This window comes from Saccharopolyspora sp. NPDC050642 (assembly GCF_040654735.1).
GTDB classification, from domain to species: domain Bacteria; phylum Actinomycetota; class Actinomycetes; order Mycobacteriales; family Pseudonocardiaceae; genus Saccharopolyspora; species Saccharopolyspora elongata.
Genome location: NZ_JBFAIN010000018.1, coordinates 1 through 57,671, shown reverse-complemented (window position 1 = coordinate 57,671; position 57,671 = coordinate 1). Strand labels below are relative to the sequence as shown.

Annotated in this window: 50 protein-coding genes (1 of these 50 running past the window's edge); 17 read left to right on the top strand and 33 right to left on the bottom strand. The window is 71.0% G+C overall.

The window, feature by feature from the left end; all coding sequences use genetic code 11:
• Together AB0H93_RS25510 and AB0H93_RS25505 are read left to right on the top strand one after the other, a co-directional pair.
• A protein-coding gene (locus AB0H93_RS25510; RefSeq protein ID WP_358575670.1) for an alpha/beta hydrolase crosses the window boundary here: on the top strand, positions 1-379 show its final stretch. The gene continues 452 nt to the left of window position 1, outside the view; the window shows 379 of its 831 coding nt (coding positions 453-831); the start codon falls outside the window, past its left edge; its stop codon occupies positions 377-379.
• A gap of 73 nt (positions 380-452) precedes the next feature.
• Positions 453-890, top strand: a complete 438-nt coding sequence (locus AB0H93_RS25505; protein WP_358575668.1) for a hypothetical protein — start codon at positions 453-455, stop codon at positions 888-890.
• A gap of 69 nt (positions 891-959) precedes the next feature.
• On the opposite strand, the gene AB0H93_RS25500 is transcribed toward AB0H93_RS25505, so the two are convergent.
• The gene (locus tag AB0H93_RS25500) at positions 960-1,748 is read right to left on the bottom strand and encodes a DoxX family protein (protein ID WP_358575667.1); all 789 of its coding nucleotides are present in this window, start codon (positions 1,746-1,748) and stop codon (positions 960-962) included.
• A 112-nt stretch (positions 1,749-1,860) separates the two neighbouring features.
• Between AB0H93_RS25500 and AB0H93_RS25495 the strand changes: the two genes are divergently transcribed.
• Positions 1,861-2,826, top strand: a complete 966-nt coding sequence (locus AB0H93_RS25495) for an alpha/beta hydrolase (protein WP_358575666.1) — start codon at positions 1,861-1,863, stop codon at positions 2,824-2,826.
• A 165-nt stretch (positions 2,827-2,991) separates the two neighbouring features.
• Complete coding sequence (locus AB0H93_RS25490) at positions 2,992-4,152, top strand: PQQ-dependent sugar dehydrogenase (RefSeq protein WP_358575665.1); 1,161 nt, start codon at positions 2,992-2,994, stop codon at positions 4,150-4,152.
• Between the two features lie 240 nt (positions 4,153-4,392).
• On the opposite strand, the gene AB0H93_RS25485 is transcribed toward AB0H93_RS25490, so the two are convergent.
• Positions 4,393-4,983 carry a TetR/AcrR family transcriptional regulator gene (locus AB0H93_RS25485; protein WP_358575663.1) on the bottom strand — a complete coding sequence of 197 codons (591 nt, stop codon included), beginning with the start codon at positions 4,981-4,983 and terminating at the stop codon, positions 4,393-4,395.
• 88 nt (positions 4,984-5,071) lie between these two features.
• Here AB0H93_RS25485 and AB0H93_RS25480 point away from each other — a divergent pair, with 88 nt between their 5' ends.
• Positions 5,072-6,478, top strand: coding sequence for an FAD-dependent monooxygenase (locus tag AB0H93_RS25480; RefSeq protein ID WP_358575662.1), 1,407 nt, complete (start codon positions 5,072-5,074; stop codon positions 6,476-6,478).
• A gap of 59 nt (positions 6,479-6,537) precedes the next feature.
• Positions 6,538-7,290 (top strand): glucose 1-dehydrogenase, encoded by a 753-nt coding sequence (locus AB0H93_RS25475; protein ID WP_358575661.1) that lies wholly within the window; start codon positions 6,538-6,540, stop codon positions 7,288-7,290.
• Positions 7,291-7,386: 96 nt separating this feature from the next.
• Here AB0H93_RS25475 and gatB read toward each other — a convergent pair whose 3' ends face one another.
• Genes gatB through gatC form a run of 4 tightly spaced genes read right to left on the bottom strand, consistent with a single transcriptional unit; the run spans position 7,387 to position 10,911 of the window.
• Positions 7,387-8,892, bottom strand: coding sequence for an Asp-tRNA(Asn)/Glu-tRNA(Gln) amidotransferase subunit GatB (gene gatB / locus AB0H93_RS25470; RefSeq protein WP_358575660.1), 1,506 nt, complete (start codon positions 8,890-8,892; stop codon positions 7,387-7,389).
• Positions 8,889-9,086: a hypothetical protein gene (locus tag AB0H93_RS25465; protein WP_132484676.1), complete on the bottom strand. Its 198-nt coding sequence runs from the start codon at positions 9,084-9,086 to the stop codon at positions 8,889-8,891. Before AB0H93_RS25465 ends, gatB begins: the two co-directional genes overlap by 4 nt.
• Positions 9,083-10,612, bottom strand: coding sequence for an Asp-tRNA(Asn)/Glu-tRNA(Gln) amidotransferase subunit GatA (gatA, locus tag AB0H93_RS25460; RefSeq protein ID WP_358575659.1), 1,530 nt, complete (start codon positions 10,610-10,612; stop codon positions 9,083-9,085). Before gatA ends, AB0H93_RS25465 begins: the two co-directional genes overlap by 4 nt.
• Positions 10,612-10,911, bottom strand: coding sequence for an Asp-tRNA(Asn)/Glu-tRNA(Gln) amidotransferase subunit GatC (gene gatC / locus AB0H93_RS25455; RefSeq protein WP_093262568.1), 300 nt, complete (start codon positions 10,909-10,911; stop codon positions 10,612-10,614). Before gatC ends, gatA begins: the two co-directional genes overlap by 1 nt.
• A 343-nt stretch (positions 10,912-11,254) precedes the next feature.
• Between gatC and AB0H93_RS25450 the strand changes: the two genes are divergently transcribed.
• Entirely contained in the window at positions 11,255-11,908 is a 654-nt protein-coding gene (locus tag AB0H93_RS25450; protein WP_358575793.1) for an amino acid-binding protein, read from the top strand.
• Positions 11,909-12,017: 109 nt separating this feature from the next.
• On the opposite strand, the gene AB0H93_RS25445 is transcribed toward AB0H93_RS25450, so the two are convergent.
• The 10 genes from AB0H93_RS25445 to AB0H93_RS25400 all read right to left on the bottom strand — a co-directional run bounded on the left by AB0H93_RS25445 (position 12,018) and on the right by AB0H93_RS25400 (position 25,170).
• Entirely contained in the window at positions 12,018-12,503 is a 486-nt protein-coding gene (locus AB0H93_RS25445) for a GNAT family N-acetyltransferase (protein ID WP_358575658.1), read from the bottom strand.
• 33 nt (positions 12,504-12,536) lie between these two features.
• On the bottom strand, positions 12,537-14,681 hold the full coding sequence (ligA, locus tag AB0H93_RS25440; RefSeq protein WP_358575792.1) for an NAD-dependent DNA ligase LigA: 2,145 nt from the start codon (positions 14,679-14,681) through the stop codon (positions 12,537-12,539).
• Between the two features lie 122 nt (positions 14,682-14,803).
• The gene (locus AB0H93_RS25435) at positions 14,804-15,487 is read right to left on the bottom strand and encodes a hypothetical protein (RefSeq protein ID WP_358575657.1); all 684 of its coding nucleotides are present in this window, start codon (positions 15,485-15,487) and stop codon (positions 14,804-14,806) included.
• Positions 15,488-15,537: 50 nt separating this feature from the next.
• Positions 15,538-16,557 (bottom strand): DUF6461 domain-containing protein, encoded by a 1,020-nt coding sequence (locus AB0H93_RS25430; RefSeq protein WP_358575656.1) that lies wholly within the window; start codon positions 16,555-16,557, stop codon positions 15,538-15,540.
• 367 nt (positions 16,558-16,924) lie between these two features.
• Positions 16,925-20,740, bottom strand: a complete 3,816-nt coding sequence (locus AB0H93_RS25425; protein ID WP_358575655.1) for an FtsK/SpoIIIE domain-containing protein — start codon at positions 20,738-20,740, stop codon at positions 16,925-16,927.
• A gap of 8 nt (positions 20,741-20,748) precedes the next feature.
• Entirely contained in the window at positions 20,749-21,147 is a 399-nt protein-coding gene (locus AB0H93_RS25420) for a hypothetical protein (protein WP_358575654.1), read from the bottom strand.
• 76 nt (positions 21,148-21,223) lie between these two features.
• On the bottom strand, positions 21,224-22,255 hold the full coding sequence (locus AB0H93_RS25415) for a methionine synthase (protein WP_358575653.1): 1,032 nt from the start codon (positions 22,253-22,255) through the stop codon (positions 21,224-21,226).
• 183 nt (positions 22,256-22,438) lie between these two features.
• Positions 22,439-23,971, bottom strand: coding sequence for a fatty acyl-CoA synthetase (locus AB0H93_RS25410; protein ID WP_358575651.1), 1,533 nt, complete (start codon positions 23,969-23,971; stop codon positions 22,439-22,441).
• A gap of 64 nt (positions 23,972-24,035) precedes the next feature.
• The gene (locus tag AB0H93_RS25405) at positions 24,036-24,158 is read right to left on the bottom strand and encodes a hypothetical protein (RefSeq protein ID WP_358575650.1); all 123 of its coding nucleotides are present in this window, start codon (positions 24,156-24,158) and stop codon (positions 24,036-24,038) included.
• 481 nt (positions 24,159-24,639) lie between these two features.
• Positions 24,640-25,170, bottom strand: coding sequence for a helix-turn-helix domain-containing protein (locus tag AB0H93_RS25400; RefSeq protein WP_358575649.1), 531 nt, complete (start codon positions 25,168-25,170; stop codon positions 24,640-24,642).
• An 86-nt stretch (positions 25,171-25,256) separates the two neighbouring features.
• Between AB0H93_RS25400 and AB0H93_RS25395 the strand changes: the two genes are divergently transcribed.
• Both AB0H93_RS25395 and AB0H93_RS25390 read left to right on the top strand, forming a co-directional pair.
• Positions 25,257-26,438, top strand: coding sequence for an FAD-dependent monooxygenase (locus AB0H93_RS25395; RefSeq protein ID WP_358575648.1), 1,182 nt, complete (start codon positions 25,257-25,259; stop codon positions 26,436-26,438).
• 77 nt (positions 26,439-26,515) lie between these two features.
• Positions 26,516-27,268 (top strand): alpha/beta hydrolase, encoded by a 753-nt coding sequence (locus AB0H93_RS25390; protein ID WP_358575647.1) that lies wholly within the window; start codon positions 26,516-26,518, stop codon positions 27,266-27,268.
• Positions 27,269-27,311: 43 nt separating this feature from the next.
• Here the strand turns inward: AB0H93_RS25390 and mnmA are convergent, their stop codons facing one another.
• The 6 genes from mnmA to AB0H93_RS25360 form a co-directional block, all read right to left on the bottom strand.
• Complete coding sequence (gene mnmA, locus AB0H93_RS25385; protein ID WP_358575646.1) at positions 27,312-28,400, bottom strand: tRNA 2-thiouridine(34) synthase MnmA; 1,089 nt, start codon at positions 28,398-28,400, stop codon at positions 27,312-27,314.
• Between the two features lie 3 nt (positions 28,401-28,403).
• Positions 28,404-29,639: a cysteine desulfurase family protein gene (locus AB0H93_RS25380; protein ID WP_358575644.1), complete on the bottom strand. Its 1,236-nt coding sequence runs from the start codon at positions 29,637-29,639 to the stop codon at positions 28,404-28,406.
• Between the two features lie 64 nt (positions 29,640-29,703).
• On the bottom strand, positions 29,704-31,068 hold the full coding sequence (locus AB0H93_RS25375; protein ID WP_358575643.1) for an MFS transporter: 1,365 nt from the start codon (positions 31,066-31,068) through the stop codon (positions 29,704-29,706).
• 142 nt (positions 31,069-31,210) lie between these two features.
• Positions 31,211-32,056, bottom strand: a complete 846-nt coding sequence (locus tag AB0H93_RS25370; RefSeq protein WP_358575642.1) for a lysophospholipid acyltransferase family protein — start codon at positions 32,054-32,056, stop codon at positions 31,211-31,213.
• Positions 32,053-32,817, bottom strand: a complete 765-nt coding sequence (locus tag AB0H93_RS25365; protein ID WP_358575641.1) for a GNAT family N-acyltransferase — start codon at positions 32,815-32,817, stop codon at positions 32,053-32,055. The genes AB0H93_RS25370 and AB0H93_RS25365 overlap by 4 nt, the downstream gene beginning before the upstream one ends.
• A gap of 198 nt (positions 32,818-33,015) precedes the next feature.
• Entirely contained in the window at positions 33,016-34,236 is a 1,221-nt protein-coding gene (locus AB0H93_RS25360) for a glycosyltransferase (RefSeq protein WP_358575640.1), read from the bottom strand.
• A gap of 270 nt (positions 34,237-34,506) precedes the next feature.
• Here AB0H93_RS25360 and rnhA point away from each other — a divergent pair, with 270 nt between their 5' ends.
• Positions 34,507-34,965 carry a ribonuclease HI gene (rnhA, locus tag AB0H93_RS25355; protein ID WP_358575639.1) on the top strand — a complete coding sequence of 153 codons (459 nt, stop codon included), beginning with the start codon at positions 34,507-34,509 and terminating at the stop codon, positions 34,963-34,965.
• Between the two features lie 61 nt (positions 34,966-35,026).
• On the opposite strand, the gene AB0H93_RS25350 is transcribed toward rnhA, so the two are convergent.
• A complete protein-coding gene (locus AB0H93_RS25350; protein WP_358575637.1) occupies positions 35,027-35,977 on the bottom strand; it encodes an electron transfer flavoprotein subunit alpha/FixB family protein in 951 nt (316 codons plus the stop codon).
• 33 nt (positions 35,978-36,010) lie between these two features.
• Positions 36,011-36,793 carry an electron transfer flavoprotein subunit beta/FixA family protein gene (locus tag AB0H93_RS25345; protein WP_358575636.1) on the bottom strand — a complete coding sequence of 261 codons (783 nt, stop codon included), beginning with the start codon at positions 36,791-36,793 and terminating at the stop codon, positions 36,011-36,013.
• Positions 36,794-37,080: 287 nt separating this feature from the next.
• On the opposite strand from AB0H93_RS25345, the gene AB0H93_RS25340 reads away from it, so the two are divergent.
• On the top strand, positions 37,081-37,926 hold the full coding sequence (locus AB0H93_RS25340; RefSeq protein WP_358575635.1) for a DegV family protein: 846 nt from the start codon (positions 37,081-37,083) through the stop codon (positions 37,924-37,926).
• Between the two features lie 499 nt (positions 37,927-38,425).
• Here AB0H93_RS25340 and hrpA read toward each other — a convergent pair whose 3' ends face one another.
• From hrpA to AB0H93_RS25320, 4 genes are all read right to left on the bottom strand, one after another.
• A complete protein-coding gene (gene hrpA, locus AB0H93_RS25335) occupies positions 38,426-42,382 on the bottom strand; it encodes an ATP-dependent RNA helicase HrpA (RefSeq protein WP_358575634.1) in 3,957 nt (1,318 codons plus the stop codon).
• 102 nt (positions 42,383-42,484) lie between these two features.
• A complete protein-coding gene (locus AB0H93_RS25330) occupies positions 42,485-43,663 on the bottom strand; it encodes a class I SAM-dependent methyltransferase (protein ID WP_358575632.1) in 1,179 nt (392 codons plus the stop codon).
• Positions 43,664-43,759: 96 nt separating this feature from the next.
• Positions 43,760-44,542, bottom strand: a complete 783-nt coding sequence (locus AB0H93_RS25325) for an enoyl-CoA hydratase-related protein (protein ID WP_358575631.1) — start codon at positions 44,540-44,542, stop codon at positions 43,760-43,762.
• A 138-nt stretch (positions 44,543-44,680) separates the two neighbouring features.
• On the bottom strand, positions 44,681-45,448 hold the full coding sequence (locus AB0H93_RS25320) for an ABC transporter ATP-binding protein (RefSeq protein ID WP_358575790.1): 768 nt from the start codon (positions 45,446-45,448) through the stop codon (positions 44,681-44,683).
• Positions 45,449-45,928: 480 nt separating this feature from the next.
• On the opposite strand from AB0H93_RS25320, the gene AB0H93_RS25315 reads away from it, so the two are divergent.
• The 3 genes from AB0H93_RS25315 (at position 45,929) to AB0H93_RS25305 (ending at position 48,545) form a co-directional block, all read left to right on the top strand.
• Positions 45,929-46,567 carry a cysteine dioxygenase family protein gene (locus AB0H93_RS25315; RefSeq protein ID WP_358575630.1) on the top strand — a complete coding sequence of 213 codons (639 nt, stop codon included), beginning with the start codon at positions 45,929-45,931 and terminating at the stop codon, positions 46,565-46,567.
• Positions 46,564-46,989 (top strand): rhodanese-like domain-containing protein, encoded by a 426-nt coding sequence (locus AB0H93_RS25310; protein ID WP_132492003.1) that lies wholly within the window; start codon positions 46,564-46,566, stop codon positions 46,987-46,989. Before AB0H93_RS25315 ends, AB0H93_RS25310 begins: the two co-directional genes overlap by 4 nt.
• Positions 46,990-47,429: 440 nt before the next feature.
• A complete protein-coding gene (locus AB0H93_RS25305; protein WP_358575629.1) occupies positions 47,430-48,545 on the top strand; it encodes a hypothetical protein in 1,116 nt (371 codons plus the stop codon).
• Between the two features lie 16 nt (positions 48,546-48,561).
• Here AB0H93_RS25305 and AB0H93_RS25300 read toward each other — a convergent pair whose 3' ends face one another.
• Positions 48,562-49,494 carry an NADP-dependent oxidoreductase gene (locus tag AB0H93_RS25300; protein ID WP_358575789.1) on the bottom strand — a complete coding sequence of 311 codons (933 nt, stop codon included), beginning with the start codon at positions 49,492-49,494 and terminating at the stop codon, positions 48,562-48,564.
• An 88-nt stretch (positions 49,495-49,582) separates the two neighbouring features.
• Between AB0H93_RS25300 and AB0H93_RS25295 the strand changes: the two genes are divergently transcribed.
• Positions 49,583-50,521: a helix-turn-helix domain-containing protein gene (locus tag AB0H93_RS25295; RefSeq protein ID WP_358575628.1), complete on the top strand. Its 939-nt coding sequence runs from the start codon at positions 49,583-49,585 to the stop codon at positions 50,519-50,521.
• Positions 50,522-50,532: 11 nt separating this feature from the next.
• On the opposite strand, the gene AB0H93_RS25290 is transcribed toward AB0H93_RS25295, so the two are convergent.
• From AB0H93_RS25290 to AB0H93_RS25280, 3 genes are all read right to left on the bottom strand, one after another.
• Positions 50,533-51,105, bottom strand: coding sequence for a TetR family transcriptional regulator (locus AB0H93_RS25290; protein ID WP_358575627.1), 573 nt, complete (start codon positions 51,103-51,105; stop codon positions 50,533-50,535).
• 54 nt (positions 51,106-51,159) lie between these two features.
• The gene (locus tag AB0H93_RS25285) at positions 51,160-51,573 is read right to left on the bottom strand and encodes a DinB family protein (protein WP_358575626.1); all 414 of its coding nucleotides are present in this window, start codon (positions 51,571-51,573) and stop codon (positions 51,160-51,162) included.
• 139 nt (positions 51,574-51,712) lie between these two features.
• Entirely contained in the window at positions 51,713-52,291 is a 579-nt protein-coding gene (locus AB0H93_RS25280; protein WP_358575625.1) for a TetR/AcrR family transcriptional regulator, read from the bottom strand.
• Positions 52,292-52,412: 121 nt separating this feature from the next.
• On the opposite strand from AB0H93_RS25280, the gene AB0H93_RS25275 reads away from it, so the two are divergent.
• Positions 52,413-53,618, top strand: a complete 1,206-nt coding sequence (locus AB0H93_RS25275) for a Cmx/CmrA family chloramphenicol efflux MFS transporter (RefSeq protein ID WP_358575624.1) — start codon at positions 52,413-52,415, stop codon at positions 53,616-53,618.
• 55 nt (positions 53,619-53,673) lie between these two features.
• Here the strand turns inward: AB0H93_RS25275 and glgP are convergent, their stop codons facing one another.
• Positions 53,674-56,226, bottom strand: a complete 2,553-nt coding sequence (gene glgP, locus AB0H93_RS25270; RefSeq protein ID WP_358575623.1) for an alpha-glucan family phosphorylase — start codon at positions 56,224-56,226, stop codon at positions 53,674-53,676.
• An 88-nt stretch (positions 56,227-56,314) separates the two neighbouring features.
• Here glgP and AB0H93_RS25265 point away from each other — a divergent pair, with 88 nt between their 5' ends.
• Entirely contained in the window at positions 56,315-57,562 is a 1,248-nt protein-coding gene (locus AB0H93_RS25265; protein WP_358575622.1) for a peptidase, read from the top strand.
• Positions 57,563-57,671: the final 109 nt, after the last annotated feature.

Below are 57,671 nucleotides of genomic sequence, written 5' to 3'. Positions count from 1 at the left end.
CCGGCGCGGCGAGGCGGTCAAGCACTTCATGACGAAGGCGCAGGGCATGCTCGCGTTCATGGTGAACGCGATGCGGCTCTTCCCCGGCCCGTGGTCGAAGCTCAAGGCGATGGCGCACACGCTGCCCTACGACATCGCGGTGATGGGCGACACCCAGCAGGGCAAACCGCTGGACGCCGACCCGTGGTCGGCCGCGACGATGCCGACCCTGGTGCTGACCGGCGGCAAGAGCCCGGCGGGATTCCACGACGCCGCGCGGGCCGTCGCGGGCGTGCTTCCCGCCGCCGATCACCGCACGCTGTCGGGCCTCAACCACGGCGCCGTGATGATGGCGCCCAAGAAGCTCGCCCCCGTGCTCGCCGAATTCCTGCGCGGCTGAGCCGATTCCTTTCACGCCGCCGAACCGTCACACGGGCAAGAACACCGAATCCGGGAGAACTGTGGAGATCGTCATGTCCGAGAACAACACCGCGCAGCACACCGACAACGGGATCCGTTCGCTCGACCGGCTCGTCGGCACCTGGGAGGTGAGCGGCGAGGCCACCGGCCGCGTCACCTACTCGTGGTTGCCGGGCGGTCACTTCCTGAAGCAGGAGATCGACCTCGAACAGGGCGGCACGCGGGTGACCGGCATCGAGATCATCGGCAGGGAGAAGCCCTTCGGCGCCGAGGAACCCGGCGCCGACCTCAAGTCCCGGTTCTACGGCAACGAGGGCGAAACCCTCGACTACGTCTACGAAATCGAGGGCGACGTGCTCACCATCTGGGGCGGCGAGAAGGGGTCGCCGGCGTACTACCGCGCCCGCTTCAGCGCCGACGGCGACACCATCGCCGGGGATTGGGTCTGGCCGGGCGGCGGCTACCACGCCGAGCAGACCCGGGTCCGGTAGCGCCTCGCGAAAGACGAAGCGGGGGCGCGCACTCGGCGTGCGCGCCCCCGCTTCCGGGCCGTCCCGCGGTCAGGGGCGGTGGAACAGGATCAGGACCGCTGCGGACGCGGCGACCGCGATGATCAGGGCTATGAACCCGAAGATCAGCGGGCGGCGGAACCACACGCGCCCGTAGTCGAGCGCCACCCGGCCGGGGCCGGTGAACATCAGGCCGAGGCCCAGCACGCCGAGCGTCGCCTCGAACTCGAAACCACCGGAGGCGGCGAAGAACCCGGCGCCGAGCTTGAGGAAGATCGCGTTGCCCATCACGCCGACGATGCCGGCGGCGGCCAGCGGCGTGAACAAGCCCAGCACCAGCAGCGCGCCCGCGCCGAGCTCGGTGCCGCCGGTGACCAGGGCCAGCATGGCGCTGTTCTCGAAGCCCATCTTGCCCAGCGCCATGGCGAAGCCGTCCGGACCGGGACCGCCGAGGATGCCGAAGAGCTTCTGCGCGCCGTGGGCGAGGAAGATCCCGCCCAGCGCCAGCCGCAGGATCAGCAGGCCGAGGTCGGTGCCCGCGTTCCAGCCGAAGGGCTTGCGCGGGTCGCCGCCGAGGTCGTCGTAGTAGTCGCCCGCCGCCGCGCCGCCGCCGCGCTGGTCGACCACGGACGTGGCTTCGGCGTCGCTGTAGCCGTCATCGTCGTCGTAGTAGTTGTACTTCTGCGCGCTGAGGCTCTGCGTGCTCCGCGCACCAGGTGCGCCTTGCGCGGCACTCGGTGCACCCTGCGAACCCGCTCCGGGTTGCTGGGCGTGCGCGCCGTAGTTGCGATCGTCGGGGTAGCCGCCCGCACCGCCGGGGCGATCGTCGTGAATCCTCACGCCGGACGAGGCTAGGGCATGGTCACCCCAACGTGCGAGTCTTTCCGGCAAAAGCTTCCCGACACGTGATTTGTTCGATACTGCGCACACCCGGCTGGGGGAAAATGGTTCGATGGCCGATCAGGTGTTCCGGGAGTTCGACGTTTCCGCAGGTGGCGCGCGTCCCCGGGAATGGGCGTCCGCGCATTGGGCGCCGGAGACCGCAGCGTCGCAGGCGGTCCTGATGTGCCCGGAGCTCGGTGCCGCGCCCGAAATTCTTCCGGTGGATTCGTCGGCCCGAATGCTGGGCTGGACACCGGAGAACAACCATTCGGGCACGCTCGGTGATCAAGTGGACGACGCTTTGGCCGTGCTCGACGACGCGGAGGTGAAGGACTGCACCGTCGTCGGCTGGTCGGCGGGCACGGTGGTGGCGGTCGAGCTCGCCCGGCGGTTCCCGGACCGGGTCCGCGGCCTGATGCTCCTCGCCGGGCCGCCGACGGCGGCCGCGGACGCGCTGCTCGGGGCGCTCGGCGTGCCGGAGCTCGCCCGGCGACTGCTCGCCGCGGGCGGCTCCGCCTCGCTGCAGATCTTCGGTGGCCTGTTGACGTCGATCACGTCCCGGCTGCCGGTCACGGAACTCGCGGCGCAGCTCGTGCGGTGCAGCGGTCTGCTGCGCCCCGACGTGGACCGGGAGGTCGCCGCGGCGGTGCTCCGGCAACTGCTGCCCCAGGACTGGCAGTGGCACCTGGCGATGGGCCTCGCGTGGAGCGCATCGGCTCGCACCCAGGTGACGGGGCTGAGCTGCCCGCTGACCGTCCTCACTGGACGGCACGACGTGCTGGCGGACTTCGCCGGCACCGCCAGGGCGGTCGGGGCGCTGCCGCAGGCGAGGGTGCGGCAGCTGGCGACGTCGCACTTCATCCCGTTCGAAGCCCCCGATGTGGTGCGCGAGGAGCTGGCCCTGCTGCTGCGCCGGGTGGAAGCGGTCGAGTGCGCCCGGCTCGGCATCGACCCGCCACCGCCGCCGGTCCGGCGGATCAGCCTGCGCCTCCCGGAGCCGGGCCCGCGCCGCCGCGCCGAACACCCCGACCACTGAACCTTCCGCATCCCGGAACCCGAGACCCGTTTGCCGCAATTTCCATTGAAATCGAAGGTCCGATTTCCATTGAAATTGCGGACCGGCACCGCGGGGCGGAGCCGGGAAGCGCGTTGAGCACCGTCTCACCCCGGGTTCACCCGTCGGCCGATAGGGTCGGACGTCGTGGCCGCCTCGTTTCGCATGCGTCGTCTTCTGCTGGGCATGACCGCCGTGCTCGGCACGCTGCTGGCCGGCTGCGCGCAGTTCCCCGACGAGCACCCCCGGCCGTGGGGCGACCCGCCCTCGCTGGAGCCGCAGGCCGGCCCCCAGCCCTCCTTCGAGAACGAGTCCTCGCCGCCGCCGGAGTCCGGCAGCTCGCCGCAGCAGCCGAAAGCGCCGGTCGGGTGCGAGGACCCCGATCCGGCAGTGGTGGCCACCTGCCTGGATCCGGTCGGCGCGATCGCGGTGCTGCCCGGCGGCCAGGCCGCGCTCGTCGGCGAGCGCGCCACCGGGCGGGTGCTGCGCGTGCAGCGCGGCACGAAACCCGTTGAGCTGGCCCGGATTCCGGTCGATCCGAGCGGCGGTGGCGGGCTCACCGGGCTAGCCCTCTCCCCCACGTACCACGAGGACGAGCTGTTCTACGCCTACGTCACGACCCGCAGCGACAACCAGGTCGTCCGGGTCGCGGCCGGGGACCGGCCCAAGCCGGTGCTGACCGGCATCCCGAAGGGTTCGACGGGCAACGCGGGGGCGATGCTCGACGACGGCCAGGGCTCGCTGCTGATCGCCACCGGCAACGCGGGCAGCCCGGCCAACGCCGCGAATCCGCAGTCGCTGGCGGGCAAGGTGCTGCGCATCGACAGTTCCGGCAAGCCCGCGGCGGGCAACCCGAACCCCACGTCGCCGGTGGTCGCCGCCGGGCTGACCTCGCCGGGCGGGCTGTGCGGCACGCCCGCGCTGGGCATGTACTGGGTGACCGACCGCAGCGGCGGCCAGGACGCCCTGTACCGGGTGCAGCTCGGCGAGCCGCTGGGGGCGCCGGCGTGGACCTGGGCGGAGCGGCCCGGGGTGGCGGGGTGCGCCGCCGACCCGGCACAGGTCGTAGTGGCGCTGACCGACGCCGCGGCGCTGTACACGCTGCACCCGGCGCCGGACGGCAGCTTCACCGGCCAGCCGACGAAGGTCATGGAGAAGACCTACGGGCGCTTCTCCGCCGCCGCGCTCGGCCCGGACGGCCTGATCTGGCTGGGCACGGCGAACAAGAACGGCGGCCAGCCGATCTCCAGCGACGACCGCGCCCTGCGCATCGAGTCCCCGTCCGCCGGCTCCGCGGGCAAGGACTGACCCCGGCTTCCGCGGCTCAAGGCCCGTGCGCACTTCCTGCGGCTATGGAGACTCTTTGAATGTCGTGGTGTGAGGTGTAGTGGCACGGGGTCTTGTCTTTGAAGCGGCGCAGCCGCTTCGCCCACCCTCGCAACCGGCACCGCCGCGGGTTCTCAGGGGTCTTCTCGCGAGGACAGCCCCGCACCGCCACGCAGAGCAAGTTCGGAAGCAGGCTCTATAGCAACAGAAGGTGCGGACCGCCTACTTGCCGTTGAGGCCCCGGTGCGTCAGGTCGGTGAGCAGGTCGATGGCCTGTTCGTCCGCCAGCCCTTCGGCCAGCGGGCTGCGTTCGACCAGGACCGCGTAGGCGAACTGGTGCCAGAGCGAGGACAGCGCGAGCGCCGTCGCTTCCGGCCGCTGGGCCGTGCCGCGCAGGTGGTCCGCCAGGTGCCGGAGATCCGGTTCGAGCAGCGCTGACAGCCGGTCCGCGAACCGCTGGTCGACCAGCGACGCCTGGTGCAGCGCGATCATCACCACCCGGTGGTCGCGGAAGAACCGCCAGTACTGCTCGACGTGCCAGCGGATCGCGTCGCGGCCGCAGAGGTCCGGATCGTGCGCCGGGTCGGCTTCGATGGCCTGGTCGCTGGCCGAGAGCATGTCCGCCAGCAACGACTCCAGCAGCTCTTCCTTGCCGCGGAAGTGGTTGTAGAACGACCCGGCGGCGCGCCCCGCCTCGGCCGTGATGTCGGTGATCTTGGTGTTGAGGTATCCGGCGCGCTCGAACACCCGCGTCGCCGCCGCCTTCAGCGCGGCCTCGGTCTCGGCGGCCTTCGCCTTGCGGCTGCCCGGCATCGCACTCCTCCCGCTGCTTGACAGGAACGCTAGCAAGCCGCATTCTGAATTTGAATTCACTGAATCTCAGTTCATCAAGGAGTGGCGCATGGACACCCGGGTGCTGATCGCCGGCGCGGGACCGACCGGCCTGACGCTGGGCATCGAGCTCGCCAGGCGCGGCGTCGGATGCCGGATCGTGGACGCGGCGCCGCAACCGCCCAGGGGCTCACGAGGCGACGGCCTCCAACCCCGCACGCTGGAGGTCTTCGACGATCTCGGCGTGCTCGACGAGGTGCTCGCCGACGGCGCGCCACCGGCCCCGATCCGCGCCCACCTCGACGGCGAGTTCGTCGGCGAGCGGCGGATGGCCGAGCACGTCGAGCCGACGCCGGACGTCCCGCACCCCAACCCGTGGGTGCTCCCGCAGTGGCGCACCGAGGAAATCCTGCGGAACCGGCTGGCGCAGCTCGGCGTGCGAGTCGAGGCGGGCACCGAGTTCCTCGGCTGCAGCCAGGATTCCCGTGGCGTGACGGCGGAGCTGAGCACCGGCCCGGTGCGCGCCGAGTTCCTGGTCGGCGCGGACGGCGGGCGCAGCGCGGTCCGCAAGAGCGTCGGCATCGACTTCGTCGGCGAGACCGACGAATCCGTTCGCATGCTGCTGGCCGACGTGCAGGTCGCCGGGCTCGACCCCGACCGCGGGCACTGGTTCGGCACCGCGGCGGACCTCGCCCGCGGCATCGCCTTCACGCCGCTGCCCGGCACGAACTCCTTCCAGTGCGCCGCCCCGCTGCCCGACGACCGGGACGCCGCGCTGCCCGCCCTGCAACGCCTGCTCGACGAGTTCTCCGGCCGCACGGACCTCCGGCTGCACGACCTGGCGTGGTCCACCGCGTGGCGGGCGAACATGCGGCTGGCGCGGCAGTTCCGGCGCGGCCGCGTCTTCCTCGCCGGCGACGCCGCGCACGTGCACCCGCCGACCGGCGGTCAGGGCCTGAACACCGGCGTGCAGGACACCTACAACCTCGGCTGGAAGCTGGCCGACGGAGATCACGACCTGCTCGACAGCTACGAAGCGGAACGGCTCCCGGTCGCCGCCTCGGTGCTCGGGATCAGCACGGCGCTCCTGCGCAAGCACACCGACGGCCACGAGGACGCGTACCGCCGCGGGACCGAGACCCGGCAGCTGGACATCTCCTACCGCACCGGGCCGCTGGCGCACGACGAGCGGGCGGAGCGCGGCCGCGTGCAGGCCGGCGACCGGGCGCCGGATTCGCCCGTGGGCGACGGCGTGCGCCTCTTCGACCTGTTCCGGGGCCCGCACTGGACGCTGCTGGCATTCGGCGCGGAGCCGCCGGAAACCGGCCCCGACGTGCACGTCCACCGGATCGATCGGTCCCATGTGGATGCTTGGCGGACCTACGACGTGGCCGCCGGGACGCTCGTGCTGGTGCGGCCGGACGGCCACATCGGCCGGATCACCGAGGCCGCGGGCGCTCGCCCATCCGGCCGGTGACGGTTCCCACCGCGCCGTGCCACCCTCCGTTGAACGATCGTTCAGCGAAGGGTGGAGAGATGTTGCGGTTACAGGACAGGGTCGCGCTGATCACCGGCGGTGCGGGCGGAATCGGCCGGCAGACCTCCCTCAGGCTGGCCGCGGAAGGCGCGGCGGTCGTGGTCACCGACATCCAGGACGAGGCCGGGGCCGCCGTCGCCGCCGAGATCCGCGACGACGGCGGAAGGTCGCTTTTCGTGCACCACGACGTCGCCGACGAGGCCGCGTGGACGGCCGCGGTCCGGGCCGCCGTCGACGAGTTCGGCGGCCTGGACATCCTGGTCAACAACGCTGGGATCGCCGACCGCGGCACCATCGAGGACACCACGGCGGAGAGCTACGAACGCACCATCGCGGTCACCCAGACCAGCGTGTTCCTGGGCATGCGGGCCGCCGCCGAGGCGCTGCGCGCCTCCGAGCACGCGTCGGTGATCAACATCAGTTCGATCTTCGGCGCCAGCGGCGGCTTCGGCACCAGCCCGGCCTACCACGCGGCGAAGGGCGCGGTCCGGCTGCTCACCAAGAACGCCGCGCTGCAGTGGGCCGATGCGGGGATCCGGGTGAACTCGGTGCATCCCGGGTTCATCGACACCGCGATCCTGGACGGCGCCCGCGGCACCGACCGGGAGGCGGCGATGCTGGCGGTGACGCCGCTGGGCCGCCTCGGCCGCCCGGCCGAGGTCGCGGCGGCCGTCGCCTACCTCGCCAGCGACGACGCGTCCTTCACCACGGGTTCCGAGCTCTACGTCGACGGCGGCTACCTCGCCCGCTGACCCCGACCCGCAGTTTCAATTGAAACTGCGGAGATACGAAGCGGGGAACCGGAAGTTCCGGTTCCCCGCTTCGGTTCTCGGCCGTTCCGGCGCCCGTTACTGGCCGCAGGCCGCGAGGACGAGCTCGCGGACCCGCTTGGCGTCCGCCTGGCCCTTGGTGGCCTTCATGACCGCTCCGACGATCGCGCCCGCGGCCTGCACCTTGCCACCGCGGATCTTGTCCGCGATGTCCGGCTGCGCCGCCAGCGCCTCGTCGATCGCCACCTGCAGCGCCGAGTCGTCGGACACGACCTCCAGGCCGCGGGCCGCCACCACGTCGTCCGGCTCGCCCTCACCGGCGAGCACCCCGTCGACGACCTGCCGGGCCAGCTTGTTGGTCAGCTTGCCCTCGGCGACCAGCGCGATCACCCGCGCCAGCTGCTTCGGCGCGATCGCCAGGTCGGCGAGCTCGACGCCCCGGGTGTTGGCCTGCTGCGCCAGGTACGAAACCCACCAGGAGCGGGCGTCGCCGGAGGGCGCGCCCGCGTCGACGGTCTGCGCCACCAGCTCCAGCGCCCCGGCGTTGACCAGGTCGCGCAGCTCCTCGTCGGAGAGGCCCCAGTCCTCCTGCGCGCGCTTGCGCCGCTCCCACGGCATCTCCGGCAGGGTCTTGGACAGCTCCTCGACCCACTGCCTGGCCGGCGCGATCGGCACCAGGTCGGGCTCCGGGAAGTAGCGGTAGTCCTCGGAGGTCTCCTTGCGGCGGCCCGCCGACGTGGTGCCGGTGGACTCGTCGAAGTGCCGCGTCTCCTGCAGGATCGAGCCGCCCGAGGTCAGCACCGCGGCGTGCCGCTGCATCTCGAAGCGCACCGCGCGTTCCACGCTGCGCAGCGAGTTGACGTTCTTCGTCTCGGTGCGGGTGCCGAACTCCGTCGTGCCCTTCGGCATCAGCGACACGTTCGCGTCGCAGCGCAGCGAGCCCTGGTCCATCCGCACGTCGGAGACGTCCAGCGCGCGCAGCAGGTCCCGCAGCGCCGAGACGTAGGCGCGCGCGACCTCGGGAGCCCGCTCCCCGGCGCCGACGATCGGCTTGGTGACGATCTCGATCAGCGGCACGCCGGCCCGGTTGTAGTCCAGCAGCGAGTAGTCCGCGCCGTGGATCCGGCCGGTGCTGCCGCCCATGTGCGAGGACTTGCCGGTGTCCTCCTCCATGTGCGCCCGCTCGATTTCGACCCGGAAGGTCTCGCCGTCGTCCAGCAGCACGTCCAGGTAGCCGTCGTGGACGATCGGCTCGTCGTACTGCGAGGTCTGGAAGTTCTTCGGCATGTCCGGGTAGAAGTAGTTCTTCCGGGCGAACCGGCACCACTCGGCGACCTGGCAGTTCAGCGCCAGCCCGATCCGGATGGCGGCCTCCACGGCCTTGCCGTTGAGCACCGGCAGGGCACCCGGCAGGCCCAGGCACACCGGGCACACCTGGGTGTTCGGCTCGGCGCCGAAGGCGTTGGCGCAGCCGCAGAACATCTTCGTCTTGGTGGACAGCTCCACGTGCACCTCGAGCCCGAGCACCGGGTCGAACCGCGCGAGGACCTCGTCGTAGTCCATGATCTCGGCGACGGCGGTCACTTGTCGTCCTCCCCCTTGCGCAGGGCCCGCACGGCCAGCGCGGTGCCGGTGATCAGGCCGAGCGCGGTGATGACCGCGTCCGCCAGCGCGAGCTTGTCCTTCTCCTCCCGCGCCGAGCGGAAGCTCGCCCGCAGCCCGAGGGCGGCCGACAGCACCGAGGCGAGCTGGAACGCTGCTTTGATCTTCGGGTTCATCGCGCGACCTCCAGCTGGGGAACACGGTTGATGAGGGGGCCGTCCTGGCTGGCGTTGCGCGCCGCCTCGTAGGCCGCGCCGACCCGGTAGAGCCACTCGTCGGCCATCGCCGGGGCCATGATCTGCAGCCCGACCGGCAGACCATCCTCATCGGACAGTCCACACGGGACGCTCATGGCGGCGTTGCCGGCCAGGTTGGACGGGATGGTGCACAGGTCCGCCAGGTACATCGCCATCGGGTCGTCGACCCGCTCGCCGATCTTGAAGGCGGTGGTCGGCGTCGTCGGCGACACCAGCACGTCGACCTGCTCGAACGCGGCGGTGAAGTCGCGGGTGATCAGCGTCCGCACCTTCTGCGCCTGGCCGTAGTAGGCGTCGTAGTAGCCCGACGACAGCGCGTAGGTGCCGAGCATGATGCGCCGCTTCACCTCGGGCCCGAACCCGGCCTCGCGGGTCAGCGACATGACCTCCTCGGCGCTGCGCGCGCCGTCGTCGCCGACGCGCAGGCCGTAGCGCATCGCGTCAAAGCGGGCGAGGTTGGAGGAGCACTCGCTCGGCGCGATCAGGTAGTAGGCCGGCAGCGCGTAGCTGAAGTGCGGGCAGGAGACCTCGATGACCTCCGCGCCCAGCGCGGACAGCTGCTTGACGGCGGCGTCGAAGGCCCGCTGCACGCCCGGCTGGTAGCCGTCGCCGGAGAACTCGCGGACCACGCCGACGCGCACGCCCTGCAGGCCGCCCGAAGCGCCCTGCTCGGCCGCGGCGACGACCTGCGGCACCGGCTGGTCGATCGAGGTGGAGTCCATCGGGTCGTGCCCGGCGATCACCTCGTGCAGCAGCGCGGCGTCCAGCACCGTGCGCGCGCACGGGCCGGGCTGGTCCAGCGACGAGGAGAACGCGACGAGGCCGTAGCGGGAAACACCGCCGTAGGTCGGCTTGACGCCGACCGTGCCGGTCACCGCGCCGGGCTGGCGGATCGAGCCGCCGGTGTCGGTGCCGATGGCCAGCGGCGCCTCGAACGCGGCCAGCGCCGCCGACGAACCGCCGCCGGAACCGCCGGGGATGCGCTCCAGGTCCCACGGGTTGCGGGTCGGGCCGTACGCGGAGTTCTCGGTCGACGAGCCCATCGCGAACTCGTCCATGTTCGTCTTGCCGAGGATGACCACGCCCGCCTCGCGCAGCCGGCGCGTCACGGTCGCGTCGTACGGCGGAACCCAGCCCTCCAGCATCTTGGAGCCGCAGGTGGTGGGCATGTCGGTGGTGGTCAGCACGTCCTTGAGCGCCAGCGGCACGCCAGCCAGCGGCGACGTGGTGTTCCCGGCGGCGCGCTCCTCGTCGACCCGCCGCGCGGCGGCCAGCGCCCCGTCGGCGTCGACGTGCAGGAACGCGTGCACCTCCTGGTCCACGGCGGCGATCCGGTCCAAGTGCGCCTGCGTCACCTCGACCGACGTGACCTCGCCCGCCTGCAGCTTGGCGGCGAGCTCGGATGCGGTCAGCCCGGTCAGGCTGCCGCCGGATGCGGTCGTCATCAGGCCTCCTCGGTCAGGATCCGCGGCACGCGGAACCGGTCCTCTTCGGCAGCCGGCGCCGCAGCGAGCGCCTGCTCGCGCGACAAGCCCGGCCGCACCTCGTCATCGCGGAAAACGTTGGTCACCGGCACGGCGTGGGAGGTCGGCGGGATGTCGTCCGCAGCGACCTCGCCCACCTTGGCCACCGCATCGAGGATCTGGTCGAGCTGGCCGGCGAAGGTGTCGAGCTCGGCCTCGGTGACGGCCAGCCGCGCCAGGCCGGCGAGGTGTGCGACCTCGTCGCGGGAGATCTTGGACACTGCGAAGGCTCCCTGGTCATGTCCGGTTTCACGGGTACAGCTCAGTCTATGGCGGTGCCCGGACCCGCTCCTGGAGGGGGCGCGGGCGCCGCCGCGACCACCCCGGCCCGCGGCGATTCCACTGCGGATCAACGCGCCGACCGTCCCCGAAAACGTCGGCGACACGACGGAAAACCGCAGGTACTTCCACTCCGTGGACGCCGGGCGCACCGCGGGGGCGTCGCGTCTGACACAATTTCAACCGCCAGTTCCTCGCACGAGGAGCCGCTGCAGTGCGGCCTCGTGCAGTAGCGAGAGCGCGGCCGGCGAGGTGTCGCGCACGAAACTGGAGGCGTTGAGTCCGGTGTCCTTCCTCATCCGGGTGCAGATACCGGACCGGCCCGGCAACCTCGGGTCGGTGGCGAGCGCGCTCGGCGAGATCGGTGCCGACATCCTCAGCGTCGACGTCGTCGAGCGCAGCAATGGCGTGGCGATCGACGACCTGGTCGTGGAGCTGCCGTCGGGCCGGCTGCCGGACGTGCTGATCACCGCCGCCGAGTCGGTCGACGGCGTGGAGGTCGACGCGGTCCGGCCGTACGCGGGCGTGCTGGACACGCACCGCGAGCTGGAGCTCGTCGAGGAGATCGCGGCCGAGCCGGGGAACGGGTTGCAGATCCTCGCCGAGGGCGTCCCGAAGATCATCCGATCCGGTTGGGCGGTCGTCTTCGGGCACCGCTCGGGCGGCGCGGAGCAGCTGGCGGCCAGCACCTCGGCCCCGCAGGAGGGCTACCTGGAGCTGCCGTGGCTGCCGCTGGCGCGGGCGACGATCCTCGACGGCGACGAGCCGTGGGTGCCGGACACCTGGAAGGAGCTGGGCACCGAGCTGGCGGCGACGCCGATCGGCAAGCCGGACCGGGTGCTGCTGGCGGGCCGCCCGGGCGGCCCGATGTTCCGCGCCGCTGAGCTGGCCCGCCTGGCCCACCTCGCGGGCATCGTCTCGGTCGTCCTCGACAGCTGACCGCACCGCGAAACCCCTTCAGGTCCGCAATTTCCATTGAAATCGAAGGTTCGATTTCAATGGAAATTGCGGGGGAACGAGTCTTGGGCGTCGGTCTGGCTCCCGTCGGTCAGAGTTCCAGGGCGTAGCCGAGCAGGTGGACGTCCGGTGCCGGGTGCCAGTCCCGGTCGGGGCAGCGCTCGAAGCCCAGCCGCTCGTAAAGGCGCCGGGCGGGCTTCACGGAGTCCCGCACGCACAGCACGACGCGCTCCATCCCCTCCGCGCGCGCCCGGTCGATCACCGCCTCCACCAGCGCCCGGCCGACTCCGTTGCCCACCGCCTCCGGCGCCACGGCCAGCATCCGGAACTCCAGCTCGCCGAGTCGCGCGAGGTCGGCGTAGGAGCTGTCGTGCCGCACCAGCGTGACCGTGCCCAGCACTTCGTCCCCCTTGACGGCGACGAGCAGTTCGGCGTGCTCCGCCCGCCCGGCGGAGTCGCGCAGCACCACGGTGTAGTCGATGTCGTCCGACAGGTTCCCGCTCTCGGCGTAGGCCCGGGCCGAGATCTCACCGATGGCTTCGTACTCGGCCGGCCGGGCCGCGCGGATCGTCGTCATGCCGCAGATCGTGTCACCCCCGGCCGACAGCGATCACTCCTCCTCGGTCGGCAGCGCGACCTCGGTGGCGGCCTCCGGGCCGTCGTCGAGCAGCACCTGGAACCCGCTCTCGTCGAGCACCGGGACCTTGAGCTGCACGGCCTTGTCGTACTTCGAGCCCGGCGAGTCGCCGACCACGACGAACGCCGTCTTCTTCGACACCGATCCCGCCGCCCGGCCGCCGCGGGCCATGATCAGCTCCTTGGCCTCGTCCCGGGAGAACGTCTGCAGCGTGCCGGTGACCACGATGGACAGGCCTTCGAGGGTGCGTGGGATCGACTCGTCGCGCTCGTCGGCCATCCGCACCCCGGCGTCCCGCCACTTGCGCACCACCTCGCGGTGCCAGTCGACCTCGAACCACTCGCGGACGGCCGTGGCGATCGTCGGCCCGACGCCGTCGGCGGCCGCGAGCTCCTCCTCCGACGCCGCCTCGATCCGGTCCAGCGAGCCGAACTCGCGGGCCAGCGCCTGCGCGGCGGTCGGCCCGACGTGCCGGATCGACAGCCCCACCAGGACCCGCCACAACGGCTTCTGCTTGGCCACCTCGAGGTTGTCGAGCAGCTTGGCGCCGTTGGCCGAGAGGCTGCCCTCCTTGGTGGTGAACAGCGGCGTCTTGAGCAGCTTCGGCTCGTCGAGGTCGAAGATGTCGCCCTCGTCCTCGATCACGCCGGCCGTCAGCAGGGCGCCCGCGGCCTCGTAGCCGAACGCGTCGATGTCCAGCACCTTCCGGCTGGCCAGGTAGAACAGCCGCTCGCGGCGCTGCCCCGGGCAGCCCTGGGCGTTCGGGCAGCGCAGGTCGACGTCGCCCTCCTTCTGCTGCGCCAGCGGCCACCCGCACTCCGGGCACACGGCGGGCATGACGAACTCGCGCTCGTCGCCGGTGCGCACGTCGACCACCGGGCCGAGCACCTCGGGGATCACGTCGCCGGCCTTGCGGATCACCACCCGGTCGCCGATCAGCACGCCCTTGCGGCGGACCTCGTCGGCGTTGTGCAGGGTCGCCATCGACACCGTGGAGCCGGCCACCTTCACCGGTTCCATCACGGCGAACGGCGTGACCCGGCCGGTGCGGCCGACGTTGACCTGGATGTCCAGCAGCCGCGTGGTGGCCTGCTCCGGCGGGTACTTGTAGGCGATCGCCCAGCGCGGCGCGCGGGAGGTGGTGCCGAGGCGGCGCTGCAGCGGCACCTCGTCGACCTTGATCACGATGCCGTCGATCTCGTGCTCCGCGGAATCGCGGTGCTTGCCCCAGTAGTCGATGTGCGCGACCAGCTCATCCACAGTGGACAGGACGACGGTGTGCTTGGAAACCGGCAGGCCCCACGCCTTCAGCGCCGCGTAGGACTCGGACTGGAGGTTCGGCTCGAAGCCGTCCCGCTTGCCCAGGCCGTGGCAGATCAGCCGCAGCGGCCGGCTGCGGCTGACCCGCGGGTCCTTCTGCCGCAGCGATCCGGCGGCGGAGTTGCGGGGGTTGGCGAACGGCGGCTTGCCCGCCTCCACCAGCTTGGCGTTGAGCTCGGCGAACTCGTCCACCCGGAAGAACACCTCGCCGCGCACCTCGACCAGCGCGGGCACCGGGTACTCGTCGGTCCCGGTCAGCTGCTCCGGCACGTCGCCCATGGTGCGGACGTTGAGCGTCACGTCCTCGCCGATCCGGCCGTCGCCGCGGGTCAGCGCGCGTTCCAGCCGCCCGTCGCGGTAGAGCAGGTTGATCGCCAGGCCGTCGATCTTCAGCTCGCACAGGTAGTGCGCGTCGGTGCCCACCTCGCGCTCCACCCGGTCGACCCAGGTCTGCAGCTCGTCGGCGCTGAACGCGTTGTCCAGGCTCAGCATCCGCTCCAGGTGCGCGACCGCGGTGAACTCGGTGGAGAAGGTGCCGCCCACCACCTGCGTCGGCGAGTCCGGCGCCTGCAGCGCCGGGTGCTCTTCCTCCATCTGCTGCAGCTGCGCGAACAGCACGTCGAACTCGCCGTCGGAGACCGTCGGCGAATCGAGCACGTAGTAGCGGAACTGGTGGCCGCGGACTTCCTCGGCCAGTTCCGCGTAGCGCTCGCGCACGTCGGCGGGCACGTCTTCGACGCCTTCCGCCGAGCGGCCGGCGGCCGGGTCGTCGGGCACGACCTCCTCGGCGGCGGCCACTGCGTCGTTCGGGGCGAGATCCACGTCCTTGCTGGTCACGCCCCGAGACTAGCGAGCGCCCCCGACAACGGCACGCACGACGCGTCGTGAGTGATGAATCCGGTAAGAACCGGACTCAGCGCTCACGACTCGAGCGGCGCGGCCGCGGTGCGGTCCAGTTCGCGGACCAGTTCGCGGAGCTCCAGCAGGCCGATCGCGCCCTCCGGTTCGAGTTCCGCGGTCTCCACCCGGCCCAGCCGGTCGGCGGCCAGCCGCTCGCCGAGGGTGGCGTCCAGCGGCAGGAACGTCAGGGCCCGGCGCGCGTTCTCCTCCAGGCCGCTGAAGCCGGGGTGGTAGACGGCGACGTCGACGAGCCCCTCCGCCTCGTCGACCTGGGCGACGACCCGGACGTCGGCCAGCGGGTACTTCTCGCCCCGCAGGTTCACGGTGACCTCGGTCGGATCGGGCACCGGCGGCACCGAGTCGTGGTACTCCCACAGCGTGTCGTCCTGCGGCGCGGCCGCCATCCAGGCGTCGGTGTAGGGGCGCAGCTCCGGGTCGGCCTGACCACTGACGACCAGCGCGTACACGGCCTTCTCGCCGTGCTCGATGGCGAAGGTCAGGTTCGGGTGCACCTCGGCGAGCGCCTCGGCGACCAGGCTCTCGATCCGCTGCGGCACGCTGTCGCCCAGCGCGGAGGCGATCTCCGGCAGCAGGTCGTCCCATCGCTGCCAGAACCGCTCGGCGGCCTGGGCGTGGACATCGACCTCGGCGGCCTCGGCGTTGCCCGGGGCTTCGGCGTCGCGACGACGGAGGAACCTGAACATGCCCACATTGTGCCGGGCGGGGCGCGGTCTCCGGGCCCGATCCCGCGGACTCACCGAGCCGGGCGGTCACCCAGCTCGACGGCGACGAGGCCGACGAGGTCGCCGACGTCGACGCCGCGCACCTGCCGGGCCTCGGCCAGCGTGCCGACGAGCGCGTTCAGCGGATCTTCGTGGGTCGCCCGGCGCAGCGCGTCCGCGGCGCGCAGCTGGTTGCGGATCTTGCTGTTCGGGCGGTCCCAGGTGCTCTGCCAGGCCCATTCCCGGACCACCGCGCAGAGCACGCCGCGGTCGATCGCCGGCCCGCCGCTCAGCGAGGACAGGGCCTCCTGCACGACGGGGTGGTCCGCGCAGTCGGCGGCGCCGACGGCGTGCCGCGCCACCGCGGCGACGGCCCGCCGCAGGTCGGACTGGGTGGCGGTGCCCAGCGCCGCGATCAACTCGGGCGGGAAGCCGGTGATCTTGTCCAGCGGATCGGGCACGGTCACCAGGTCGTCGGGCCACGGCGCGACCGGGAAGGTCTGGAAGTCGCCGGCGAGCCAGGCCGGGCTCGGCGACAGCCCGGTCAGCCGCCCCGACAACGCCAGCATCAGCGCCACCGGGTCGGCCTGGGACCAGGGCAGGTCGGCGCGGGCGGCCTCCAGTTCGTCCGGTCGGCTGCCCTCCCGGTACTCCGGAAGCACTGCCTCGAACGACGTCCGGACGTCGCCGCGAACCGCGTGGGAGAAGCGCGTGAGGGTGCTCGCGTCCCAGAACACCGACACGGCGGCCTGCCGCGCGACCTTCCGCAGCACCTCGGGCCGCTGCCCCTGTCGGCCGTTGTCCTCGACCACCAGCACCCAGTCGCCGATCCGCCGGAGCGCGATCATGGGGTGTTTCTCCTGGTGGGCGAAGGCCTCCTCGCAGAAGTCATCGATGTCCAGCACCCGGCCGAGCCCGGCGACCGCACCGAAGTCCTCGGCCACCTGGTCGATACCGGCGGCCCGAACGAAGGTCAGGCAAGCGGCCTCCTGGATGGTGCTCCGCCGAATCCACCCGGCCTGCTCGAGCTCGCTGACGCAATGACTGCCCACGCGTTCTTCCTACCAGCGCAAGGACTTCCGCACTGCGGATTCCGAAAAACACGTCCAGGCAGGAAATCGCCACGGCGACCACGGACCACCCGAAGTCCACTGAGGACTATGCGGATGGCGGCATCTCGGCCACCTGGATCACGTCGTTCCTCCCGCCCCGAACCCGTAGCAGTCCACGAGCACTCCCTGCCAGCCTTCAAGCGCTTGCAACTTGCAACCACTCAGCCTTGGGGCCCTGAAGCTCATCGGCCGCGACAAGGACCACGCGCGCCGGCACGCAGACGAGATCGGAGACCGAATCCCGTGCGCAAGCTCCGAAAAACACGTCCAGCAGGAAACCGCCACGGCGCCCGGAGTTCACTGAGGACTATGCGGACGGCGGCATCTCGGCCACCTGGATCATGTCGTTCCTCATGCCCCTGACGAACCGTCCCCGCCCCGGCGGCCGCGGCATGGACGCCACGCCCGGCAGCAGCTCGCCGTCCCGCGGATCGCCGCCGAGCACCACCGTCGCGCAGTCGGCCGCACGCAGTTTGCCGAGGAATCGGGTGGTCAGCGCGTCGCCGATGTTGACGGAGTTCCGGCTGACGATCAGGTGCACCCCGACCTCCCCGCCCCGCACCAGGTGGTCCGCGTAGCGCTGCAGCGGATCCGGACGGCCCGATCGCGGATCCGCCGAGATCAGCTCGCAGTCCTCGATGATCAGGAAGACCTCGCGCGGCCGCTCGGCTCCGCTGCGGGGCCGGGACAGGCGTTGCTCGATCCGGAACGCCATCTCCGCGAGGATGCGCTCGAACTCCCCGCGCACCGCGGCGTAACCGAACTGCGGACCGTCCGCCTCACCGAGCAGGCCGCGCTTCGGATCCAGCACGATGATGTCGCACTCGTCCGCCGCGTACAGCCGCTTGATCTCGGCGATCGCCAACCGGACCAGATTCGTCTTGCCGGAGCCCCGCTCCCCCAAGCACAACAGGTGCGGATGCTCCGCCAGGTCGAGCTCGGCCCACCGCTCGACGCCGGTCACTCGGCCGAGGACGAGGTGCGGGCTCGCCAAGTTCTCGATCTCCCGGTGAGCGACCGCCGCGGGCGGGAGGCTGACCCCGAGCGCGGGCGAGCCCCGCCATTCGTCCGCGATGCGCCGCGCCAGTGCACGGGTGCTCTTGACCGCGGGTTCCAGGTCGGGGTGCATCCTCGGTTCGGCGGCGCGGAACTCCCGTCCTCCGACGGTCCCAGCGGCTTCCTGCGTGCCGCCGAGTTCCAGGTGGGTCGGGCATCGCGCAAGCCAGTCCCGGTCCTCCTCCAGCCAGCGATCGGCGGAGACGATCACGTGCACGCCGCGGTCGGCGCCGTCGCGGATCAGCTTCCGGACGCCGACGACCAGTCCCGGCAACAGGTCGGCCAGGAAGCTCCACTGCTCGACCACGAGGTAGACCGGCAGGAACGTGCCCGGCGGGTCCGCCCGCCGCGTTTCCACCAGCTCTTGGAGGTGGGCCACGATCGCCGCCGCGAGTTCCTCGTCCCGGGCCTTCGCGACCGAGCCGACGTGCGGCAGTTCGGACAGCGCGTCACCGCAGGCGTGCCCGTCGCCCAGGCAGATGAAGTGGAAGCCGACCTCCTCCGGCGTGTGGGTCAGTGCCGTGGCGAGGACGATGGTGCGCGTCACCGCGGACTTGCCGGTGAACGGATCGCCCCGGATCGCGATGTTGCCGCCGAACGGCACGGTCAGCGGCTCGGCATCGCCGGTCTCGACGACCTCGACCAGTCCGATGGGGACTTCCGCGCACCGCTCGTGGCTCTCCGCGGAAAGCCCGCGCTCGGCGGGAACCACTCGGCCGAGCACGTCGGCCAGCGCGATCGGATCTGCCAGCGGGCTCCGCAGTTCCGCTGCCCGCTCCGGCACCGCGCTGCTGATCCGGGCGGTCTGCTCGTGCCAGCCTTCTCCCGGTGGTTCCCAGGCGCGGAACCGGATCGGCCAAGCCCCGGCCTGTTTCAGCGATCCGGCACCCGCCTCGGGATCGGTGCCGTGGTCGATCCGGAAGCGGCAGAGCTCGTCGATCTCCGGGAACCGGCCCGCTACGTCGTCCCGCGCCAGCAGGATGACGTGAACGCCCACCTCCGCGCCCGAGGTCATGATCTCCAGCAGCTGCCCGGCCGCTCCGGGTTGGTAAGACGCGGTTTCCGCGAAGTTGTGGATGAAAACGAAGAGCTCCGGCCGGGTTTCGGCGCCCCGGCGGCGGGCGATCTCGCGGCGAACCGCCCTCAGCTCCGGGACCATGCCGGAGCTCGCGACCAGCGGACCTTCCGCGTACATAGCGACGTGCGGGAGACCGGCCAGATCGTGAAAGGGCCCCGCGGGCGAGCCGGCGAGCAGGACCAGGTTGACGTCGTCCGGCGAATGGGTCGACGCCAGCAGGAACACGAGCGACCGCAACGTTTCCCGGGCTCCTGCCCCGTGCTGCCCGATGATCAGCCCGTGCGATCCGCCGTCCGGATTCAGGTCCAGGTGCACGGTTCGCCCGAACACGTCGCGGCCGATCGGGAGGCGCAGCCAGTCGGGTGCGGTTCGGCGCCGCCAAGCGCTCGCGGGATCGGAGTCGGTGCGGGGGACCTGGAGCGGGTGCAGCAACGGATCGGCCGGCTCCTCGCGGTCGGCGATTTCCGACACGAGCGCGAGGATTCCACGATGCTGCGCATGGGGTTCGGCACCTCCCGGAGCGGGGAGCGCCGCCCGGAACGGCCCGGCGTGCGAGGAGGCTTCCGGGGATCCCGGGGTGAATTCGACGTGGCCGCGCAGATGTTGGCGAATCGCGTCCGGGATCTTCGACCAGAACCGCGCCGCCACGACCAGGTGCACTCCGAAGCTCGTCCCCTGGTCGGCGATCCGCTCGACCCGGGCCACCAGCCCGGGGTTCTCGTCGGCGAATGCCTCCCAGCGGTCGATGACCAGGAAGACGTCCTGGTGGTCGGCGTCGCGCGGGAGTTCGCGGTTGCGCCGCGCAGCCCGGAACGCCTCCAAGGTTTCGATCGCGGCGTCGCGGAACATCGCTCGCCGGGCGGTGATCTTCCGCTCCGCGGCGTACACCAGCTGTTCGACCTCGCTGTGCTGGTCTGGCCCGAGCACAGCACCGACGTGCGGTAGTCGCGCGAAGGCACCGAACCGGCTCTCGGAGTCGACGAGGTAGAACCGCACTTCGGCCGGATCGGAATCCAGCGCCAAGGCGAGCACCAGCGTGCGCAGGAACTGGCTCTTGCCGGACTGGGCGGGGCCGATGACCGCCAGGTGGTTCTCGGGTCCGGCCAGGCTCAGCAGGAACGGTTTCCGATTCGCCCCCGTGCCCACCGGCACGTTCAGCGTGCTGCCCGCCGGAAGATTGGTCCCGGGCAGCTCCGCCCGCAACGGTCCGAGCGCGACCGGCCCGGTCGGCGCCGGTTTGGGCCGCCGGATCTGCGCCGAGGCGGTCCGGGCGATGAAGAAGTCGCCGGCCATCCGGGTCTCGCGGGACGGGGTCTGCCGCTGCCCGTCGAGCTCGCGGAACACGTAGTTGTAGAGCTCATCACCGGTGATCAGGCCGTCGCCGTCGATGTCGGCGGCGCCGGTGCGGATGCCCTTCAGCACCGCGCGGGTGAACAGAGACGAAGGCACCGGGTCGCTGGAGGTGAGTTCGTTGCCCTCGTATGCGTACTCGACCGCGCTGGTCGCGGTCATGATGTAGGTGCCCCGGCCGACCAGCTGGCGCAGGTCGATCCCCTCGGCCGACTTGGGCACCAAGCCGTGCGAGAAGGCGCCGCTGTAGCAGCAGTCCAGCAGCACCACCTTCGTCCCGGCCTGGGATGCGCTCAGCTGGTGCTGGACGAACACCGAACCGACCGCGGAGGACTCGATCCGGTCCAGCTCGGTGTTGCAGGCGGCAAACAGCAGCTGGCCACGGTCGTTCTTGATCCCGTGGCAGGACAGGTAGAGCAGCACCAGGTCGTCCGGCCCGGCTTCCTGGAACGCCTCCTCGATGCCGCGCTCGATCTGGCGCTTGGACTCGTTGCGCAGCACCTCGACCTGGTCGAAGCCACCCTGCGACAGCAGGACCTGTTGCAGCTCCTCGGCTTCCCCCGCAGGCGCGCGCAGCTGGCGCAGCCCCGGGTCGCCGTACATCGAGGTCGCGATCAGCAGCGCGGTCCGGCGGCCCACCACGCCGCCTACCGCTGGTCCGAGGCGCCGCCGTCGGGGTCCTCGTCGAGGAGTTTCGCCGTGATCGCTTCCACCAGCAGGTGCTGGTCCTTCGCGGTCAGGCCGTCGAATTCGACCTTCTCGCCGTTCCTTTCGATGCTCACCCGGCGGGCCTTGGCCTGGTCGAAGCGGGCGACCAGCACCTTCGCGCACGCCGCAGCAGTGGCCGCGGAGAAGATGCCGCTCAGCACGAGTTGCCCGATTGCCAGCGCCGCCCCGGATTTCGCGCCATCCGGACCCTGACCGCGCACCCGGTCCACCCGGACCGCGCCCAGCTCGCGCAGCTCGGCGAGCAGTCGTTGCGTCAGGCTCTCCAGGCGCTCCGGGGTGTCGTCGGAAAGGTCGAAACCGACCAACCAGCGGGCCATTTCGCCAACCTTCCGCAGCTCGGCATCTCGATCTTCCTCACGGTAGCCGATCGATCACGCTGCGGAGGGCGGTTCGCTACTGCTCGGCTTCGTCGGCGAAGAGCTTCGCGAGGTCCCGGGTGAGGCTGATAGCGCGGCGGGACCACGCAGGTGTCGCGCCCGCGAGGCCGCAGGTCGGCGTCGGGACGCTGCGCTCGGCCAGCGCCCGGCGGCCGAAGCCGAGGCGGGAGGCCAGGCCGAAGGCCGGCTGGGCGATCTGGCGCAACCGGGCTTCGCCCGCCGGTTCCGTGCTCGGGACCAAGCCGAGGAACAGGGTCGTGCCCTCCTGCCACGCCTCGCCGAGCTCGTCGGCGAAGGAACCGGACACGTCGCCGAGCTTCGTCGCGTCCAGCGAGATCGCCCCGGCCCCGGCACGGCGCAGCAGCGCCACCGGCGGGCGGGCGGAGCAGCAGTGCACGACCACGGGCGAGTCCGTTGCGGCCGCGAGCTTCTCGATCACCTCGGTCAGCAGGCGCTGCGCGTCCGGTTCCGGGACGGCGGGCACCTTGCCGTAGCCGGAGGGCGTGGGCAGCGCCCCGGCCAGCACCGCGGGCAGGGTGGGCTCGTCGAGCTGCACGACGACCCGGGAGCCGGTGCGGGCGGCGACCTGCTCGGCATGCCGGATCAGGCCTTCGGTCAGCGACTCGGCGAAGTCGCGCAGCGCGCCCTGGTCGGTCAGCACCCGGTGCCCGCGGTGCAGCTCGATCCCGGCCGACAGCGTCCACGGGCCCGCCGCCTGCACCTTCACCGCGCGCGGCGCGCCCGCTTCGGACGCCGCCTGCTCGACGGCGTCCAGGTCCCAGCGCAGCAGGTCGACGGCGCGGCGCTGGTCCCGGCCGGGCCGGGAGGCGACCCGGTAGCCGGAGGGCACCACTTCGACGGCGAGGTCGACCAGCAGGCCGGCGGTGCGGCCGAGGATGTCGGCACCGACCCCGCGTCCCGGCAACTCCGGGAAGGGCATCAGGCCCGGCAGCTCACCGACGACCGTGCGCGCCACCTCGACCGGATCGGACCCGGGCATCGAGCCGATGGCGGTGGCGATCCCGGGGCCCCAAGCTGCGTCACTCACCCCGCCATTATCGACGGACCCCCGGCACCCGCCCGACCGGCCACCGCGCCCAGTGCCACTGCGCACGCCCAGGCCCACGAGCACCTTCCGGCGCAGTCGCCCGCCGTGCGTGTTTTCTGCTGCTATGGCGACACAAAAAAACGCGCGACCTCTAACCTGCAGAAACGCTGCTCCTGGCCCTGGTCAGCCGGTGAACTTGTCGCGGAGGACGCGCTTGAGGAGCTTGCCCGAGCTGTTGCGCGGCAGGTCGTCGACGAAGCGGATCTCCTTCGGCACCTTGAAACCGGCCAGGCCGCCGCGCGCGTGCTCCAGCAGCTCCGCCTCCGACACATCGGCCTTGGCGACCACCACGGCCGCGATGCGCTCGATCCACTTCGGGTCGGGCACCGCGATCACCGCCACCTCGGCCACCGCCGGGTGGGTGTACAGCGCGTCCTCCACCTCGCGGGAGGCGACCAGCACTCCGCCGGTGTTGATCACGTCCTTGATCCGGTCGACGACGAAGCAATAGCCCGCCGAGTCGCGCCGCACGAGGTCGCCGGAGTGGAACCAGCCGCCGCGGAACGCCTCGGCGGTCTCCTCGGGCTTGTTCCAGTACCCGGTGCACAGCTGCGGCGACCGGTAGACGATCTCGCCCAGCTCCCCCGGCGCGACCTCGTCGCCCTGCTCGTCGACGACCTTCGCTTCCACGAAGAGCACCGGCCGGCCGGCGGAATCCGGCCGCTCGTCGTGTTCCTCGGGCCGCAGCACCGTCGCGAGTGGAGCGATCTCGGATTGCCCGAAGCAGTTGTAGAAACCGAGCTCCGGCAGCCGTTCCCGCAACCGCTGCAGCACCGGCCCGGGCATGATCGAGGCACCGTAGTAGGCCTTGCGCAGGGTCGTCAGGTCGCGGGTGGCGAACTCGGCGTGGTTGGCCAGCGCCACCCAAACCGTTGGCGCGGCGAAGAACGAGCTGATCCCCTCGTCCTCGATCCGCCGCAGCGCGTCGCCCGGATCGGGCGCCTCCACCAGCCGGTTGGTGGACCCGATCATCAGCTGCGGCAACAGGAACACGTGCATCTGCGCCGAGTGGTACAGCGGCATCACGTGCAGCGGCCGGTCGTCCTCGCGGAAGTCCAGCGCCACCACGCAGGACACGTACTCGTGCAGCAGCGCGCGATGCGTCATCATCGCGCCCTTGGGCTGCGAGGTCGTGCCCGAGGTGTAGAGCAGCTGGACCAGCGCGTCATCGGCGACGGCGACTTCCAGCTCCGGCACCGGGCCGTCGACGCACCGCGCCAGCAGCGAATCCGGGCTGTCCCGCAACGGGATCACGCGCTCGACCGACGTCTGCGGGCGGACTTCGCCGAGCCGGTCCGCGAGGGCCGGGTCCACCAGTGCGGTGCTGCTGCCGGACTGCTGCAGCAGGTAGGCGAGTTCGCCGGAGGTCAGGTTGTAGTTGATCGGCACGTGCACCAGGCCGGCGCGGGCGCAGGCGAGGAATCCGATCAGGTAGGCGTCGGAGTTCTTGCCGTAGGCCGCGATCCGGTCGCCTTGTCGCGCCCCGGCGGCCAGCAGCGCGGCGGCGGCGCGGGTGACGGCGGCGTCGAGCTCGGCGTAGGTCCAGGAGCGCTCCTGCCCCGCACCGTCGACGAAGCGCAGCGCCTCGCGATCCGGGACTCGCGCGGCGCTGCGCCGCAAGACGTCTGCGACCGTGCTGGCACGAAGATCGAGCACAGGACCTCCCCGTTCGCGGCGTGATGCCAGACACTAACCGCGAAACCGGTCCCGCACTAGACCGTCAACGACGCCACAACTCGCGCAGCGCGTCGTTGACGACGTCGGGCCGCTGGCTGTGCGGCCAGTGCGACGCGCCCGGCACCTGGGAGGCGATGCGCTCCGCCGTCACGCGCGCGCACTCCATGATCGGTTCCCGCCGTGCTCGCGGTATGCCTGCGCCCGCCGTTGACGACCAGTGCGGGCCAGGTCTCCGCGGCGAGCGCCTCGACCGGGATTCCGCGCCCCAGGACGGCATCTCGTGCAGCGCGCTGCGCGTCGTCCGCACGAGCTCCGGCGGCGCCTCGAAGCCCACGGATTCGAAGTTGAGCCGTCCTCATCGGACAGATCGGGCGTCACCGACTCGAGGGCGTCCCGATTGCGCGCAGGCCGGCTCGATGAGCGTCAGGGAGCGGACCGACTCCGGATTTCGCGCGGCTGTGCCCGCAACCCTGCCGATCCGTCAGCACCAGGCGGAACTCATCGGTCAGCGGGAGCTGGGCGCCGAACCCGAATGTCTCGTGCACGGCACAGGTGCCGGAGCCGTGCACGAAAACCGCCACCCAGCTCCGTCACGTGCCGTGCAGTCATGCGCACATCCTGTCGCAGCGCGACAGCGGCCGACAAGATCACGAGCCCAGCGCCGCGACGGCCGCTTCCAGCGCGGCGTCGCGGAATTCCTCCACCGGCCCGTCGGTGGTCGCGCAGTCCTGCAGGCCACCGATCGCGACGGTCGCCCGGGCGATCCGGGCCGGCGACGCGCCGGGACCGACCAGCAGGGCGTAGGTCCGTTCGCGCCAGGCGAGCATCTGCCGCATCAGGTCGAGCTGCGCCAGCGCCGAAACATCCCGCAGGACCATCTCGAACACCTGCCGGTACCGCAGGACCACGTCGAAGTAGTCGGCGAGGAACTGCCGCGCGTCGACGTCGGCGGCCGCTTCGCGGTCGGCCAGCAGGTCCTCGACCTCGTCGACGAACGGCTGGACGATGCCGCGCACCAGGTCCGCCTTGGACGGGAAGTGGTAGTACAGCGCGGCTTTGGTGATGCCGAGCCGCTCGGCGACCTCCCGCAGGCTGGTCTTCTCGAACCCCTGGCGGGCGAACAGCTCCGCGGCGACCGCGCGGATCTCGGTGCGGGTGTCGACCCGTGTCCTCGGCATCGGCGTCCTCCTCCCGGAGGATCCTACTACCTGCCGACCGGTAATTTACTTGCCGCACGGTAAGTAGGCGCGCTAGCTTGGGCCACATGGACATCCTGATCTCCGGCGCAGGCATCGCCGGGCCGGCACTCGCGTTCTGGCTGCGCAGGTACGGTTTCAACCCGACCGTGGTGGAGCGCGCACCCGCGATCCGCCACGGCGGCTACGCCATCGACGTCCGCGGAGCAGCGGTCGAGGTCGCCGAGCGGATGGGCGTCCTCGCGGACCTGCAGGCGGCCCGCACCGAGAACCGCGGCATGACCGTCGTCGACAGCGCGCGCCGGCCGCTGGTCGAGGTGCGCATGGACGAGCTGATGGGCGACGACGGCGACATCGAGCTCATGCGCGGCACGCTCAGCCGGATCCTCTACGAGCGCACCGACGACACCGAGTACCTGCTGGGCGACTCCATCACCGCCATCGAGCAGCACGCCGACGCGGTCCGCGTGACGTTCGAGCACCACTCGCCGCGCGAATTCGACCTCGTGGTCGGCGCCGACGGGATGCACTCCACCGTCCGGCAGCTGGCGTTCGGCCCGGAAGCCGGCTTCCGCCGCTATCTCGGCTACCACATCTCGATCTTCAGCGTCGATAACTTCCTGGGCCTGGACCGCTGGACCGAGGTCTACAACACGCCGGGCAGGCTGGCCGGGCTGTACCGGGCGCGCACCGACGCCGGCGCGAAGGCGATCCTCGGCTTCAAGTCGCCGGAACTGCGCTTCGACCCCCGCGACCCGCAGACCCAGATCGCCTTGCTGGACAAGGCCTTCACCGGCGGCTGGGAGGTGCCCAGGCTGCTCGAAGAGGCCCGCCGGGCACCGGACTTCTACTTCGACTCGATCTCCCAGATCCACCTGGACGACTGGGCACGAGGCCGGGTGGTGCTGCTCGGCGACGCGGGCTACTGCCCGTCGCCGCTGTCCGGTCAGGGCTCCAGCCTCGCGCTGGTCGGCGCCTACGTGCTGGCCGGCGAACTGCTCGCCGCCGACGGCGACCACCGGACCGCATTCCGCCGCTACGAAGCGGAAATGCGCAACTTCGTGACGCAGAACCAGAACGTGGCGACGGAAGGCGCGAAGGCGCTGATCCCGAAGACGGCCACCGGCCTGTGGCTGCGCAACCAGATGTTCCGCCTGATGAGCCACTTCCCGCAGCTGAACGGCATGTCCAAGGGAATCCAGAACGCGGCCAACGCGATCAACCTCCGCGACTACGCACCGGCCCCGTGAACAGCGACATCTACCGAAGCGCCCGGGGGCGAGACGCCATTGCGCGGTGGTGCACCGAACGGCTCGACGCATGGCCGGTGCCGCACCAACGCCTGATGATCATCGCCGGCGGTGTCGCCACCCACGCGGTCGTGGCCGGCGGAGGTCCACGAACCGTGGTGTTCGTGCCCGGGACGAACTTCAACGCGGCCAGCTGCCTGCCGCTGGCCACCGCGCTGGCCGCGCAGTCCCGGGTGGTGCTGCCGGACGTTCCCGGCCAGCCCGGCCTCAGCAGCCCGATGCGGGTCCCCGCAGGACGGCGCCTGGCCTGGTACGGACGATGGCTGACCGACTTGATCGCCCAGACCGCCGAAGGCCCGGCCGTGCTCGTCGGCCACTCCCTGGGCGCGGCGATCGCGCTGTCCAGTGACTCGCCCCTGGTCGTCCGGCAGGTTCTCGTGTCCCCCGGAGGTCTGGTGCGGGCGCGAACCGGGCCCGGCGTCCTCGTTCCAGCCACGTCGTGGCTCCTCCGCCGCAGCCCGGCGGCCAGCACGCGCCTGCTCGAAACCATGCACGCGCCGGAGAACCGCCCGCGCCGGGAACTGGTCGACTGGATGACGCTGATCGCCCGCCACGTCCGGTCGAGTTTGGATCCCGGTCACGCCGCGGTGGCGGATCGCCAAGTGAGCCGAGCAGTCGTTTCCGGAGAGCACGACAGGTACTTCCCGCCCCGCGCACTGGCGCCTGCGGTCCAGCGCTCACTCGGACTGGAGCTCGGCGTGATCCAGTCCGCCGGACACTTGAGCATCGACGAACAGCCGGACCAGATCGCCGCACTCGCCACCTCGTGAGCGAACGTTCCGGCTCTTACCGGGCTATTCACTCACGAGCACGTCAGCGGGTGGCGGAGATGATGGCGCTGCCGAGGACGAGGTCGCCCGCCGCGTCCGGGCGGTACAGGACGATCGCCTGCCCCGGCGCCACGCCGCGCAGCGGCTGGCGGAGCTGGACGCGGATGCCGTCCTCGTCTGCCTCGGCGACCGCCTCCGCCGTGCCGCCGTGCGCGCGCACCTGGATCACGCATTCCGTGGGCCCGTCCAGCGGCTGCTCGGACGGCCAGATCGGCCGCTTCGCGTCGATCTCGGTGACCGACAACCGGTCCGCCGAACCCACCTTGACGGTTCCCGACACCGGCTCCAGGGAGAGCACGTAGCGCGGCCTGCCGTCCGCCGCCGGCGCGTCGATGCCGAGGCCCTTGCGCTGGCCCACCGTGAACCCGTGCACCCCGGTGTGCTCGCCGAGCACCGCGCCGGTGTCGGCGTCGACCAGCTTGCCCGGCGCCTGGCCGAGCTTGTTCTCAAGGAACTTCTTGGTGTCGCCGTCCGGGATGAAGCAGATGTCGTGGCTGTCCGGCTTCTTGGCCACCGCCAGGTCCTGCTCGGCGGCCTCGACCCGCACCTCGGACTTCAGCGAGTCGCCGAGCGGGAACATCGAGTGCCGCAGCTGCTCGGCGGTCAGCGAGGCCAGCACGTAGGACTGGTCCTTGCCGTCGTCCCTGCTGCGCCGCAGCTCCGGCACGCCGTCCACGATGGACAGCCGGGCGTAGTGGCCGGTGCAGACCGCGTCGAAGCCCAGCGCCATCGCCTTGTCCAGCAACGCCTCGAACTTGATCTTCTCGTTGCAGGTCAGGCACGGGTTCGGGGTGCGGCCCGCGGCGTACTCGCCGACGAAGGTCTCGATGACCTCCTCGGTGAACCGCTCCGCGAAGTCCCACACGTAGAACGGGATGCCCAGCAGGTCCGCGGCGCGGCGCGCGTCCCGGGAGTCCTCGATGGTGCAGCACCCGCGGGCGCCGGTGCGCAGCGTGCCGGGCTTCGCCGACAGCGCCAGGTGCACGCCGACCACGTCGTGGCCCGCGGCGACCGCCCGGGCGGCTGCGACGGCGGAATCCACCCCGCCGCTCATGGCTGCCAGTACTCGCACGCCTCACACCTCCGTGGCGGTGCTCGTCGGCCCCGCCGAAGATCGGCGCAACCCGGCCAGACCGGCGCTACGCGCTCGTTGCACCACCGGCCCGATGGCCTCGGTGAGTGCCTGTACATCGGCCGCGGTCGAGGTGTGCCCCAGCGAGAAGCGCAGCGACCCGCGCGCGGCCTTCGGATCCGCCCCCATCGCCAGCAGCACGTGGCTGGGCTCCGAGACCCCCGCGGTGCAGGCGGAGCCGGTGGAGCACTCGATCCCCTTGGCGTCCAGCAACATCAGCAGGCTGTCGCCTTCGCAGCCGGGGAACGTGAAGTGCGCGTTGCCGGGCAGCCGCGACGGCCCGCCGCCCACGACGTCGTGCCCCGGATCGCCGTTGAGCACCACGTCCGGCACCACGGCGCGCACTCCGGCGACCAGCTCGTCGCGCAGCTTGATCAGCTGCGGCGCATGCGATTCGCGAGCGTCGACCGCCTCGCGCACGGCCGACGCCAAGCCCAGCACGCCGGGCGTGTCCAGGGTGCCGGACCGCACCTCGCGCTCCTGGCCGCCGCCGTGCAGCACCGGGGTGCACTTGACGTCCCGCGACAGCAGCAGCACGCCGACCCCGTACGGTCCGCCGACCTTGTGCCCGGTCATGGTCAGCGCCGCCACGCCGGAGACCGCGAAGTCCACCGGCAGCGTCTCGACGGCCTGCACGGCATCGGTGTGCAGCGGCACCCCGTAGCGGTCGGCGATCGCGGCCAGCTCCGAGATCTCGTTGACGGTGCCGACCTCGTTGTTGGCCCACATGACGGTGGCCACGGCCACGTCGTCCGGGTTCTCAGCGAGGGCCGCCTCGAACACCTCCGGGCGCACCCGGCCGTGCGAGTCGGCCGCCAGCCAGGTCACCTCGGCGCCCTCGTGCTCGGCCAGCCATTCGACGGCGTCCAGCACCGCGTGGTGCTCGACGGTCGAGGCCAGCACGCGCCGCCGGGCCGGATCCGCAGCCCGCCGCGCCCAGAAGATCCCCTTGACCGCCAGGTTGTCGCTCTCGGTGCCGCCCGCGGTGAACAGCACCTCCGACGGCCGCGCGCCCAGCGCATCGGCGATGTCCTCGCGCGACTCCTCCACCGCACGGCGCGCCCGGCGACCCGAGGTGTGCAGGGACGAGGCGTTGCCGATCCTGGTCAACGCCTCGCTCATCGCTGCGACCGCCCCAGGCCGCATCGGTGTCGTGGCTGCGTGGTCGAGGTAAGTCATCGCGCTGTCCAGGGTAATGCAGGGCGAACCTGAGCCCACCTCGCGGTCCGGCGGAAGGCGCAGGTCAGGACGTTTGGCCGCGGGCCGAACGGATGAGCAGCAGGGCCCCCAGCACGGCGCCCACCACCAGCACCAGATCCAGCGGCACGACGCCCCAGGTCGGCGCGGTCGCGGTGGCCAGCGCACCGACCACGACACCGCCGAGGCCCACCAGCGAGGCCTGCCCCAGCATGTCGGAGATCTGCAGCGCCGCCGAGTTGAACCCGCGCTCGCCCTCCGGCGACAGCGCGAGCACCCGCACCGCTGTGCTGGCCACCGCGATGCCCATCCCGCCGCCGGCGACGAACCAGAAGGCGAACAGCAGCCAGTGCGGTCCCCACGCGGGCAAGGTCAGCGCGAGCCCGGCGATCCCGAAGCCGACCAGCAGGAATCCGGCCGCGACCACGTACTCCCGGCGCAGGTTGCGCTGCCTGCTCTGCCACAGGGCACCGACGGTCCAGCCGAGCGATCCGACGGTCAGCGGCATTCCCGCGGTGGTCGGCGAATAGTGGTGCACCACGGACAGCGCCAGCGGCACGAACGCCTGTGCGGTGAAGAACAACCCGGCGAGGAACCCGCGCGACAGCACCATCACCGGAAGTCCGGGCCGCGCGAGGAGCGTGCCCTTGGGCAGCAGCAGGCGGATCGACGGCGCTACCACCAAGATCCCGGCCAGGCCAACGAACAACGACGGCAGCGAGGGGTTCTGCGCGGCGAAGTTCAACGCCACCACACCGGCCGCGGCGCCCACCGCCGCAAGCGCCAGCCCGCGCCGCTGCGGCGACGGTTCGCCCGAGCGGGCACCGAAGCGCCGCACCGTCGGGACCAGCAAGAGCGTGCCGATGCACACCAGCGGAGCGAGGCCGAGGAACACCCAGCGCCAGCTCGCGTGCTCGGTGAGGAATCCCGCGACCAACGGCCCCACCAGCGCGGGCACCACCCACGCCGACGACAGCGCGCCGAACGCCGCGGGCCGGTCCTCCTCGGGGAAGACCCTGCCGATCATCACGTAGAGCGCGACGATCAGCACCCCGCCGCCGAGGCCCTGCAGCACCCGCGCGACCAGCAGGACCAGGATGTTCGGCGCAGCGGCGGCGACGACCAGCCCGACCGCGAACGTCGGCAGGGCGAGCAGCAGCGGAAGCGCGGGCCCGCGCCGGTCCGACTGCCTCCCGCCGATCACCGTGCCGATGGCGGCGGCGGCCAGGAAGACCGTGAACGGCCAGGAATACCAGTGCTGCGCATCGAGCTCGGCGACGATCGTGGGCAACGCGGTGCCCAGCCCCATGGCTTCGAAGGCGACCAGGGTGATGACCAGGATCAGTCCGGCGGTGAAGGTCCGTCGTTGGGGATTCCACAGGGCGCTCTGGGGCTTCTCGACAGTGGCCACCCTGCTAGCCTGCAACCTGCACCCCGGTCGAGGTCCAGCCTTTGCCGCCAAAGCGGCGATTTCCACACTCGTTCTGCGTAAGCGGATCAAGACCCGTGCGTGCTTTCGGGTGTCATGGCAGCCGAAAGCACGCACGGGGTGGTCAGGCGGCGATGCGCTGGGCGGCGAGGTGCTCCACCGGCGCCTGGTGGCCCGAGGCGGAACCGGTGGCCGCGGCGATCGCGTCCTGCGCCTGCCTGGCCAGCTCGCGGCGGTCGGTGCCGACCAGCTCGGGCAGCACCACCAGCTCCACGACCAGGTCCCGCATCCTCGCCACCGCGAGGACCGAATCGACCAGCGTGGCATCGCCCAGGAACGCCGCCGCGGTGGTCGGTTCCCCGGCGGCGGTCCGGAACCGCAGCGCAACCGGCTGCATCCGCACGCCCGCGTCGATGGCGGCCTGGAAGACGGCGGGCCGGAACCGCCCGGAAGCCCGCCCGCACCAGGTCGTCCCTTCCGGGAAGGCCCCGATCACGGCCCCGGCGCGCAACTCGTCGGCGATGGTCCGAACCGCGCCGGGCAACGCCGAGAGCCGGTCGCGATCGATGTACACGGTGCCTACCCGGCCGGCGAGCGGCCCCAGGAACGGCCACGACCGGACCTCGACCTTGGCCAGCATCCGCATCGGGCGAAGGGCCTGGAGCGCGACGATGTCCAGCCAGGAGACGTGGTTGCTGACGACCAGCGCACCGCCCGGCGGGATCCGCTCCCCGAACACGAGACCGATCCCCAAGGTGCGCAACAACATCCGGAACCACAACGCCAGCGCCCGATCGCGCCACGCCGCCCGCAACACCGAGAGCGCCAGCACGAGAAGGCACCCGACCAGCAGCAACCCGGCGGTCCCGCCCAGCCGCAGCACCACCCGGGGCAGCCCGACCTCGGCCTGCTCGTCCCGCGGTGGAAGGCAACCCGGCCCGCACGGCGAGGTGGGCATCCACTGGCTCATGCCGATTCGCCCAGGAAGAACCGCAGGTAGCGCTGGTCGGCGCGCTTGAGGTCCAGGAGCACGAAGTAGTCGGCGACCCCGAAGTCCGGATCGTGCGCCGGACGGCCGCACACCTGAGCGCCCAGCCGCAGGTAACCCTTGAGCAGCGGCGGCAGCGGCGCGCGACCGGTAACCTCGAAGGGCTCCCAAGGCCGGTAGGGGTGCACGCGCTGGTCCTCCGGCGAGTAGTGCTTCGCCGACACCGCGTTCCAGACGTGCGAGGCCTGAACGCCTCCGTCGTCCAACGCCACCGACGCGCAGCCGGCGAGCATCGTGTGGCCGTGCAACAGCATGTACCGCGCGATCCCCGTCCACACGAGGCTGACGACGGCGCCGTTGCGGTGGTCCGGGTGGACGCACGACCGGCCGGTCTCCACCAGCGAGGGGCGCAGCTCGTCGAGCGCGGAGAGGTCGAATTCGGTTTCCGAATACAGCATTCCGGCTGCCTTCGCCCGATCCGGCGGCAGCATCCGGTAGGTCCCGACCACCGCGCCGGAACGGTCGTCCCGGACGATCAGGTGGTCGCAGTGCTCGTCGAAGGAATCCCGGTCGACGCCGAACTCGCGACCGGTGACCGTGGCCCCCATCTCCTCGGCGAACACCTGGTAGCGCAGGCGTTGCGCGGCGTGCACTTCATCGGAGTCTCTGGCGACCAGCAGCGAGTAGTGGGCGTCGGCCGCCGCACTCGGTGCGGCGCTGGCCAGCAGCTGCGTCTCGGACATGCCGCAGGTGTATCGCCGCGCGGCGAACACCCAACACACCAGTCGATGACACGGAGCAGGAACTTTCGGTGAATCCCAGGTGCGACGCCCAACCATTGCCCCGAACGGAGCCCTGAAACCCCACCCGAACAGCAGATATTCGACGGCGTCGCCCCGAGGAGCCGGACCCGGCGCGAGCGTCGGCTCCTCGGGACGGGCTTACGCGCCGACCAGCGGGAGCACTCGCTGGATGATCGACGAGGGGCTGGGCTGGGTGGCCATCTCCTCGCTCACCTCGCGCGCCGCCGCGCGGAACGCGGGCTCGGTGAGCAGCCGCTCGGTCATCGCCCGCACCGTGGCAACGTCCACAGTGGCCGGATCGTGGGAGAGCCCCACGCCCCGGGCCACCACGCGCTCCGCGGACATCGGGTTGTCCGCGAAAGCGGGCAGGACCAGCTGCGGAACGCCATAGTGCAGCGGCGCGGCCGTGGTGCCGGAGCCGCCGTGGTGCACCATCAGCGAAGCGGTCGGCAAGAACGTCGACAGCGGCAGGAAGCCGGCGGAACGCACGTTGGCCGGCAGCGTCCCGAGATCGGCGAGATCCGCCTTGCCCGCGGCCAGCACCACCTCCACGTCCATGCCGCCGAGCGCCTCGATCACGGCCGAGAGGTTGCTGGTGCCGCTCATGACCGGCACCACGGTGCCGAGGGTGACGCCGACCCGCGGCCGCTCCGGTCGCCGCAACGCCCAGTCGGGAACCACGGCACCGCCGTTGAACGGCACGAACCGCATCGACCACCACGGGACGCCGTCCAGCGGATCGGGCTCGTCCGCGACGAGCCCGCCCATGCTGGGCGCCCGCGGATCGATCCGCGCGATCACCCGCGGCGGACCGCCGGGAATGCCGAGCTTGTCCCGCAGGGCAAGGGTGACGTCGTCATCGTCGTAGAGATTGCGCCCGTTGCGGAACTCCGGGTCCCGCGACGACCAGGAAATCCGGTTGCCGACCTCCAGCACCGGCACCCCGAGCGCAGCAGCGGCCAACCGCCCGGCCGCGTGATCGGTGGTGTGCACGACGAGATCCGCGCCGAACGCACGGCCCGCGTCGATGGTGCCTTCGGTCATGGTCAAGGTGAACAGCCCGAACGGATTGCCCGCCTGGGACACCTTCTCGTAGGCCTCGGACAACCCCGTGGCAGCGGCCACCCGCTGGACCTCGGGCGAATCCCCCTCCGACGTGATCCCGCGCAGCAACGCGTCCCACACGTCGTGCTCCGGGAAGACGTCCACGACGGGAAGCCCGGCCCGCGCAACGACATCGGGCATTTCGGCGGTGGTGGCGACCAGCACTTCATGGCCGGCGATCCGAGCAGCCCAGATCAACGGGACGATCGGCAGCATAAGCCCATAACCGGGCCCGGCGGTGAACAGTATTCGCACGCCCGCCGAGCATGCCACTCCCCACCAACCCCCGCACCCGATTTTCGAACCAGGGGAACCTTCCTGCCACAAGCGCCACCGAATGCGAGCAGGGGAACCTTTCTGTCACAGGCGCGAGAGCAAGGGAACCTTCCTGCCATCCGCCGACCCTGGAATGCGGAGCAAGGGAACCTTCCTCCCATTACCCCGAGCGCCCGGACGCGAGCATGGGAACCTTCCTGTCACGACCACCGGACCGACGCAACGGCGCCGACGATTAGATTCCGGGGTATGCAGCGAACGACGGACCACGTCGACCTCTACACCGACGGCGCATGCAGCGGAAATCCCGGCCCGGGCGGCTGGGGCGTCGTGCTGCGGTACGGCGACCACGAGCGGGAGCTCTACGGCAAGGACGCGGCGACGACGAACAACAAGATGGAGCTGATGGCGGTCATCGAGGGCCTGGCCGCGCTGACCCGGCCGATGCCCGCCGTGCGCATCTTCACGGACAGCACGTACGTGCTCAAGGGCATCACGCAGTGGGTGCACGGCTGGAAGCGCAACGGCTGGCTGACGTCGGCCAAGCAGCCGGTCAAGAACGTCGAACTGTGGCAGCGCCTGGACGCGGAATGCGCGCGCCACGGCGACGTGCAGTGGGAATGGGTCAAGGGGCACAACGGCCACCCGGAGAACGAGCGCGCCGACCGGCTCGCCTGCCAGGGCCGCGACGAAGCTCGCGCGGGCTGACGCGCAGAAGGCGGGCCGCACCTGGGTGCGACCCGCCTTCCGCGTCAGATCAGCTCGGGGCTCAGCCCTTGCGCTTGGTGATCTCCTCGGTGAGCTGCGGGGCGACCTTGAACAGGTCACCCACGACGCCGAAGTCGGCGATCTCGAAGATCGGGGCTTCGGGGTCCTTGTTCACCGCGACGATCGTCTTCGACGTCTGCATCCCCGCCCGGTGCTGGATCGCACCCGAGATACCGAGAGCGATGTACAGCTGCGGCGAGACGGTCTTACCGGTCTGGCCGACCTGGAACTGGTGCGGGTAGTAACCGGAGTCCACCGCCGCACGCGAGGCACCCACCGCAGCACCCAGGCTGTCGGCGAGCTTCTCCACGACATCGAAGGACTCGGCGGAACCGACACCACGACCACCGGAGACCACGATCGAGGCTTCGGTGAGCTCGGGGCGGTCGCCGGCCTCGGCGGGCTGCCGACCGGTGATCTTCGCGCCCGAGGCGGCCGGAACCTCCACGGACTCCACCGCCGCGGCACCCGCGGCCTGCTCGGGCTCGATCGCGCCCGGCAGCACGGTGATCACCGGCGTGCCCTTGGTGACCTTGGCCTTGGCGTCGTAGGTGCCACCGAACAGCGAGTGCGACGCCACGCCCTCACCGTCGAGGTCCACGACCTCCGACAGCAGACCGGAACCGATGCGGATCGCCAGCCGACCGGCGATCTCCTTGCCGTCGATCGACGCCGGTACCAGCACCGCCGCCGGCGACACGCTGCCCACCAACGCGGCGAGCACGTCGACCTGCGGGGTCACCAGGAACTGCGCGGCCTCCGCGGACTCCGCGGCGTAGACCTTCGCCGCACCGTAGGCGGCCAGCGCATCGGTGAGCTTCCCAGCGGTACCCGGCTCGCCGACCACCACCGCCGACGGCTCGCCCAGCCGGCGCGCCGCGGTCAGCAGCTCGTGCGTGACCTTCTTGACCTCGCCGTCCACGTGATCGACGAGGACCAGAACCTCAGCCATGAATCAATGCCTCCTCGAAAACCCGTGAACGACTCAGAGCAGCTTCTCGCCGGCCAGGAACTCCGCGACGGCCACGCCGCCCTCGCCCTCGTCGGTGACCTTCACACCACCGGACTTCGGCGGCTTCGGCGCGGACTCCACCACGGCCGACCCGGCATTGGCCAGGCCCACCTCGCCCGCGTCGATCCCCGCATCCGCCAGCGACAACACGGCGACCGGCTTCTTCTTCGCGGCCATGATGCCCTTGAACGACGGGTACCGCGGCTCGTTGATCTTCTCCGTCACGCTGACGACCGCCGGCAGCGCGGCCTCGACGTTCAGGATCCCCGCGTCGGTCTCCCGCTCGATCGACACGCTCGAACCATCGGTGACGACCTTGCGCGCGAAGGTCAGCTGCGGCCAGCCCAAAACCTCGGCCACCATCGCCGGCACCGCACCCGTGCGACCGTCCGTGGCCTCGTTACCGGCGATCACCAGATCCACACCCTCGACGGTGCCGATCACCTTCGCCAACGCCCGCGCGGTCGACGGCGCGTCCGTGCCGTGCAACGCCTCATCAGAGAGGTGCACCGCCTTGTCCGCACCCATCGACAACGCCTTGCGAATCGCATCCGTGGCGCGATCCGGGCCCATGCAGACGACGGTCACTTCGCCGCCCTGAGCCTCCTTGATCAACAGCGCTTCCTCCACCGCGCGCTCGTTGATCTCATCCAACACCGCATCGGCCGACTCGCGATCCAACGTGTGATCCGCCGCAGACAGCTTCCGCTCGGAATACGTGTCGGGCACCTGCTTGACCAGGACGACGATGTTCATGGGCCCTCTTCGACCTCCTGCGGACAGACGACGCTCGCTGGTCCTCCAGCGGCTTTGCTTGTGGACCCGGCGCTGTTTTGTCCGGGTAGGTTGACCTTGCCACGTCCCTGTTCGAAAAGCACAGTGACGCCAACCACCCAGAATGTTACTAGCCGGTAGCACCGGTGCAACCAGGCCCCTGGAGTGACGGTACTCACCTCGCCGTACCCAAAAACGCCGGGTGCCGGTGACGGTATTTCTGCCGGGGCACGCACGCCGACCGGCTACCAGTTAGTAGCCTGGCCCGCATGAGGCAACGCGTCGCCATCGTGACCGACTCGACGGCTTCCATACCGCACGACGTCGCCGAACAGCTGGGCATCTCCGTCGTCCAGCTGGAACTCAAGGTCGGCGACGAGTACAACGACGAGCGCCGGGTGCCGCACCCGACGCTGGCCCAGGCGATGCGCGACGGAATCCCGGTGGCGACCGGCGAACCGCCGCCGCCGGCCTTCTTCTGGAACTACACGGACGCCGCGTCCTCCGGAGCCGAGGCGATCATCTCCATCCACATCTCCGAAGGACTCTCCCAGACCTGCCAATCGGCCCGCGCCGCCGCGGCGGAGATCGGCATCCCGGTCTACGTGGTCGACTCCCGGCTGGTCGGGCTCGGCCTCGGTTTCCCGGTGATGGCCGCGGCCGAAGCCGCCGTCGCCGGCGCGACCCCGCAGGGCGTGATGAGCGTGCTGGACCGGCGCCTGCGCACCACCACGCAGCTGCTCTACGTGGACACCCTGGAATACCTGCAGCGCGGCGGCCGGATCGGGCGCGCGCAGGCCTGGCTCGGCCAGACCCTGTCGATCAAGCCGGTGCTCGTCCTCAAGGAAGGCGTCATCGACCAGCTGACGAAGGGCATCGGGCCGGACCGGGCGCTCAAGAAGGCGGTCGCGAACGCGGTCCAGCGAGCCGGCAGCGGACCGGTCGATGTCGGCGTCGAGCACTTCCAGTTCGCCGACCGAGCTCAGCGCGTGCTGGACGACCTGCGGTCCCAGCTGCCCCAGATCCGCCGCGTCACCTTGGAGGAGACGAGCGCGGTCCTGGGCGCCCACGCGGGGCCGGGCGCATTGGGCGTGACCGTCTCCCCCGCTACCTGAGCGGCACAGCGGCACTCCTCCGCGTTCGCCGCGGACGCGGATCTTCCCCATTCCCAACGGGTTTTCCGGCTGCTGCCGCGCGCGAGGAGCCGAAACCGCGATCTCGCAGCGGGTTCCACCCCGTCGAGTGATGCGAACGACAGTTCGAGCGCGAATACTCGATGTTGGGCGGCCTGAGGCGCCTTTCTCCGAAACTCCGGTCCTGCAAAGCCTTCGCCGAACACGACTTCGCAAAGCACACGGCTTGCAGGCACACGGCTGGGTAGGCATGCGACCTTTGCAGGCGCATGACCTTGCAGAGCACGGCTTTTCGGGGATCACGGCCGTTCGAGCACGCAATTCCCGATGAATCACGCGAGCTCGAAACGGTCGCGCCTCGGATGCACCGAACCGGTGCCCGCCCGACGCACCAGTTCGCACCCCGGAGGGAACAGCCATGCATGTCACGACCGTGCTCAAGCACTTGTCCGGCTCGTCGGCAGTCGCGGCGAGAGCCGGATCAGCGCTCCAACTTGTCCATCGCGCGGTGGATGCGCTTCACCGACACCGGCTGCGACGTGCCGAGCGTCTGCGCGAAGAGGCTCACCCGGAGCTCCTCGATGAGCCACCCGATCTGCCGCAGGGATTCGCCCGGGGCGCGCCCCGGCGGAAGGTCCGCCAGCATGTCCCGGTAGCGCTGCTCGACCTCGTCCACCTGCTGCATCCAGTCCCGGTCGCGCTGCGGATGGTGCTGCAGCTTGTCCAGCCGCTGCTCGATCCCGCGCAGGTAGCGCGTCAGATCGGACAGCCGCGCGAAACCGGTCCCGGTCACGAAGCCGGGGTAGAGCAGCCCGCCCAGCTGGTCCTGGATGTCGGCGAGCGCGGCGGGGTTCAGGTTCCGGGGCTGGTCGGCCAGCAACGTCTCCACCCGCTGCGCCGCCATCAGCACCTGCTCCACTTTGGACACCGCGTCGACGGTGACCTCGCCCAGCCGTGCCCGGACCTTGGCCTGCAGGGAATCGTAGGCAGCCTGGTCCCACACCGGGCCGCCGTAATCCGCCATCAGCTTGTCGACGGCGCAGCTCACGCAGTCGTCGAGCACGGCGGCGAGGTCGCCGTACCGGCTGCTGCCCAGCACGAGCCGGGCGGTGCTGCTCATCCCGCGCTGGATGGACTTCACCGGCGACGGGAGGTTCAGCAGCAGCATTCGCCGGGTGCCGTCCCACAGCGCCTGCCGCTGCTCCTCCTCGGTGTCGAACATCCGCACCGCGACGCTGTCCTGCTCGTCCACCAACGCCGGATACGCCTTCACCGCGTGGCCGGAGCGCTGCTGCTCGAAGGTACGAGGCAACGAGCCGAAGCTCCAGGAGCGCAGCCCGCGCTGCTCGACGTCGTCGGCGGCGGCGGAGATCTCGGCGCGGAGCTTGGGTTTCAGCCGCTGCTTGAGCGACTCCAGGTCCTTGGACTCGGCGAGCTTGCGGCCCTTGCCGTCCACCACGCGGAAGGTCATCTTCAGGTGCTCCGGCACCCGCTCGAGGTCCCATTCGGAGCGCGACACGGCGACGCCGGTCATGCCCTGGAGCTGTCGTTGCAGGGCGTCCAGAAGCGGGCCGTCCGACGAGGGCATCCGGGACAGCGCCGCCTTGGCGAAGTCCGGGGCCGGGACGAAGTTCCGGCGCACGTTCTTGGGCAACGACTTCAGCAGGGCCGTCACGACTTCCTCGCGCAGGCCGGGGATCTGCCAGTCGAAACCATCCGGTTCGATCTGGTTGAGCACCGCCAGCGGGATGTGCACGGTCACGCCGTCCGCGTCGGCGCCCGGCTCGAACTGGTACGACAGCGGCAGCCGGTGCCCGCCCTGCGCCCAGAAGTCGGGGTAGTCCTGGTCGCTGACCGCCGCCGATTCCTGGTTGATCAACATCGACTTCTCGAAGTTGAGCAGGTCCGGCTGCTCCTGGCGGGCCTTCTTCCACCACGAGTCGAAGTGCCTGCCGGAGGCGACGTCGGCGCCGATGCGCTGGTCGTAGAACTCGAACAGCGTCTCGTCGTCGACCAGGATGTCGCGCCGCCGGGCCCGTTCCTCGAGGTCCTCGACCTCGTCGAGCATCGCCCGGTTCTCGTGGAAGAACGCGTGCCGGGTGTCCCAGTCGCCCTCCACGAGCGCGTGCCGGATGAACAGCTCCCGGCTCAGCTCCGGGTCGATGCGCCCGTAGTTGACCTTGCGGCCGACCACCAGCGGAACGCCGTAGAGGGTGACGCGCTCGACTGCGACCACCGCGGCGCGGTCCTTCTCCCAGTGCGGTTCGCTGTAGCTGCGCTTGACCAGGTGCTGTGCGAGCTGCTCCACCCAGTCCGGTTCGATGCGGGCGGCGATGCGCGCCCAGAGGCGGGAGGTTTCCACCAGCTCCGCCGCCATCACCCAGCGCGGCGGCTTCTTGAACAGCGACGAGCCGGGGAACACGGCGAACCTGGCGTTGCGCGCGCCCTGGTACTCGTTCGAACCGCGCCCGGGCTGCCCCGGCTTCTTCTCGGTCTTCTTCTCGACGTCCTTGAGGCCGATGTGCGACAGCAGGCCGGCCAGCACCGACTGGTGGATCCGCGACGCCTCGGCCTGCTCGTCGCCGAGCGTCATGCCCATCGACTTGACCATCTGCCGCAGCTGGCCGTAGAGGTCCTGCCACTCGCGGACCCGCAGGTAGTTGAGGAAGTCGGTCCGGCACAGCTTGCGGAACTGGTTGGAGGACAGTTCCTTCTGCTGGGTGCGCAGGTACCGCCACATGTTGAGGTAGGTGACGAAGTCGGACTCGGCGTCCTTGTCGACGAAGCGCGCGTGCTTCTGGTCGGCGGCCTGCTGCTTGTCCGCGGGTCGCTCGCGGGGGTCCTGGATGGACAGTGCGGCGGCGATGACCAGCATGTCGCGCACGCAGCCGTTGCGCTCCGCTTCGAGCACCATCCGCGCGATGCGCGGGTCGATCGGCAACTGGGCGAGCTTGCGGCCGACCGGGGTCAGCCGCTTGTGCAGCTCGGTCTTCGACCGGTCCAGGGCACCCAGCTCGTGGAGCAGGTTGACGCCGTCGGTGATCTGGCGGCGGTCCGGCGGCTCCAGGAACGGGAACGACTCGATCTCGCCCAGCCCCAGCGAGGTCATCTGCAGGATGACCGAGGCCAGGTGGGTGCGCAGGATCTCCGGGTCGGTGAACTCCGGGCGGGACTCGAAGTCCTCCTCGGAGTACAGCCGGACGCAGATGCCTTCGGAAACCCGGCCGCAGCGGCCCTTGCGCTGGTTCGCCGAGGCCTGCGAGATCGGTTCGATGGGCAGCCGCTGCACCTTCGTCCGGAAGCTGTACCGGGAGATGCGCGCGGTGCCGGGGTCGATGACGTACTTGATGCCCGGCACGGTCAGCGAGGTCTCGGCCACGTTGGTCGACAGCACGATCCGCCGGCCGGAGTGCGGCTGGAACACGCGGTGCTGCTCGGCGGCCGTCAACCGCGCGTACAGCGGCAGCACCTCGGTGTTGCGCAGGTTCTGCTGCTTCAGCGCGTCGGTGGCGTCCCGGATCTCCCGTTCACCGCTGAGGAAGACCAGGATGTCGCCGGGGCCTTCCGCGCAGAGCTCGCCCACGGCGTCGCAGATGGCCTGCGTCTGGTCGCGGACGACGTCCTCGTTCTCGTCGGAGTCGTCCAGCAGCGGGCGGTACCGGACCTCGACGGGATAGGTGCGCCCGGAGACCTCGATCACCGGCGCGTCGTCGAAGTGCCGCGAGAAGCGCTCCGGATCGATGGTGGCCGAGGTGATGATCACCTTCAGGTCGGGACGGCGCGGCAGCAGCTGCTTGAGGTACCCGAGGATGAAGTCGATGTTCAGGCTGCGCTCGTGCGCCTCGTCGATGATCAGCGTGTCGTAGCGCCGCAGCAGCCGGTCGTGCTGGATCTCGGCCAGCAGGATGCCGTCGGTCATCAGCTTGACCAAGGTGTCGGTGCCGGCCCGCTCGGTGAAGCGCACCTGGTAGCCGATGGCGTCGCCGAGCTCGGTGTCGAGTTCCTCGGCGACGCGTTCGGCGACGGTGCGGGCGGCCAGCCGCCGCGGCTGGGTGTGCCCGATCAGGCCCTGGATGCCGCGGCCCAGCTCCAGGCACATCTTCGGCAGCTGCGTCGTCTTCCCGGAACCGGTCTCACCTGCGACGATGACGACCTGGTTGTCGCGGATGGCCGCGAGCAGGTCGTCCCGGCGCTGGCTGACCGGCAGCGCCTCCGGATAGCTGATCTCGGGCACGTTCGCGCGGCGCTGCTCGATCCGCCTCTCCGCAGCCTCGATGTCGCCGGTGATCTCCGCGGTCACGGCCGCCAGGGCCTGCTGGTCGCGGATCTTGCGGGCTCCCTCGATGCGACGACGCAGCCGACGCTGGTCGTGCAGCATCAGCTCGGACAACCGTTCGCGCAGATCGACGAGCGGAGATTCAACAGACGACGTACCCATACTTCGCCCAAGCATAGAGAAGGCGCCGCACCGACTGCCTCTGGTTTTCGGCACGCTCACAGCGCGCCCTCGCGGAAGGGGAAATCGAGTGACCTAGCGCACTCAGGTGCGCTCGGCGCGGCACAGGTACGCCATCGCGGTGTCGCCGACCCTGGTCAGCACCACGGTGGCTTCCTGCGAGCCCTTGAGCTTGAGGCGGCGGCGCAGCGCATCCGGATCCACGTCGACGCCGCGGACCAGGATCTCCAGCCTGCCCACCTCGTGCCTGCGCAGCAGGGCGCGCAGCGACTTCTCGTTGTAGCGGCAGTGCTCGAAGACCCGGAAGGCGCGGACGCCCGGGGGCGGCTCGTCGCCGGTCAGGTAGGCGATGTGCGGGTCGAGCTGGGCGAGCCCGTGCCGCGCGGCGTAGTGCCGGACGAGCCCAGCGCGCACCACGGCGCCGTCCGGGTCCACGATCCACTGCCGGACCTCGACTGCCGGGCAGTCGTCCGGCTCGGCGTCGGTGATCGTCCAACCGGTGCCGTCCGGCCGCAGCACCGTCGCCCGGCGCCGAACCTGCGGGGCCGCCAGCCCGCCGAACCACAGCGCGGCCTCCCGAACCTGCCCGGCCAGCGACACCACCTCGGCCTCGGCGGTGTCCGGGACCGCCGCGAAATCCAGCCCAGGGGCGCACTTCACCACGAGATCGCGGCCGGCGTAGACGTCGAGCAGGTCGTCCAGCGGTGGGACGAGATCCGCTGGGTTCCAGCGACGCCGGCCGGCGTCGTCCCGGCGCGCCGGGTCCGCGACCACGGCCGTGCCTCGGGTCACCGGGCGCAGTGCGTCGGCTTCCACGAGCGCCACCGACCGCCCGGCAACCGCGAGGTTGTGCTGGGCCATGGACAACCGGACTCGATCGAGGTCGGAGCCCACGCAGCGGTGGGCGACGGCGGCCAACGCGGCCAGATCCGCCCCGATGGAGCAGGTCACGTCGTGCACGTCGCGCCCGGCCAGCCGTTGCGCGCGATGCCGCGCCACCACGCTCGCCGTCGCCTGCTGCAGCGCCGGATCGGTGAACAACCAGCCGGCGGGGTCGTCCAATTTGGACTCCGCCTTGCGCCGCAGCACGGCCGTCTCCAACGCGGCCGCCGCGAACCGCTCTCCGACGAGCTTGCGAGCGGCGGCGACGTCGTTGAGCCGCGTCGAATTGGTCAGCGCGAGCCCGGAAAGCTCGGCGACGGCATCCCGCCCGGCCGCCGAGCGCAGGAACGCAACATCATCGAGATCGAAGCCGTACCCCACCAGAACTCCTCAACGCCGTCGCCGGAACCGCGCTCCGGCAACGGAAGCGCAGGGCGGACTGGTGGGGCGGGCTGTCACGATTCGTTCCGTCCGGGCCTAGTTCCCGGTGAACTTCGCCTTGCCGGGCCCGTTCTCGACGAACGAGCGCATGCCGATCTTCTGGTCCTCGGTGGCGAAGGTGCCCGCGAACAGGTGGGTCTCCAGCTTCAGCCCGGTGGCCAGGTCGACGTCCAGCCCGCCGTCGATCGCGGCCTTCGCCGCGGCCAGCGCACGGGCCGCGCCGCCGGTGAACTGCTCGGCCCAGCGGCGCGCCGCCGCGTACACCTCGTCGCGCGGGACGACCTCGTCGATCATGCCCAGCGAAAGCGCTTCCTGGGCGTCGACGAAACGCCCGGTGTAGATGATGTCCTTGGCCTTGCTGGGCCCGATCAGGCGGGCGAGCCGCTGCGTGCCGCCGGCGCCGGGGATGACGCCCAGCAGGATCTCCGGCTGGCCGACCTTGACGTTCTCCCCGGCGATGCGCCGGTCGCAGCTCAGCGCCAGCTCGAAGCCGCCGCCGAGGGCGTACCCGGTGAGGGCTGCCACGGTCGGCTTCGGGATGGCGGCGACCTGGCTCATCGCGTCCGACAGGCCGCGCTCCTCCTTGCGCGCCATGTCGGTGTAGGACATGTCGGCCATTTCCTTGATGTCCGCGCCCGCCGCGAAGACCTTCTCGCCGCCGTAGACGATCACGGCGCGAACGTCGGAGCGCTCGGCGGCCTCGATCGCCGTTTCCCGCAGCTCGACCTCGATCTGCCGGTTCAAGGCGTTCATCGGCGGCCGATCCAACCGGATCGTCCCGATCGCGCCGTCCACCTCAAGCCTGACGAACTCGCCCACGCAGCAACCTCCTCGTCGAACCGCCACCTCGCCGGGCAGGCTATCGCGCGCCGCCCCACGACTGCTGTGTCACGGATCTCAGCGCCCGCTCGACCCGGAACGTCGTCCGGTCCCGCAGCGGCGCCTCCCGCCCTGATCTCAGCCGCGCCGCCGGGCGAAGTAACGGGCGCCGCTGCGCTGCAGCTCCAAGTCTTGGTCGAAGGTCTTCGACAGGTTGTCCTCGGTGAGCACGTCTTCGAGCAGTCCCTGCGCGACGATGCCGCCCTCACGCAGCAACAGGCCGTGCGTGAAGCCCGGCGGGATCTCTTCGACGTGGTGGGTGACCAGCACGGATGCGGGCGCGTCCGGGTCCATGGCCAGCGCGGACAGCCGCGCCACCAGGTCCTCCCGGCCGCCCAGGTCCAGCCCCGCGGCCGGCTCGTCGAGCAGCAGCAGCTCGGGGTCGGTCATCAGAGCACGCGCGATGGTGGTGCGCTTGCGCTCCCCTTCGGACAACGTCGCGTACTCGCGGTCGGCGAGGTGCGCCACGCCGAGCAGGTCGAGCAGCTCGGCCGCCCGGTCGGTGTCCATCGCGTCGTACTCCTCGCGCCACCGGCCGACGACCGAATATCCGGCGCTGACCACGACGTCGCGAACCAGCTCGTCGCCGGGGATGCGGGCCGCCAGCGCAGCCGAGCACAGGCCGATGCGGGGACGGAGGTCGAACACGTTGGTCTTGCCGAGCCGTTCGCCGAGCACGTCGACGCTGCCCTCGCTCGGGTGCATCTCGGTGCTGGCCATCTTCAGCAGCGTCGTCTTGCCCGCGCCGTTGGGGCCCAGCACCACCCAGCGCTCGTCGAGCTCGACCGACCAGTTCACGTCGGCCACCAGCGTCGTCGTGCCCCGCCGAACACCGACGCCATCCATCCGGATGACCAGGTCGTCCACGTCTACCTCCCAGCCGTGACCGACCGCGGCGCCGCGGGCGACGCGCAGGCGGTTCGTCTCCGTCCGGACCGCCGCAGATTCCGGCAGGTCCCTCCGGAGCCCCATTGTTCCGTCTGCTCCGTCAGCAGTTGCGGCCGGGCGCATCCTGTGCTCGCCCGGCCGGCAGATCCCGGCCTCGCGAGCGCTCGCCGGGTGCCCAGATACCGGGACGACCGCGATCGTGCTGGCACGATCCCCGCGGCCGTGCCACGATCGCAAGCGTGTCCGATTCGTTTCTCACCCGCGATCGCGTGATCGACCTCTTCCTGGTCGTCACCTCCGCCTGTCGCTGAAGCGGTTCTGCTACCGCCTTCCAGGCTCATCGCGCGGCCCGACGAATCAATCCACCGAATCACGCCCCATAGCGGGGTGTGCGTGTCGTGCCGTGCTCATTTGCAAGACACGAACTTGGAGACACGCATGAGCGCTGTGCGACAGCACCCGTCCAACGACAACCCGACCGCCCCCGCTTCCGAATACACCCCGACCGAACCGGTTCCCGCGCCCGGAGCGGTCGAGCTGCACCCCGGCCTCGACCTGCCGCTGCTGCACGACCTGATCCGCCCCGACCACCTGCTGTGGAGCCCACGCGAACTGCGCGACCTCACCAGCCTGGTCACGTCCGAACTGACCGGACCGCTGCTCGACATCGTCCGGGTCGACGACCAACAACGCTGGTGGGCCAAGCTCGCCCTGACCGCGGGCGTCGAGCTGTGGCTGCTGTCCTGGGCGCCGGGACAAGGCACGGAGCCGCACGACCACGGCGGTGCGTCCGGCTCGTTCTCCGTTCTGTTCGGCGCGCTCCGGGAGGACTACCGCTATCCCGCGGGCCCGGTGCGCACCGTGCACCACGACGTCGGCTCGGGCGTCGGCTTCGGCAGCGGGCGCGCTCACCAGGTCCGCAACGTCAGCTCGGTGAACTCGGCGAGCGTGCACGCGTACTCGCCGCCGCTGCTGCCGGTCCGCTACTACTCGGATCTGGCCGAAGTGCCGCCGGTCCCACCTCAGCGGATCCACGCGCCGCAACCGCCCGCCCCGCAGCCGAAGGAGCTCGGATGAGCGAGATCCCGATCCAGCGCCAGGCCAGCATCACAGCCGGTCCGTACGGCATCGACCACCTGCTGGCCGAGTCGCGCGCGAAGCTCACCCGCGTCTCCCCGCGGGAGGCGTTCGCGTTGCAGCAGGACGGCGGCCTGATCATCGACATCAGGCCGCAGTCCGACCGCCTCACCGAAGGCGAGATCCCGGGCTCGCTGACGGTGGAGCGGATCGTGCTGGAGTGGCGGCTGGACCCGGCCGGCGGCCACCGGCTGGACGGCCTGCACCCCGACCGCCCGGTGGTCCTGGTGTGCAACGAGGGCTACGCCTCCAGCCTCGCGGCCGCCCAGGCGAAGGGGCTCGGCCTGACCAAGGCCACGGACCTGGCGGGCGGTTTCCGAGCCTGGAAGGCGGCCGGCCTCCCGGTCACCACCAACGTCTGACACTCCGACCAACTGCGAGCAAGGGAACCTTCCTGCCACCTGTGGCAGAAAGGTTCCCTTGCTCGCGCCACGACCACCCAAACTCGAAGGCGCCTCCGTTGACAGGAAAGTTCCCATCCTCGCGCCGGCCCCATGCTTGATGACAGGAAAGTTCCCATGCTCACGACCAGGCCCCGGCCCCGCCATCCGTGACAGGAAAGTTCCCATGCTCGCGCTGCGATCCGGGCAATCCCCGCCGCGCTGGTTTGACGGGAAAGTTCCCATGCTCGCGCTGCGTCCGCGGTCGGTGACAGGAAAGTTCCCATGCTTGCGCCCGGTGCTGGCTCCGTCGGCTGTTGGGCGCCTGGTCGAAAGCGGGTATCGGCCGCGGCCCGGTCCCGTACGCTTTCGTCCTTGTGCGAGCTCAGAGTCTTTTGTTCCGCCCTTGGGTCATAGCCGCCGTGGCCGGTGCGGTCGCCGTGATGGCCGTGGAGCTGATCGCCGGCAGCGGGCCGGCCGGGGCGGCCATCGGTTGGCTCGGCGCCCTGGTCGGGGTGGCCTTGCTTCCGATGGCGACACAGCTGGGTTTGCTCTTGGGCTCGGTGGTTTTCGGGCTGCGGGTCCGGCAGGTGATCTTCGGTGCGATGCGGGAGGTCGCGTCGTGGCGGCTGGGACACGTGACCTTCACGATCCGTTCCTTGCCCATCACGCTGCGGGCTCAGATCGGCCCGTGGCGTTCGCCGGTGATCTTGCGCTGCTGGCTGGCCGGCCTGCTGTCGGCGCTGGTGGGTGTCGCGGTGGTCGTGGCGGGCTGGCTGCTCGCCGACGGTCCGTTCGGGCGCGGCTTCGTGCTCGCCGCAACGCCGTTGATGCTCTACAAGTTGTGGCCGATGCGGGTTCCGCTGACCACGTCGACCGGTTGGTTGCTCTTCTCGCTTCCTCGCATGAAGGATCCCGAACGCTCCGATTTCCTGTCCGCACCGCTGGCCGCTCGTGCGTACGAGGCGCTGCGCAAGGGCGACATCGATCGCGCGCAGGAGCACGCCGATGAACTCGCCGCGCAGTATCCGGGCCTGAACGGAACGGTCACGTGCCAGATCTCCGTGCTGGAGTCGCGCGGCGATTACGCGACGGGGGTCATGATGATGCTGAAGCTGCTGGCGAACAGCGACGAGATCCCACCGCGCAAGATGCCCTACCTGCTGGCGGGCCTGGCGGGGCTCGGGTTCAAGGCGGTGGAAGCCGGCCAACTGCCCGCGGAAACCCTGCTGCCGACCGCCAAGAAGGCGCTCGAGGACGCGATCCAGCTCGGTTACCCGGAGTTCGAACTGAGCGGCACCAATGGGCTCCTCGCGTTGATCGAGGGCGACGCGGACCGCGCTGTCCACCTCGCCACGACCGGCGCCGAGTACAACCACTCCCCGCTCTCCCGCGCCGACGACCTCGCCACGCTCGCCCGCGCGCACATGGCCTGCCACGACAACGCCGCCGCGCGCGCCGCATTGGCCAAGGCCGAGGAGCTGGCCCCGTGGTCGCCCCGGGTCGCAGAGACCCGCCAGCGGCTTTCGGTGGCGTGATCCCTTCCAAAACGGATCACTCCACCGCGAGCACCAGTTTCCCGGTGGTGCGGCCGGTTTCGCCGAGGGCGTGGGCCTTGGCCGCGTCCGCCAGCGGGAACACCCCGGCGATTTCCGGGCGCAGCCGGCCCGACTCGACGAGTTCGGCGATGGCGCGCATGCCCTCCTGGTCCGCCTCGACCAGCATCAGCTCCACCCGCACGCCGCGACGCTCCGCTTCGGCAGCGTCTTCTTCCCGTCCGAACGGCAGGATCGACACGAGGACGCCGCCGCGCCGGAGCGTGCGCAGTGAGCGGGTGCGGGTGTCGCCTGCGAGCGGGTCCAGCACGACGTCGACATCGCTGACGACGTCCGCGAAATCGACCTCCTGGTAGTCGATCAGCTCGTCGGCGCCGAGGCCGCGCAGGAACTCGTGCTTGCCCGCGCTGGCCGTCCCGATCACGTGCGCGCCGCGCGCCTTGGCGATCTGCACGGCGAAGTGCCCGACTCCGCCCGCGGCCGCGTGGATCAGGACGCGCTGCCCCGGCTGCAGGCGGGCCGTGTCCACCAGGGCCTGCCAGGCCGTCAGCGCGGCGAGCGGGATGGCTCCCGCCTGCACGTGGTCCACATTGGACGGCTTGGGGACGAAGGCGCGAGCCGGGCCGGTCACGTACTCGGCGTGGGAGCCGACGCCGTGCGGGTAGGGCAGCATCCCGAAGACCTCGTCGCCCGGCTTGTGCAGGGTGACGCCGACGCCGACGGCCTCGACGACGCCGGAGACGTCCCAGCCGAGGACGAGCGGCGGTTCGCCGAGGAACACCTTGTACGCCCGGTGCTTCCAGTCGGTCGGGTTGAGCCCGGCAGCGCGCACCCGGATCAGCACCTCGCTCGGGCCCGGAACCGGCCGCTCGAGCCGCACCTCTTGGAGCACCTCGGGTCCGCCGAGGACGTCCTGGCTGATGGCGCGCATCTTGCTGGCTTCACTCATGCCTTCGAGCCTGCCTCCCGGCCGAGCCCGACGAAATGGCTTGATTGCCAACATTCGATAGGATCGTGCCATGCATCGGGTCGTGGTCCTGGCGCTCGACGGCGTGTACCCGTTCGAGCTGGGCATCCCCAAGCGGATCTTCGGCAGCGCCGGCCGCCGGTACGAGGTGCTGACCTGCACCGCCGACGGTGGCCCGGTGCGCAGCGACGCCGACTTCACGATCTCGGTCGAGCACGGCCCGGAGGTGCTGAGCACCGCCGACACCGTCGTGATCCCGCCGTACGACCTCACCGAGGTGACTACCAAGCTGCCGCAGCCGGTGGCCGATGCGCTGGCGCTAATCCGCCCCGGCACCCGAATCGTGTCGATCTGCACCGGCGCGTTCGTGCTGGCCGCGGCCGGGCTGCTCGACGGCCGTCCGGCGACCACGCACTGGTGCCTGGTCGAGCCGTTCCGGCGGATGTTCCCGAACGTGCTCCTCGACCCGGACGTGCTCTTCGTCGACGACGGCGACGTGCTGACCTCCGCGGGCGCGGCCTCCGGGGTCGACGTGTGCCTGCACATCGTGCGCTCCGACCACGGCAGCGAGGTGGCCAACCAGGTGGCACGGAGGTGCGTCGTGCCGCCGTGGCGGGATGGTGGCCAGGCGCAGTACATCGAGCAGCCGGTCCCCGAACCGTCCGAGCTGGGCACCGCGCCGACCCGGGATTGGGCGGCCGCGAACCTCCACCTGCCGCTGACGCTGGCCGATCTCGCCGAGCACGCCCGGATGAGCGGCCGCACGTTCGCCCGCCGGTTCCGCAACGAGGTCGGGCTCAGCCCCGGCCGGTGGCTCATCCAGCAGCGCGTCGCCAGGGCCCGCCACCTGCTCGAATCCACCGATCTGCCGATCGAGGAGATCGCCGCCCAGGTCGGTTTCGCCACGGCGGCGTCGCTGCGCCAGCACCTGCACACCGCGATCGGCGTCGCTCCGCTGGCCTACCGCCGCACCTTCCGCGCCGGCGTCTGAAGCCCGCCGGATCAGCGCGGTTCGGCGAGGCGCTCGACGGCTTTGCGGGCCGCCGCCCGGAGATCCGCAGGCTCCGCGTCACCGAGCATCATGCGGCGCAACTGCGGCACGGCCAGCGGCCAGCCGACCATGCCGATCGAGAGCAATCCGAGCATCCCCGCGTCGAATTCGCCGGTGGCCGTTCCGCTTTCCTGGGCGCGGCGGACGCTGGCCACCTTCTCGCGGTAGTGCGCCCAGCGTTCGGAGCCGGTGACGACGCCGGAATCGCCGCGCTCCAGGGACTCCCACAGCAGCAGGCGCAGCACGTGGGGGTTCGCGAGGTGGTAGGCGGCGAGCCGATCGGCGTAGCCGGGCAGGTCGTCGCCCTCGATCGGGACTTCGGCGGCCAGCGCGTCCATCGTTCGTTCCAGCACCGCCGAGAACAGCGCGTCCTTGCTGCCGAAGTAGGCGTAGATCAGCTGCTTGTTCGCCCGTGCCCGCTTGGCGATCTGGTCGACGCGGGCACCGGCGATGCCGTGGGCGGCGAATTCGGTGACCGCCGCCCCGAAGATCCGGGCTCTGGTGGATTCCGCGTTGCGGGACACAATTCGAACAGTACTCCCGCAGCCGACCGACTGGTTGCGAACGAACCGGAATCGCTATTCACCGGTGGTTCCGTCGATGCGTTCGCGCAGCAGATCGGCGTGCCCGTTGTGCCGCGCGTATTCCTCGATCAGGTGCGCCAGGATGTAGCGGAGCGAGATGACCTCGCCGCGGTATTCACAAGTGGCATCGAGGGATTCGGCGGCGGACACGATCTCCCGGGATCGCGCGCACTCCCGGCGCCAGATCGCGAACGCTTCGCCGGGATCGGCGGCGTCCACGTCGAAATCGGCGAACTCGTCGGACCCCGGCGGAGTCCAGGGGCTTTTGCCGTTCTCGCCGCGGAACGCGTTCCGGAACCAGCTGCGCTCGACCTCGGCCAAGTGCCGGACCAGCCCGAGCAACGAGAGCCCCGAGGGCGCGACCGCGCGCTCCCTGAGCTGCTCCGCGGTCAGCCCCGCGCACTTCATGGCCAGGGTTTCGCGCTGGAACTGGAGGACGCCGGTGTCAAGGTCGCCCGCTCGTCACCCGCCCGCAGAGACTCGATCCGCCGTTGATCATCCACGTGGCCATCATGCGCTGAAGCCCCGGCAGGCGGCGCGCTGGTGGTCAGAGCCCGTCCAGCAGGTTCTCCACGATGCCCATCAGCACTTGGCGGTCGTCTTGGACCCGGGCCAGGACGCGCAGCCCGTAGTACGTGCTGAGCACTTGGCGCGCCAGGGTTTCCGCGTCGCGCGTCGGGTCGATCTCGCCGGAGCGCTGTCCTCTCTCGAGGGTTTCGCGCAGCGCTTCCTCGACCGCCGCGAAGTTCCGCCGCACCTCGGCGCGGACGTCCGGGTCCGAGCTCGCGCGCTCGATGGCCGCGTTGATCGCGAAGCAGCCCGGCCGGTCGGTGCCGGAGAGGTCGGCGTCGATCGCGTCGACCAGCAGTTCCCGCACCCGGTCCTTGACCGGCCCCGGACCTTGCAGCACCGCGGCCTGTTCCGCGGTGGCGGTCTCGTAGTACTTGCGCAACGACTTCAGGTACAGCTGGTGCTTGTCGCCGAACGCGTTGTAGAGGCTCGACGGCCCCAGTTCGGTGCGGTCGCTCAGGTCCCGGGTCGACGTCGCCTCGTACCCGTTGCGCCAGAACGTGTCCATCGTGGCGTCGAGGACGCGGGCGTCGTCGAACTTCCTCGGCCGGGCCATGTCCCCACCGTAGCAGTTTTGAAGCGATCGCAACGAAACCTCGGTCACATTTTGAATCGACCGCTTCAAAACATTGCTAGCGTCGGCCGGCAGTGACCACCGACTCGTTGGAGGACCGTCCATGCCCCTTGCCGTCTACATCCTCGGCCTGGGCATCTTCACCCAGGGAACCTCGGAGTTCATGCTCTCGGGGCTGCTGCCCGGCATGGCCGCGGATCTCGGCGTGTCCATCCCGGACGCGGGCCTGCTGATCTCCGCGTTCGCCGTCGGCATGGTCGTCGGCGCCCCGCTGCTGGCCATCGCCACCATCCGCTGGCCGCGCCGGAAAGCGCTGGTGGCGCTGCAAGGCGTCTTCATCTCCGCGCACATCGTCGGCGCGCTGGCTCCCGGCTACGGAGTGCTGATGGCCACCCGCATCGTGAGCGCCCTGTCCTACGCGGGGTTCTGGGCCGTCGCGGTGGCCGCGGCCGTCAGCCTCGTGCCGCCCGGCGCCAGGAGCCGGGCCGTCGCGATCGTCGCGGGCGGCCTGACCCTCGCCACCATCGTCGGGGTTCCGGCGGGCACCGTGCTCAGCCAGCTCGCCGGCTGGCGAGCGGTGTTCTGGGCCGTCGCCGTCCTCACGGCGGTGAGCCTGGTCTGCTCGCTGTTCACCATCCACGACGCGGCCTCGCCCGAGCAGCCCAGCAGCGCCGCAGCCGAACTGCGCGCGATGGCCCGACCCCAGCTGTGGCTGTCGTACGCGATCACGACCTTCGCCTTCGGCGCGGTCATCGTGACCTTCAGCTATCTCGCTCCGGTGCTGACCGACGTGACCGGGCTGCCCGAGGCGTGGGTTCCCGCCGAGCTGGCGCTTTTCGGGCTGGGCGGCCTGATCGGCATGACGATCGGCGGGCGCACCGCACAATCGCGCCCGGTCGGCACGCTCCTCGTCGGCCTCGGCGCCCTGGTGATCGCCTCCGCGCTGCTCGCCGTCTCGGCGGGCAACGCGATCACCACCACCATCCTCGTCTTCGTCCTGGGCGTCGGCGGGTTCGTCACCAACCCGGCCCTGCAGTCGCGGGCGTTCACCCTCGCACCCGGGGCTCCGACGCTCGTGGGGGCCGTCAACACCTCGGCATTCAACATCGGCAACACGCTCGCGCCGATGCTGGGCGGCATGGCCATCAGCGCCGGGTTCGGCTTCGCCTCGGTGGCCTGGGTGGGCGCCGCGATCGGCGCGGCGGGCCTGCTGGCCGCGGCGTGGGCCGGCTACCTGCAGCGCCGGTCTCAGCACGCGCCGAGCGTCAGCGTGGACGAAACCCCGATGCCGATCCGGGCGGAAGCGTGACCTGAGCCGACCTGTGAGCGTTTTGGGGTGCTATGGCGCCCGAAACGCTCACGGGTCAGCCGGCCAGGACGACCTTGCCCAGCTCGGCCGGGCCGGACAGCAGCGGGTGCCGGGGCAGGACCCGAACGGTGTAGCCCGCCGGGCCGGCGTGCGGCAGGGTCACCGCCGCCTCGTAGCGGCCGCCCTCCGCCGGGCGCATCGACGCGGTGACGAAGTCGTGCAGCACGTCGGAGTCGTCCACGCGCCCCACGACGACCTCGACGTCCACATCGGACGGATCGAGCCCGGCCAGGTCGACCCGCGCCCGCACCGTGACCTGCCCGCCGAGCAGCGGCGTGCCGCCGTCGTCGACGGACATCTCGGTGTCGCTGATCCGCACCCAGGTCCAGGCCGCCTGCAGCCGGGCGCGGTAGTCCGCGATCTCCCGCGCCCCGCGGTAGTCGTCCGCCGACACGGCCCGCACCGAACGGGCGGCCGGGGTGTAGTGGTTGTCGACGTACTCGCGGATCATCCGGGACGCCTGCACGCGCGGGCCCAGCGTCGCCAGGGTGTGGCGCACCATCGACATCCACTTGCCCGGCACCCCGTCGGTGTTGCGCTCGTAGAACATCGGGGCCACGTGGTCGGAGATCAGCTCGTACAGGGCAGCGGACTCCAGGTCGTCGCGCCGGTTCGGGTCGCTGACGCCGTCGGCGTTCGGGATCGCCCAGCCGTTGTGACCGTCGAACATCTCGTCCCACCAGCCGTCCCGCACCGACAGGTTCAGGCCGCCGTTGAGCGCCGCCTTCATCCCCGAGGTGCCGCACGCCTCCAGCGGCCGCACGGGGTTGTTCAGCCACACGTCGCAACCCGACACCAGGTACTTGGCCAGCGACATGTCGTAGTCCGGCAGGAACACGATGCGGTGCCGCACGTCGGCCTGGTCGGCGAAGCGCACGATCCGCTGGATCATCGCCTTCCCGCCCTCGTCCGCCGGGTGCGACTTCCCCGCGACCACGATCTGCACCGGGCGTTCCGCGTCGAGCAGCAGCTCCCGCAGCCGCTCGGTGTCGCGCAGCATCAGCGTGGCCCGCTTGTAGGTCGGCACCCGGCGGGCGAAGCCGATGGTGAGCACGTCCGGGTCGAAAACCGTGTCGCACCACCCGAGTTCCAGGTCCGAGGCGCCGCGCCGCAGCCACGCGGTGCGCAGCCGCCTGCGCACCTCGTCGACCAGCCGCTGGCGCAGCGAGCAGCGCAGTTCCCACAGCAGCGAGTCGCTGACCGGTTCGATGCCGCGCAACCCGGCGCCGCTGTCCATTTCGGACTCGCCGATCAGCTTGCCGAGTTCTCGCGCCGACCAGGTCGGGCCGTGCACCCCGTTGGTGACCGACCGGATCGGGACCTCCGCGACGCCGAAGCCCGGCCACAGGTTGCGGAACATCTTGCGGATGACCTCGCCGTGCAGCTCGGAGACGCCGTTGGCGCGCTGCGCGAGCCGCAGCCCCATGTGGGCCATGTTGAACATGCCCGGGTTGTCCTCGGCGCCCAGCGCGAGCACCCGATCCGTGGGCACACCGGGCAGCAGCGCCTGCGCCGAGCCGTCGCCGAAGTAGTGCCGGACCAGATCCACCGGGAAGCGGTCGATCCCGGCCGGGACCGGGGTGTGGGTGGTGAACACCGTCCCGGCCCGCACCGCGGCCACCGCCTGGTCGAACTGCAGCCCCGGGTCCTCCTGCAGCTCGCGGGCCCGCTCCAGGCCCAGGAACCCGGCGTGGCCCTCGTTGGTGTGGAACACCTCGGGCTGCGGGTGGCCGGTCAGCTCGCAGTAGGCGCGGACCGCGCGCATGCCGCCGATGCCGGCCAGGATCTCCTGGCGGATCCGGTGCGCCGCGTCGCCGCCGTAGAGCCGGTCGGTGGTCTTGCGCAGGTCGTCGTCGTTCTCCGGCAGGTCGCTGTCCAGCAGCAGCAGCGGCACCCGGCCGACCTGCGCCTTCCAGATCCGCGCGTGCAGGGTGCGTCCGGCGGGCATCGCGACCCGCACCTGGACCGGCTTCCCGGACGGCTCGGTCAGCATCTCCAGCGGCAGGCCGCGCGGATCCAGCACCGGGTAGTGCTCGACCTGCCAGCCCTCCGCCGACAGCGACTGCCGGAAGTACCCGGACCGGTACAGCAGCCCGACGCCGATCATCGGCACGCCGAGGTCGGAGGCCGACTTCAGGTGGTCGCCCGCCAGCACTCCGAGGCCGCCGGAGTAGTTCGGCAGGGCCTCGGTGAGGCCGAACTCCATCGAGAAGTAGGCGATCGAGGTGGGCAGCCCGGCGTCCTCGTCCTGCCGCTGCTGGTACCAGCGCGGCACCGCGAGGTACCGGCGCAGGTCGTCGTCGACGGCCCGGGTGCGCGCCAGGAAGTCCTGGTCGCCGGCCAGTTGCCGCAGCCGCTCGGCCGGCACCTCGGCGAGCAGCCGCAGCGGGTCCGCCCCCACCGCGGACCACACCTGCGGATCGACCGCGGCGAACAGGTCCTGGGTCGGCGGGTGCCAGGCCCAGCGGAGGTTGGTCGCCAGCGTGCCGAGCGCGCTCAGCTGCTCGGGCAGGTGGGCTCGCACGGTGAAGCGGTGGACTGCTCTCACAGCAGCGGACCATATCTCGGCACGCCGCGGCCCGTCCGCGGACGTGCCAGCGCAGCCCACGACCGCGACCGATGGGAAGCTTGGCGTCGTGCGCGTGATTGGACTGGTGGCGCTGGTGATCTTGGTGGTCGCCGGCGGTTGCACGGCTGCACCGCCCGAACCCGCCCGTGTGGCCGATCACACGGTCGATCCGGCGTTCGTGCACGGCACCGACCACGGCGACGCCGACCGGCTCGCGGCCACGGCGGTCACCGACGTGCAGCGCTTCTGGGCAGCGCAGTACCCGGCGGTGTTCGGCAAGCCCTGGCGGGACCTGGACGGCGGGTTCTTCTCGGTCGACACCAACGGCACCGGTGCCCCGCCACCGTGCGCGACCGATGTGAAGGACGTCGAAGGCAACGCGTACTACTGCGCCACCGTCGATGCGATCGCCTGGGACCGCGCAGCGCTGCTTCCGGTGCTGCGGGAGCACTACGGCGACGCATCGGTCGTGGTGGTTCTCGCGCACGAGATCGGCCACGCGGTGCAGCAGCGCGCCGGGATGGATGTCGACGACGCCTCTGTGCGCCTCGAAGCGATGGCCGACTGCTACTCGGGTTCGTTCATCCGCTGGGTCGTCGACGGCCACGCCGAGCACCTGCGCATCGACCCGGAGCAGCTGGACCGGGCGATGCGCGCGATCGTCGTCTTCCGCGACCCGGCGAGCACGAGCAGCACCGCGGCGCACGGCACCGCCTTCGACCGCGTTTCGGCGTTCCAGAACGGTTTTCGCGACGGCGCGCGACGCTGCGCCGACGTGACGGGAACGTCGCTGGCCGCGCCGGACCCGGACGATGCGAACAAACCGCTGGACGAAGCACTGCGCGCCGACCGGATTTCCGGCTACTTCGGCGATCTCGTCGCCCAGCGCGGCGGGCGCTGGACCGCGCCGGACGTCCGCTCGACGCCTGCATGTCCCGCAGCGACCGGCCCCGCCACGTTCTGCGCGCAGCCTCCCGCGATCGTCATCGATCGCGCGGCGATCACCGAACCGCACCGCAGGATCGGCGACCAAGCAGCCACGACGCTGCTCGCGTCCCGCTTCTCGCTCGCCGCGCTGACCGAACTCGGCCGCCCCACCACCGGAGCCGCCGCCAGCACGCAGATCATGTGCCTGACCGGCGCATACACCGCCACGCAGCCGGGGCTGTCGCAAGGCGACCTCGACGAGGCCGTTGCGGTCGTGCTCGAATCCGACGACGTCGCCCGCGACGCGCAAGGCACGAACTCGCTGACCGGATTCGCCCGGCTCGAAGCCTTCCGCACCGGCGCGCTCGGCGGCGCGGCGGCCTGCTGATCAGGACCTTGCGTCTTAGGGGTCCTTGCATAATGATCTTTGTCTGGCATGGTGGTGGCTGGAGTTGATCACGTTTCGATCGTTGGGAGCGTGGGATGGCTCGCCCGAA

Coding starts and splice junctions, on each gene's coding strand:
- AB0H93_RS25505 (WP_358575668.1), top strand. CDS start 453: ATGTCCGAGAACAACACCGCGCAGCACACCGACAACGGGATCCGTTCG.
- AB0H93_RS25315 (WP_358575630.1), top strand. CDS start 45,929: ATGAGCGCTGTGCGACAGCACCCGTCCAACGACAACCCGACCGCCCCC.
- AB0H93_RS25400 (WP_358575649.1), bottom strand. CDS start 25,170: ATGCCGAGGACACGGGTCGACACCCGCACCGAGATCCGCGCGGTCGCC.
- AB0H93_RS25495 (WP_358575666.1), top strand. CDS start 1,861: ATGGCCGATCAGGTGTTCCGGGAGTTCGACGTTTCCGCAGGTGGCGCG.
- AB0H93_RS25405 (WP_358575650.1), bottom strand. CDS start 24,158: ATGGAGTGCGCGCGCGTGACGGCGGAGCGCATCGCCTCCCAGGTGCCG.
- AB0H93_RS25420 (WP_358575654.1), bottom strand. CDS start 21,147: ATGGCCCGCTGGTTGGTCGGTTTCGACCTTTCCGACGACACCCCGGAG.
- AB0H93_RS25310 (WP_132492003.1), top strand. CDS start 46,564: ATGAGCGAGATCCCGATCCAGCGCCAGGCCAGCATCACAGCCGGTCCG.
- gatA (WP_358575659.1), bottom strand. CDS start 10,612: ATGACGACCGCATCCGGCGGCAGCCTGACCGGGCTGACCGCATCCGAG.
- AB0H93_RS25275 (WP_358575624.1), top strand. CDS start 52,413: ATGCCCCTTGCCGTCTACATCCTCGGCCTGGGCATCTTCACCCAGGGA.
- AB0H93_RS25345 (WP_358575636.1), bottom strand. CDS start 36,793: ATGAACATCGTCGTCCTGGTCAAGCAGGTGCCCGACACGTATTCCGAG.
- AB0H93_RS25320 (WP_358575790.1), bottom strand. CDS start 45,448: ATGGATGGCGTCGGTGTTCGGCGGGGCACGACGACGCTGGTGGCCGAC.
- AB0H93_RS25285 (WP_358575626.1), bottom strand. CDS start 51,573: ATGAAGTGCGCGGGGCTGACCGCGGAGCAGCTCAGGGAGCGCGCGGTC.
- AB0H93_RS25340 (WP_358575635.1), top strand. CDS start 37,081: ATGAGGCAACGCGTCGCCATCGTGACCGACTCGACGGCTTCCATACCG.
- AB0H93_RS25300 (WP_358575789.1), bottom strand. CDS start 49,494: ATGCGCGCCATCAGCCAGGACGTCCTCGGCGGACCCGAGGTGCTCCAA.
- AB0H93_RS25435 (WP_358575657.1), bottom strand. CDS start 15,487: ATGTTCAGGTTCCTCCGTCGTCGCGACGCCGAAGCCCCGGGCAACGCC.
- AB0H93_RS25395 (WP_358575648.1), top strand. CDS start 25,257: ATGGACATCCTGATCTCCGGCGCAGGCATCGCCGGGCCGGCACTCGCG.
- rnhA (WP_358575639.1), top strand. CDS start 34,507: ATGCAGCGAACGACGGACCACGTCGACCTCTACACCGACGGCGCATGC.
- AB0H93_RS25485 (WP_358575663.1), bottom strand. CDS start 4,983: ATGCCGGGCAGCCGCAAGGCGAAGGCCGCCGAGACCGAGGCCGCGCTG.
- AB0H93_RS25295 (WP_358575628.1), top strand. CDS start 49,583: ATGCATCGGGTCGTGGTCCTGGCGCTCGACGGCGTGTACCCGTTCGAG.
- AB0H93_RS25280 (WP_358575625.1), bottom strand. CDS start 52,291: ATGGCCCGGCCGAGGAAGTTCGACGACGCCCGCGTCCTCGACGCCACG.
- AB0H93_RS25350 (WP_358575637.1), bottom strand. CDS start 35,977: ATGGCTGAGGTTCTGGTCCTCGTCGATCACGTGGACGGCGAGGTCAAG.
- AB0H93_RS25445 (WP_358575658.1), bottom strand. CDS start 12,503: ATGACGACGATCCGCGCGGCCCGGCCGGCCGAGTACGAAGCCATCGGT.
- AB0H93_RS25480 (WP_358575662.1), top strand. CDS start 5,072: ATGGACACCCGGGTGCTGATCGCCGGCGCGGGACCGACCGGCCTGACG.
- AB0H93_RS25465 (WP_132484676.1), bottom strand. CDS start 9,086: ATGAACCCGAAGATCAAAGCAGCGTTCCAGCTCGCCTCGGTGCTGTCG.
- AB0H93_RS25370 (WP_358575642.1), bottom strand. CDS start 32,056: ATGAGCCAGTGGATGCCCACCTCGCCGTGCGGGCCGGGTTGCCTTCCA.
- AB0H93_RS25380 (WP_358575644.1), bottom strand. CDS start 29,639: ATGACTTACCTCGACCACGCAGCCACGACACCGATGCGGCCTGGGGCG.
- AB0H93_RS25365 (WP_358575641.1), bottom strand. CDS start 32,817: ATGTCCGAGACGCAGCTGCTGGCCAGCGCCGCACCGAGTGCGGCGGCC.
- AB0H93_RS25475 (WP_358575661.1), top strand. CDS start 6,538: ATGTTGCGGTTACAGGACAGGGTCGCGCTGATCACCGGCGGTGCGGGC.
- hrpA (WP_358575634.1), bottom strand. CDS start 42,382: ATGGGTACGTCGTCTGTTGAATCTCCGCTCGTCGATCTGCGCGAACGG.